Raw genomic sequence first — 51,796 nt, forward strand, 5'->3', positions numbered from 1 at the left:
TTCCCGGCCACCTCCGTATTCTCGACGATCGCGTCGAGGGTGTCGGTCATCGTCGCGAAACTGCCCTTGCCGTCGCCTTGAAGAGCGGCGAGTTCGCGCCGCATGCTGCTAATCTGGCCGAACATCTCGACCAGGTACGTTTTCAGCAACCTCTCTTCTTCCGGCGCAATCATCAGAAATCCCCGACTTTTCCTTAACGTTTCCTTACCAATTCTTCACGCGGCAGTTGCGAACCCCGGCCTGCGCTTCTGTGAAGGCATTTCGGATTTCGCTTCGGCGGTGACCGGCTCGCGACGCGGCTATCGAGATTTCGCGTAAGCTCGAAACGGCACTGTGGTCAGGTAGGTGAAGATCAGCGACCCATTTTTGCCCGTTTTCGTTAAGGGCGCATGTTCATTCACGTCAAAGCCTTCAAATTGCTTTGTGAAGAGTTTCCGAGCGACATGGCTGCCGAGGGGGCCGTTGGGCAGTTCTCGGTCTGCTGTCGGTTTCCGCGACGCCGGGACGGCCTTTGGAGCCTGGATGTCCGACCGGGCGTCACGACAGGAGGCAGGCGGCGGCGGCCGGCCAAGACGAATGCGAATGTCCGCTGCCAGGGACGACGCGGACGTGGGGGAGAAATTCCAGTACGCCGCCTCTTGACCCAGAGCTCTCTACTGACCGCGATCGTCGATCGACTTGCGTTTTGCCGAGCAACATTTTTGCCGGCACCCGATGGTTCCGCTCTCGGGGACGACCTGACGTCTGCAATCCCAGGAATCGCTAGGCCGCCTGTGACCCCGATCATCGTTCGGTTCGCGGCCAGGCGCACCGCATCGGCGAGGCGCTGACGAAGCCGGATATTTCGACTATCCTGCCATCCGGACCATCAAGGCGGGGCAGGACGGGGTCCAGGAGGGGACATCGATGAGCACAGTAAGAAGCGCGCTGGCCCAGAAGAGTGGCGCCCTGATCCATGTTCGTTCCGACGACATGGTCGTCGAAGCCTTGCGCCAGATGCGCGACAATCGGGTCCGGTCGGTGCTCGTCATCGACGACGGCGCGCTGGTCGGCATCGTGACGCAGGGGGACTGCGCCATCAAAGTGCTGTTGCCCGGGCTCGATGCGAAGCAGACGCCGGTGGGTCAGGTGATGACGGGCAACCCGGTGACGGTCAAGCCGGACCACCGGCTGGACAGTTGCATGGCGATGATGGCTCAACGTGGCTTTCGCCATCTGCCGGTGCTGGACGCGGGCAAGGTCGTGGGCGTGATCTCGGTCGGAGACGTCGTCAAGAACATCATCCGGGATCTGGAGCACAACGTCGACGATCTGATGGGCTACATCATGAAGGACGGCCCCGGGGGCTGACGGACGAACGTGGTGCCGTCGTTCTCCGCCGATATCTGCTTTTGACCCGAAGCGGAAGTGGGCTGTTGGACGGCAGACGCCGCTCAGGTTATGTTACCTAGCCGCCAAAAGGGGGCAAACGATGGAGCAGCGTTTCACATTCGATCAGGTCGCGAACGTATACAGGGCCTCACGACCCGACTACCCTGAGGCTCTGATTGACGATGTCATGTCATTTGCAAACCTAGAGCCAACCGATGCCGTTCTTGAAATTGGCTGTGGAACGGGTCAAGCAACAAAAAGCTTTGCGCAGCGGGGTTTGCAGATCGTCGCCATTGATCCCGGATCGGAAATGATCCGCTACGCGCGCGAGACTTTGGCGAGTTTTGCCAACGTGAAACTAGCCGAGGCTACTTTCGAGGCGTGGCCAGCTGGAAATTCAGTGTTCGCTCTAATCTTTGCGGCACAGGCGTGGCACTGGGTATCCCCGGAAGTGCGGTTCGTAAAAGCCGCCCAATTGCTTTCGACGAACGGAACACTAGCGGTGTTCGGGCACGCTCCCGTCGGACTACCCTCACACTTAGTGGGACGGTTTAAGAAAATCTGGCTACGCCACACGGGCTCGTGGGGGCCGCCGCCCGAAGCTTGGTACCTACCGAATGGCCCCTTTAAGGACTGGTTTGACCGGTCCCGGTTGTTCGGGCCCGTAGAGCACAAGTGCTATCCGTGGAAATGGCAGCACACGACATCCAGCTACACGGACTTACTCAGCACGCGGTCGGACGTTCGGTTACTCGGGGCAGAGACGCGTGAAGACTTGCTCGACGAAATTGCAGAAGTAATCGACGATGAAGGAGGCAGCCTCGACATCGAATATGAAACGCATCTCTACATTGCTCATCGTATTGATGGCGACAAATAGCCGTTCGCGTTAGCCCATTTGTCGCGTTCACTTCCGGTTCTGGCCCATCTCGGACCTTCCGATCGGCCCCGGCTGACGTCGGCTGCTGGGGCTCAACCGAAAGTAGGCGTTCGCGGGAGCGGAGGGCTGCTTGTGACCCGAAGCGGACCTGGGATCGTCGCGAACGCTTACAGCTACATCTTACTACGAATAAATTCCAGGGCGGTTCCCACAACTGAAAAACCCGAGAGAACAAGGAACCGGCAGAACTTCCTCTACCGAGAAAGGCGAAACAGATCCCGGCAACAAGTATTGCCAAAACCATCACACCTCTTCCTGCCCACCAGATGCCAAATTTCTCTGTTGACCATGTATCGGCAGCTAACGAAAAGCCTGGTTGCAAACGCCGCATTCGTCTGTCGGCGAGCACGATTCGGAGTGCCGTAGCGACGGCCGCCACGAACGCGAACAAGATTTTAGCTGTTACATTGTCGTCGAACATCGCACAGTCAGCCAAAATCGTTTATCCGCCAGTCGCTCTTACTTACTGCGCGGCGTGTAAAACAGCGTCTACAGAAATAAGAAAGCTTGAGAGATTGCAGCGCATCGTTTGGAACTGGCCCATGGCTGCCGACTCGCAGCACTGCGGAAAGCCGGCAATTATCTGGGATACACCGACCATAGCGCCAACCCCTTCCGGAAGGATCGCATATGGCCCGGCAAAAAAGCCGTCAGGTCCATGCCATGTCGGTTATTCGAGGTTGTGCAAGAAAGATTTGCTCGCGATGAGAATTTCAGTCTTTGACCCAAAGCGGAATTTGCGCAGGCTCCACTGCCAAGACTGTTAATCAGCTGCCCGCTAGTCTTTGCGGTTGAGAATTTGGGCTATCCTATGCGGAAGTTCGTCAAAATCGCGATTGTCGTTTGCCTGTCTGTGGCGGCGGTTCCTGCCGTACTATTCGCGTGGATTTGGTACAAGACTGCTCAAGTTGACAGTTTCTACCAAGAACGTCCCCTATTGCGCGCTATGCGCGCCGCCGTGCAAAAGACGGGCGGTGGAGACTCCGTACCGGCTCGCGAAGCGCTTTTTCAGATGATGCCGCTGGGAGCAAATAAAGAGGCAGCCATCGCTGTGCTCAGCAAAGAAGGACTTGGCTGTCAGGCTGTTACTGACGCTTGGATGCGTCAGCGCTTGTCGAATAGCCCGGACGTTAGTCGGACGAGCAAGGAATGGGTGGACTGTCAGTTGGAAACACAAAGTGTCATTGGCTACGTCCACTGGGTCGTGGACTTGGAATTTGAGGCCGAGCACCTGAGCGATGCACGCGTAACGATCCTGTACTTGTCCCTCTAATGGCTAGATGCATGAGTAAGAACTTCCGCAATTGGCCCATCTCGGACCTTTCGATCGTCGCGTGTGATGTCCGCTCGGGGGCCTCAACCGGAAGTAATCCACGGCGGGACCGAAAGGCGGCTTTTGACCCGTTACGGACATGCTGCTCAGGCCACCGCAAATCGATGCGATTCGAACCGGGCGCTTAATCACGCGGTAGTGGTCGCTCGTTCATATTTTGCAGACTGCAGCCTCTCTGTAAAAAGATTGGCACAGCGAAATGAGTCACTCAGCCATTGATGCCGACGTTCGTGTCTGGGCGGAAAAGCATTCCCTGGGCATCAACTACGGTTGGGCAGGTCGCGAACTATGGGGCACGTACCTTTCGAGCGCTGCAGGCGATTGCTTCCAAGTTTGGGTTGAACCAACTCCGAACGGGCGGATAGGCGTTCATGCCAATTGGATTGATGGACCGAACGAATTAGATCCTGAACCGGCCCGAGAATGGGTGGTCGAGGAGAGTGACTTACAGAATGCGCTTGAACAGGCGTACGAGCAGGTTATCGACTGGATGGCTCCATCTGATCGCGCCAGCCATGTCTGACATTGGCCCATAACGGATCTGGTCGCCGGCTCGCGTGAAGGTCTGCTTCTGATGCTCAACCGGAAGCAGGGGCCCGGGAACAGCGCTCCGACACGGCTGTATTTTGCTGTTTTCTTAGGGTTGAGGAAACCGGTTCGCGCTATTCGTCTGTGACCTTCAAGACGGTACGGCTGGCCCCAAGGATAATGTCTGGTGTACTTCATTGCCTTTATTATCGTGGTCGTCTTGACTGCCGTGGTGTCCCAGCGGCTGGCAGCGCGGCGGCGGGCGCTTTGGCCTGTATTCTGCGCGGCAATTCTTGAGTTTGGGTTGATTGGACTTAGTCATGTTCAAGACAACCAGGAGCTTGGTCCCTCCGCGACGATCCATCTCATGGCGCTTACGGCCGCTTTTATCGGCGGCTGGTTTCTTGGCGTCATTGGCGGAATGGATTGGGACTGAAGCGCCGCAAGAAATGCAAAGCAAAAAGCCCGTCGGGCGAATCAGTCGCGCGATCTTGTTTGCAACGCCGTCGTTCGCGCTCGCCGCAACTACACGAAACACCTGTGCCGAAACGGCAATTTTGCGTATTGTCTCAACGTGATCGCGCCCGCAGCATCTTCCGGGCGAAAGATTTAACTTTCGTATTTCCAGAATATGTGTCTATCCTCCACCCATCCCGCCTCAACGAGAGGGGCGTACGCGCGGTCGTCACGAGACGCGAGGCGGGCAGGCGGTGGACGCGTCGGGTTGCAGCGTGGCTTTGGCTGCGCGGACGAACAATCCCGATGCGGACGTGAAGTCGCGTGGTCCTGGCCTCCCGATGCCGAGGTCAAGCCTGAGCGTGATGCGAGAGCATCGGCGCAGGCGATGGGGGCAATCAAGCCGGTTCCCAGGGAGAGCTCGAAAGAAGCGTTAAAACCATCGCGCAGGGAAGGCTGGGCTCATCCGGCTGCACCTGTGGTTCCTGCCCCGTGCACTTTTGTTCGCACGGGGGCCATGGGCGTCAGCCGACGCCCAGCCTTCCCTGCGCCCTCGATTGAATGAGGGCCGAACGTCGGTCATCGCTCGGACGCATCGCGCCGCGAGGACGATGAGGCGTGTCTCGATGCTGTTTGAGATGTGGAGACGGATCTCGGCCCCGATGGGCGCTCTCCGTTTTGGCTCCGTCATTGCGCTCGCAATGACGCGGAGTTTGTCGACGTAGTTGTCGTAGCCTGGACGAGCGCAGCGATATCCGGGTTCAACGAGGCTGCGGATGAGACCCCGGATGTCGCTGCGCGCATCCGGGCTACGCGCGAGGAGCGGGAGACCCTACTGCGTCGCGCGCGACAGGGAGAACTCGCCGTTGCGGACGCGCTCCGGCAGGCCTTCGACGAAGGTCGCCACCGCGTCCTCGCCATAGGTGGTGACGAGTTCGGCCAGCGCCGCGAACAGGCTGGCCTGCGCCAGGCAGTCGCCGTCGACGCCGTCATGGCGCGCTTCCGCCCAGGCTTCGTTGAGGTAGCTGAGCGCGGCCTGCTTCTGCTCGTGGTCGGGCAGGACGGCGGGGAGGGCGCTGAAAGTGACGGGAAAGCTCATTGAATTCAGTCTGGCGGGGCCGCGAGGCGCGTTGAATTCCGAACGCGGACGCGCCGGACCAGTGAGGTTTACCACGCAGGCGGCGGACGCCTAGGCCAGTTCTTTAGGAAAGGTTAACAAGGTTAACGCAAACGTGGATAACGCCCGCGCGCCGTCAACCATGAGCCGTCAGTTGGCGTAGCGCGCCGTGAGGTCGCGCGAGATCTTCGAGCCCTCGTCGATGTAGCGGCGGATCGCCACCATCGCCGCCGGCGTGCAGGTCCGGTAGGTCTGCTGAAAGCCGTTATAGCCGCGGTTGAAGCCGGCGATCATCCGGGCGCGGCGTTCGCCCGACGGCGTCTCGGCATCGATCAGGGCCTGCATCTGGTTGCGCCATTTGGCGCCTTCATTGCTGCCGCAGATGCCGCGGAGGTAATGCAGGGTTCCGAGGATTTCGGCCAGCCGCTGCAGATCGCCATCGAACGGCGCGGCCGCATCCTGCGCGCGCGCCGGCACAATGGCGCAGGCGGCAACGAGCATGAGGGCGGCCAGGAGGCGCTTGGGGATCATGGGGAACACCGACGTCATATGCCTTTGCCGGACGGCGGACGCAAGGCGCCTACACCAGGGTCCGTGCGGCGGCGATGATCTCCGGCAGTCCGTCAGTCAGCGTGAGGCCCTCGAGCGCATCGGGGAGGCGCCACTGAAAGTCGTCCAGTTCCGGGTTGAGCCGGGGCTCTCCGGCCTGCCAGCGGGCCGCAAAGGGAAGGATCACATAGTGGCCGCCGCCGCCCTGGGCCGGCAGGACCTCGCGCCATCCGGCCAGCCCGACAATTGCGATCGAGAGTGCGGTTTCCTCCATGACCTCGCGCGCGACGGCCTCGTGCAGGGTTTCGCCGAGCTCCACCCGGCCGCCGGGCAGCGTGTAGACGCCCTTGGCGGGGGAACGCGCCCGGCGCACCAGCAGGAGCTTGCCGTCGCGGAAGATGGCGGCGCTGACGGCGAGTTGGGGGTGGCGGGGCGGCGTCGGGGCGGTCATGCCAATGGCTCCAGGCGTGGTCTGCACCGTAGCGTGAAGACGACCGGGCCGGCAGCCCGTGCTGCTCAGAAGCTTGCCATGATGGCGTCGACGGCGTCGACCTCGTCGACCGGGTCAGGGTCGACCTCGATGTCGCCATTGATGATGCCGCCGGCCTGCGTCACCAGCGGCTTGACCCACGCCGCGGCCTGCTCGGCGAGCTTGGCCTTGGTGGCGTCCTGCCTGGCAGCGCGCATCGCGCTGCCGACCGCGAGCAGGATGTCGGTCATGGTCTTCGTGAGATGATCGAACTTGTCGCGAATCGCCGGGTCGGCCTGCTCATAGGCCTCGATGACGAGATCGCGGGCCTTGAAATTGGTGTGCGTGAAATGTTCTGGATAGGTCAGCGGCGACCACGCCAGAAAATCCTCGGCGCATTCCGGAATATCGGGAATCATTTCGAGCAGCATCACGGCTTCGTTGAAATGATTCAGATAGTCGGTGGCGAGCCCGGTGCGCGGATTGATGTTGGCGGCGCGCAGCATCGCGGCCCGCGCCGGGTCAATGGCGCTGCCCGCCGGTCGTTGGGTCGTGCGATCGGTAGGCACGGAATGGGTCGCCGCTGCGGTCATCCGCTGCAGTGTTGGCAACCTAAGTTAAAAGGTGCTGAACACACGACGATTTGAGTGAGATTATGTGTGGACGCTTCGTGATCACTTCACCACCTGCGGCTCTCAGGCAGATTTTCGGCTACGAGGAGCAGCCGAACTTTCCGCCGCGGCACAATATTGCTCCGACGCAGCCGATTCCCGTAGTTCTTCTGGACCAGGACATCAGGCATTTTCGGCTCATGCGCTGGGGATTCATTCCTGCCTGGGTCAAGGATCCCCGTAATTTCACGCTGCTGATCAATGCGCGTTCGGAGTCCGTACGCGAGAAGCCGGCGTTCAAGAATGCGATCCGGCGGCGCCGCGTGCTAGTGCCCGCTGATGGATATTACGAGTGGCAGGTGATCGATGGTCGCAAGCGGCCGTTCTTCATCCACCGCAGTGACGGCGCGCTGCTCGGCTTCGCGGCCCTCGCCGAGACCTGGTGCGGGCCGAACGGCGAGGAGGTCGATACGGTGGCGATCGTCACCGCAGCTGCGAGCCGCGATCTCGCCACGCTGCATCATCGTGTTCCCGTGACGATCAGGCCGGATGATTTCGCGCTGTGGCTCGACTGCCGTTCCGATGATCCTGACGAGGCCATGCGGCTGCTGATCCCGCCTCGCGAGGGCGAGTTCGCGTGGTACGAGGTCTCCACGCGCGTCAATGCGGTGGCCAACGACGATGAGCAGCTGTTGCTGCCGATGACCGCGGAGATGCGCGCCGCCGAGGACGCGCAGCGCAAGCCGGCGAAGAAGGTTGCATCTCGTAAAGTTTCGCCTGCGGCTGCGGATGACGGGCAGGGGAGTTTGTTCTGAGGCGGGATATATCGACAGAGAAGATCGTCATCCCCGCGAAAGCGGGGATCCAGTACGCCGTGGCCTCTCGTGCCGAAACGGCTGCCGGTGGAAGACTGGGTCCCCCGCCTTCGCGGAGGACGACAGAGAAGCAAGACCCGCGACCGAGCGTTGGCCGCGCTCAGCCAAAGATCCTCAGCGCGGCGTGCTGCAGCAGCATGATGGTCTTGGCGTCCTGGATGCGGCCGTCGGCGATCATCGCCAGCGCGTCGTCGATCGAGAGTTCCAGCACCTCGATCTCCTCGCCCTCATGCGCGAGCCCGCCGCCGGCGCTGACGCGCATGCGAGGCTCGTATTCGGCGACGAAGAAATGGATCTTCTCGGTGACGACGCCCGGGCTCATGAACGCCTCGAACACGAACTTGACGTCGTGCAGCCGGAACCCGGTCTCCTCCTCGGCTTCGAGCCGGATGCGCTCCTCCGGCGAGGCATCGTCGAGCAGGCCGGCGGCGGCCTCGATCAGGAGATCGTCGTAGCCATTGAGGAAGGCGGGATAGCGGAACTGCTTGACCAGGATGACGCTGCGCTGCGCGAGGTTGTAGGGGAGGATCGCCGCGGCGTTGCCGCGCTCGAACACGTCGCGGCTCTGCATCTGCCACGTGCCGTCGTCGCGCCGCCACTCGAACTTCGTCGAGGTCAGCGTCCCGTAATGGTCGGAGAGCACGCGCGTCTCGTGCACGCGGATGCGGTCGGAGATGCTCATGCTGAACCTCTATTTCATGCCGGGCGTGGGCGCGCGGCCGTCGAGCCATTTCGAGAACACGACGCTGTCCTGCACGGCATAGTCGAGCGTCTGGTAGAACGCCTGCACCGCGGTGTTGTCGCCGCGCACCATCAGCATCAGCTTGGCGACGCCGCGTGCGCGCAGCCAGTCCTCGGCCGCGGCCATGATGGCGCGGCCATGGTTGTGGCCGCGATGCTCGGGATCGACGCTGACGTAGTAGACCCAGCCGCGATGGCCGTCATGGCCGACCATGACGGAGGCTGCGATCGCGCCGCCGCTGCGGCCGACCAGGACGGTCGCATTGTCGCCGCGGCGGGCGAGCGCGATGTCGGCGGCCGGATCGTTCCACGGCCGCGTCAGGCCGCAGCGCTGCCACAATGCGATGATGGCGGGCGCGTCGGCATCGGTGATGTCGGAAATGATGAGAGCAGGAGCAGTGTCCATGGGAGCGTCGAAAGCCTAGAGCACCTTGCCGGGATTCATGATCCCGAGCGGATCGAATTGCGCCTTGATCGCGCGCATCAGCGCGATCGCGGTCGGATCCTTCACGTCAGGCAGCTCGTCGCGTTTGAGCACGCCGATGCCGTGCTCGGCCGAGATCGAGCCGCCCATGCGCAGCACGATCTCGAACACGACAGCATTCACCTCGTGCCAGCGGGCGAGATAGTCGGCGGTGTTGGCGCCGATCGGCTGGCTGACATTGTAATGGATGTTGCCGTCGCCGAGATGACCGAACGGCACCGGCCGCGCACCGGGCATCAGCTTCACGACGGCGGCGTTGGCTTCCACGATGAACGCCGGCACCGCCGCAACGGGCACCGAGATGTCGTGCTTGATCGAGCCGCCCTCCGGCTTCTGCGCCGCCGAGATGTCCTCGCGCAGCTTCCAGAACGCCATGCGCTGGGCGAGGCTGCCGGCGATCGCGGCGTCGTCGACGATGCCGTCCTCGAGGCCCTTCTCCAGGATCGTCTCCAGCGTGGCGCGGGCATCGTCGCGCGACGACGACAATTCCATCAGCACGAACCACGGATGAGCGCCCGACAGCGGCGCGCGGTTGCCGGCCGCGTGGCGGATCGAGAAGTCGAGCGCGATCGCGGCGATCAGCTCGAAGCTCGTCAGGTTGCCGGCGGCCTCGCGTTGCGCGATCGCCAGCAGCTTGAGCGCGTCCTCCGGCGACTTGAGGCCGACGAAGGCGGTCTCGATCGCGCGTGGCCTCGGAAACAGCTTCAGGCTCGCCGCGGTGATGATGCCGAGCGTGCCCTCGGCGCCGATGAACAGATTGCGCAGATCGTAGCCGGTGTTGTCCTTCTTCAATTTCGACAGCGCGTTGAGCACGCGCCCGTCGGCCAGCACCACCTCGACCCCCAACGCCATCTCGCGCGCCACGCCATAGGCCAGCGCGGCGGTGCCGCCGGCGTTGGTCGAGAGATTGCCGCCGATGGTGCAGCTGCCCTCGGCACCGAGCGACAGCGGAAACAGCCGGTCGACCTCGGCGGCCTTCTGCTGCGCGACCTGCAGCACGACACCGGCCTCGGCGATCATGGTGTTGGAGGCGGTGTCGACCTCGCGGATCTTGTCCATGCGCTTCAGCGACACCACCACCTCGCCATTGTGCGGCGTCTGGCCGCCGACGAGACCGGTGTTGCCGCCCTGCGGCACCAGCGCGATGCGGTGCTGACTGGCAAGCTTGCAGATTGCCGCGACCTCGGCGGTCGAGCCCGGGCGCAGCACCAGCGGCGAGCGGCCGTGGAACAGGTTGCGCTCCTCGGTGACGTAGGGGGCGACGTCGGTCTCCGCCGTCAGCGCCTGGCGCTCGCCGACGATGGCGGCGAATTGCGCGATCAAATCGGGCGGCAGCGGCGGCAGGGCAGGCTGGCTGATGTTCATGGTCAGTCGCTTCCAGTGTTATCTCGGCGCGGCGGCGCGGCGCAGCCGGTCGTTGATGGCCTCGCCCAGTCCGTCGTTCGGGATCGGCATCACCGCGATGCTGCGCGCACCCCTGGCATCGAGGCTGCGAAGATAGCCGAAAAGATGCATCGCCGCCTCCGCTGGATCGCCCAAGGGCGAGAGGTTCAGGATCGCGGCGGCTTGGTCGGCCCCGGGCAAGGTCACCGGACCGAAGGCGAGCAGCGCCTCGCCGGCCGCGACCTCGCTGGCGTCGAGGCGGACGGCGGCGCGCGGCGCATAGTGGGAGGCCAGCATGCCCGGCGCCAGCGGCTGCTCGGACGTATCGGTCTCCGCGGCGGGCCGCGCCAGCGCACGGCCGAGCACCGCCTCGATCGCCTCGCTGGGAACCCCGCCCGGGCGCAGCAAGGTCGGCTCGTCGAAGCAGCCGACGATGGTCGATTCGACACCGACCTCGACCGGCCCGCCGTCCAGGATCAGGTCGATTCGTCCCGAGAGATCTGCCGCAACATGAGCCGCGGTGGTCGGCGACACGTGGCCGGAGATGTTGGCGGAGGGCGCCACCACGGCGCCGGCGAACGCCGCGAGCAGCGCTCGCGCGATCGGATGCGAGGGAATGCGGATCGCGACCGTGTCGAGACCGGCCGTCGCGAGATCTGCGACCGCGCAGCCCGCGGCCTGCGGCACCACCAAAGTCAGCGGTCCCGGCCAGAACGCGGCGGCCAGACGCTCGGCGGTGGCATCGAAGCGGCCGATGCGCTGCGCCGCCGCGATGTCGGCGACATGGGCGATCAACGGATTGAAGGCGGGCCGGCCCTTGGCCTGATAGAGGCGGGCGATGGCCGCGGCATTGGCCGCATCGGCGCCGAGGCCGTAGACGGTCTCGGTCGGGAACGCGACCAGTCCGCCGCGCGCGAACGTCGCCGCGGCTTGCGCGATTCCAGCCGCGTCGGCGGGCAGGATCCTGGTCTCGATCGCTTGCATGTCTGGGGCGGGCATCGATGGTACGGGACGGCAGTGGCTTCCGCGCTCGGCTATAGCGGGCGCGGACGTTCGAATGAAGCGCGCAAATCGCCTGTCGCATTGCGCTCGCGCCATGGCCGCCGGACAAAGCCCCACGGCCTCAAGCGGTTAACCCCTCTGCCGACGATCAGCGATTTCGATGCGATTTCCTGCCTTGTGTCCTTGCGAAGACGGAAACCCAACGCTATAAGCCGGCTTCCCAAGTCGGAGCGTGGCTCAGCCCGGTAGAGCACTGCGTTCGGGACGCAGGGGTCGCAGGTTCGAATCCTGCCGCTCCGACCATTTTTCCCCTGCAGTTATAGTGTTTTCTGTTGCGCCGATTTGTTCCCACTCGTCTGGGGTACAGGTTGGGGTACAGATTGAGACCGTTTCTCAGCCTCATCCGCTTCACCAGCACACCCCGATTATCGATGAAGTTTCTTGGCGACGATCCTCTTGCTGGACGCGGGCAGGGTCGTCGGCGCGATCTCGATCGGAGACGTCGTAAAGAACATCATCCGGATTTGGAGCACAACGTGGACGACTTGATGGGCTGCCTCATGAAGGACGGCCCTGGCGGCTGACAGACGAACCGCCGTGCCGTCGCTCCACCTACGTCTGCTTCTGAGCCCATTACGACCCTGGCCGCCAGCTCGCGCGAAGGTCTGTCTCTGACCCAGTGGGACCTTTGCAGTCAATTTGCTGGAGTCCGCTTTCAGCCCCATTACGGACGTGGACTACCTGTCCACGGCGGCGTGGCCGGCCGGCTGATGGCACACCCGTGAGTACCCCCAGCTTCGGAAATCCCTCTCCGTGCCGGGGACTTACGCTTCATGCCAATCCAGACACTACGAGGCAGTCCGATAAAATATAAAATAGTGAATGACCCGGAGCCGAACCTACACGTCGCATGAACACCGGAAGGGGCTGTGACTAGGTTGGTCACCGAGTTGGTTGGGCCGACCCATTCCGCGCTACATGCGCGCCGAGATAATCCGCTGACTTCAGCGAGGCTACGACATCAGAAATTTAGACTAGGTTCGCCCTTGATCGTTCGGGATCTGGATTTCCGCTTTCGACTCGTCGAACAATTTTCCCAAGTCGGGATTTCTGCTTAAGTCTGTATTGGCCGCTGCAACATACTTGTCGAGCAAAGTCCTCCAAAACATTTGTTCATGGACTCGCGAGAGCTTGGCCCTATCCAGGATTGCTTGCATTGTATTTATCTTATGTACGACGGACTCGGGCGCGTTTCGGTTTCCGAGAAGCATGGGGGCAAAGGGCAACGGCGAGCAGGCTATCAGGAACCAATACATCTGGTACGCGGAGATGGCTTTCAAAAAGAGAATATTCGGAAAGCTGACTGCCAATCCGTCGAGGAAGATCTTCAAGATGACACCTGCCGCTACGCCGATCGCGAGTCTGATCGGGTGAGCCGCGCCGAGCGCCCCCAACACAAGCCGAATCAAAAAACTTTGCGATTGAAAGTCGCTCATGCGGGACGTCCGGCAGCTTGGTTTGTCTGCGGGTCTATTTCAACTATCCCGGATGTCGACGGGGCCACGCGCGTACCGGGTGGAAGGCCGCCGGACTTGCTCTTGGTATTCAAGAATCGAAGCAGTTCTAGCACTTCATTTCGATTGTCGGCGAACCATGCACGCTCTACTCTGATCGCTGTCAGTCTGCTGAAGCCGACAATGGCAACAGTTACAAACCCCATAAAGCAAGCCGCGAGATATTCGTTTGAAACGATCGATATGGCCAAGCAACAGCCCAGGATGACATAGGCGGTAAACGCGTCATGCTTAGACTCTTGGGCATATCGCTCAGCAAGCGTCAGTTCCGCGCGGCTTTCTTCTCGGGAGGTTAGCCATCGCCTCCATCGCAGTTTGGTCGAAGGTAACGTCCACCAGACCAATGCTATTACCAAGTAGACGTACAATAGGCCGCCAAACGCTAGACCGATCTTGAAAGTGTCATAAAACCAAAAACCGACGATCGTTAGGACGATGCCGAGCCCGAGCAGAGCCCAATGCAAAAACATGTCCATAAATCGGACTCCTGCCTTGATTGTGTTCTAACTTAACAACTTGCGGCTGCAGGTGTCTAGGCGTACCTTTCGCCTGCCGTTTTGGGGCCGCGGGCGGCTGCCTTCCGGATTACCCAGTGCGTGAGAAAGTAAGTTCGCTTCGGGTCACGGGCGGCTGTGGCCGGTCGCCTGATGGCACAGCCGATGTACCAACAGCTTCGGAAATCCCTCCTCCATTCTGGGACGACTCAATTGGATCGCCCCGTCACGTCCGCAATTCGCCCTTAACGGACACTCCCGGGCTTTGATGAGAGGTCCGTTGATCGGGGCACAGATTGAGGCTGTTTCGGCGTCTTCGCCTTCTTCGCCGTGATCCCCTCGACTGCACCCTTCATGTGGTCCGGATGATGGTGTCCGTAGACCTCGCGTAGCACTTCAACTGACATCCCGAGATAGCCGGCAGCCTGCCACTCATCGACGCCGGCCTGCATCAGCCAGGTCGCGGCCGTGTGCCGAAGCGTGTGGGGCGTGACCTTGATGTCGACCTTGGCGAGGCGCACCGCAGACGCGAAACCCTTCTTCACCCGCTTGACCGGCAAGCCTCGGTACTCGACGAAGTTCTCGGACACGATGCCCTTGGCCACCCAGCGCCTCATGTGAGCGAGCAGGCGCGGAGGCAGTGGCACGGTCGGCTGCTGCTTCTTGGTCTTGCGCTTGCCGACCGCAAGCCGGTGAAACAGGCCGGCCTCCAGGTCGACATAGGACTTGCCGGCTTCCTTCTTGATCGAGGCAGAGGCAATGGCGCCCGCTCGGGTTCCAGTGTAGCAGCCGATCAGCAGGAAGCGTGCGACGTGCCGCAGCGGTCGTTTGTCGGTGACCACCACCTCTCCCTTCCGTTCGCCGCGGTGGATCGTCTGCAGCTCGCGGTAGCGCCAGGCGGCCCAGATAATGGCGGCGGCCTGGTCGCGTGTAATCCACTCCTGGCGTGCCTCGCCCTTCGGCGGCAGCGTGACGTTGACCGTGCCAAAATGCAGGTTCTGGGCTGAGTGGTTGTTGACCGCCGCCCGCAGGACTTCGAGATCGCGCCTCGCGCCACCCTTGCCGGGCCTGGTTGCGACATAATCTCGGCAGGTCTTTGGATTGATCTCGATCAGGGTCTTGTCGCCCCAGAAATCGTTGAGACGCTCGATGTGTCCGGACAGGTTCTTGTCCGGATTGGCGGCACCTCCCTTGTCCTGGTCGTAGATGGTCAGCACGTCGCCGATCAGTATGTTGGCGATGTCCTTGGCTCGCCGGGTCGGGTCATACTTGTCGGCGATGTATTTGCTCAGGAACTGCTCTGCCTCGATTGGCGGCGTAGTCTCAGCCGCTCCCGCAGCAATTCCTGTGGAGACAACTTTCTGCTTGTCTCGGACGACCCACATTGCCGGTTTGAGTTTGCCTCCCTCTCGTCGCGAAGGTCGCTTGTAGAGACGGGGGCCTTTGCTGTTACGCGACATAACTCTCTCATGGCCTCGATGTTCGCGAGCGTGGTGTAATGCTTGCCTGCGATCGTTTCATAGGTGAGCCGGCCGCGAGCGATCTCTCGACGCAGTCCGGCCAGCTTCATCGACCCGTCCGGGAAGGCGAGTCTTGCTGCCGTCTCCAATCTCAGCGGAGTGTTGGGCCCGATGAGGTCGACATTACCAACTCCATTGATCTTTGGTAGACCAGTCATTTCTTACTCCCGAACACCTGCTCAATAGTTGGTTCTCTGGTGTCGACCGGTGCAGTCCAACTCCTCGTCCTTGGATGAACATGCCCCTTCACTTGGAAGGTCTGCTCCTGGCGCGCTCGATTAAGCTTGGCCACCAGGACCCGGAAGCCAGCCAGGACGGCTGCATCATGGCTGCGGAAAACGTCTCGCTTGCCATCCTGACCATTGACCCACTGCGGCTGGTCGCCTGGGATACCGAAGGTCGCGTGATAGAGACCATCGATATCCCGATGCGGGACCGCCGCAGAGTAGAACGAGCTTGCTACCTTCGTCATACGGACACGTCCGCCTTGATCGATGGGTGCGGGTCGTAGCCGTAGAGGACGATGTCGTCATATGTGAACCCGAAGATGTCCATCCGGGCTGGGTCGAGTCCAACCTTCGGCAATGGTCGCGGCTCTCGCGTTAGCTGCATCTTCGCCTGCTCCAGATGGCTCAGGTAAAGGTGCGTGTCGCCGAACGAATGCACGAAATGACCCGGCGCCATGTTGGTAACCTGCGCCATCATATGCGTCAGCAGCGCATAGGACGCGATGTTGAAAGGGACGCCGAGAAACACGTCTGCCGAGCGCTGATATAGCTGGCAGTCGAGGTATCGCGAGGGGTATCGATTCACGCCCAGGAACACCTCGGGGTCGTCTACCTGATCAGCTGTGACGCCTGCGAATTGGAGGCGCTCCTCCAACGTCATCGGCCTGGTATTGAACTGGAACAGGCAGTGGCAGGGCGGCAGTGCCATCTGATCGACCTCGGCCGGATTCCAGGCTGAGACGATCAGACGTCGCGAGTCCGGATTGCGCTTGATCATCTCGACGACGTTGGCGATCTGGTCGATATTGCGTCCCGTGTACGTGACGTAGCAGGCATCCTGCATGTGGTCTGGCGCTCGATCGTATGCCGGCCATGACCGCCATTGCGCGCCGTAGACCGGGCCCAGATCACCGTTGGCATCCGCCCACTCGTCCCAGATGGTCACGCCGTGGTCGTGCAGGAATTTGATGTTGGTGTCGCCACGCAGGAACCACAGCAGCTCTATCGCGATAGCCTTGAACGGCAGACGCTTCGTGGTCAGCAGTGGGAAACCCTCTTTCAGGTCGAAACGCATTTGGTGACCGAAAATCGACAATGTGCCCGTGCCGGTGCGATCGCCCTTCTGCACGCCTTCGGTGAGGATCTTCTGGAGCAGGTCGTGGTACTTTTTCATGCTGCGGCAGCCTCCTGATCTTTGGTCCAGGGCAGAGCCAGGCGGTCTGCTTCTTCCTTGCTGTCGTACGGACCAGCGGCGTCGCAACAGCCAGCCTCAGTGCCATCCGCATTCATGTCGATGTGGAGGAGCCACCATCCAGCCTGGTCCTCACCGACCTCCTCGGGCGGGAGGAATTTGACGATGGTCTTGCTCATGGTTGTCATGATTGAACTCCCTCAGCACCAGACCACGTCGAACAGGGGGTCTGTGATTTGCGAACGGACCCACTTGCGCATGCGGTTGAAGCGATCTTCTGGGGTCTCTCGGCGCCACCGCCGTTTGTCTTCGAGCCACTCGCCTGTCGAACCGCACTCGTCGTTCATCCAGACGATCTCGCGAGCCAGACAGTCGGCGATATCGAACTTGCCGGCGACCGTGTCGGAGTCCTCAGGATCGATGCTGGACATGTCGACACCGCGAACCTTGCCGGCGGCTCCGATAGCGCAGACCGCGCCTTCCTGCTCCAACTCGTCGGCGATCAGGCGCTTGCAGATCATCCCGTTCATGCCGATCAGGATGTCTCGAAAAAGGGACTGGCCGCGCTTGCCGCGCGTGGCACTGGCAACCATGCCGCGGTACCGGATGAAGCCCCACTGATCATCGTCGCAATCCTCGCTGTATCCCGACCTGCTCATGGCTCGCTCCGCGCTCTGAAAATGGACAAAATGAAAGAGGACAGCCGCCCGTAGGCGGCCGTCGATTGCATTCAAGCAAACGCCTGGGCGTCAAAAGAACCAGCGGCTGATCGGATAGCCCTTGGTGATCTTGACGGCGCTCGCGATGATCGTGAGCAGGCCGATTGCATCGAGAACGTGGTTGGCGAGAAAGACGCCGAATACGGGCATGTCAGGCCTCGATTGTTGCCGGCAAGCCGGTTTCAGGGTTGTAGGGTTGATCGGGCCGGCGGGAGAGCCGGGTCGGATCTTCGCCGTTCATCAGCAGGCGCTTGGTCTCCTGGATGAGGAAGGCAACACCGACGATGATGTTCGGGATATCGCCCCCGTAGCTGCGGAATCCGCTCCATCCCTCGGGATAGATCTGCGGCGGTCCGTCGAAGGCGGCCTCGTCACCGTTGCGGCGATCGAACACAGCATCGAGCTGACCGACGCCTGCTTCGAATAGCTCGCCGTTACCGACGTCCCGGCGGGTGTCGAGCGCACCCCACATCTCGTTCTGGCGGCTGATCTCGGCGAAGATCAGTTCGTAGGCCTTGGCCTCTGCCTGTTTCGCGTCCAAGGTTCTCTCTCCTGTTTGCATGTGACGTTATTTGCATTCAAGCAAACGAAACGTCAAGCGAAATGTCAGCGATCGTCGCCGTCGCCCTGGAGTGTGCCGCGATCGACGCGACCGCGCAGCTCACTGATGTTGGAGAGCGCGATCTCGCCGAGGCTCATGCCCATGCCGTGGGCCAGGGCCGCGAGATACCACAGGTTCCCGCCCATCTCCTTGACGATGGCCTTCTTGCGCTCCTCGGTGAGGATGCCGCCGTCATCGCGGAAGATCTTCTTGACCTTGTTCTGGACCTCACCGGCCTCGCCGAGGCCGAGCGCCGGATACCAGAGCTTCATGTCGTCGCCGTATGCGATCGTCTTGATGGACTGCTCCTGGTAGAGGTCGAATCCGTGGATCAGCTCTTCGGCTCTGATCGGCTCCTGGGTATCGATGTTGGTGTTCACGATGCTCATTTCTTCTCCTTCACGATGGCCATGGCGGCCTTGATGTGCTCGCGCCGCTCAACCGTGACGTCCATTTCCAAACCTCAGTTCGTCAGCTAGGTCTTCGAACATGCGGACCACCTCCTTCTGGATGCGGCCTCGCTGGTCGTTCCAGTCGAATGGTTGCTTGCCGACCTGGCTCTTGATGAGGGGCACGAAGCGCGCGTACGCGCCTCGGTCTTCGATGCCAGCGGCTCTTCTGATGCAACCCTCGATGTCAAAGGACCGCGCCATCTCGCTGAATACCGGAACCGGCTTTCCGTTGCGGTCCCTCGCAAGCGTCTTCTGCGTCCAGCGCCCAGGCTTGGAGAACATCAGCAGACAGCGCTCGACGATCTCCAGCTCGGTGAGCATCAGACTGTCGGCACTTCCTTGGCCTTGTCGATCTGACGGTACAGATGGACGATCCATCCTGCGGTGACGACGATCATCAGGCCGGTGAAGGCATTCGGACCCCAGGGCCACGGATACCAAGGATCAGATCCGATGATGCCGCCAGCAACCCAGCCCAACAGGGCTGCGCCGGCCCATTTCAGGGCAGGGAAGCGTTCGATCATCATCGAGATGATAGCGCTGCCGGCGATCACGAGCGGGATCGACAGGAGGACGCCGATCGCCATCAACCCCACGTGACCGTGTGCGAGTGCCGCGATCGCCATGACGTTGTCGGTGCTCATGGTTGCATCGGCGATGGCGATGGTCGTGATCGCTGACCAGAGGGTCGTGACCGGTTTCTCGCTGACATCGTCATCGTTGACGATGATCAGCTTGATGGCGACCCAGAGCAGATAGGCGCCGCCGAGGATACCGAGTGCAGGAACGTCGAGCAGGCTGTTGGCGACCGTGGCCATCACGACGCGGAGTAGGATAGCCACTGCCGTGCCGCCGATGATTCCCCACTTCTGCTGGTCCTTCGGCAGCTGCCGGCTGACCATGGCGATGACGAGGGCGTTGTCGCCAGAGAGCAAGAGGTCGACCCAGACGATACCGAGAAGCGCGACCCAGAACAGGTGGTCCATGAAAATCTCCAGTTCAAGAAAAAGGGCGGCCCCGAAGGACCGCCCCGTTCAAATGAAGCGCCGGATCAGGCAGCGAGCAGCTTGTTGTCGTCGACGTTGAGCGCCTTGCCGATATCGGCGAGCACGACGCGCTCCTGGTCACCGATGCCGTCCTGGTCGGCCACGTCGGCGGCGATCAGGAACACGTCCTGGCGAGCGGAGATGTCGCGGGTCATCAGTGCCTCGATGGCGCGCTTGTTCTCCATGCGGCCGGCGCGGCTCTTGGCGCGGGCGAGGGCGGCGTTGAGAGCCTCCTCGATCTGCGAGGCGGAATAGGAAGCCGACACGATCGGGTTTGCCAGCATGCCGGAGATCGCAGCATTGATCTCGGCGTCATCGATCGAGCCATCCGCCGCGGTGACGTTGGCAGCCGCTGCAGCGACGCCGGCCAGGAAAGCCTTGTCGCCCGTGTAGCTGTTGATCGCCTTGTCGGCCTGCTTCAGGAGATTGGAGAGGAAGCCCATGTTTCAGTCCTTTGGTTCGGTTGCAGGCTGCCCGCCTGCGTTGGTTTGCATTACTGCAAGATTTGCATTAAGGCAAGCAAAAAAGCGAACGGACCCGTAGATCCGTTCCGTTCTTGTCGTCTACGGCTCACATGTCGTGGATGCCGTAGTCGTTCTTCCCACAGCGAGGACAGGTCCATCCGTACCCGCCCCAGCTGTCGTCGCTGACCCGCTTGTGGTCAAACACGACACAGATGAGACGCTTCAGCCAGCTCATGAGCATCCCGTGGTCTCGCCACAGGTGTCGCACTTCAGGCAGGTTCCGTTGCGGACCATCGTGACATTCCCGCATGAGCCGCAGGTGTCCCCGGTGTATCCCTTCAGCTTGGAGACGGAGCGCTTATCCAGCGCACTGTCGACAGCCTTGGTCGCAGCATCGACAGCCTTCTGCACGTCAGCACCAGCAGCGATGTTGACGACGACGGTAGCTTTGCCCTTCACCCCATCTCCGATCGCGGTGTGGCCGCTCTCTTCCGGAGTGACGTGCGCCAGATCATCGCGACCGAGATAGTTGATCGCGATATCCCGGAACACGAAGTCGATGATCGAGGTGGCGTTCTTGATGCGATGATGCTCCTGGACGAACCCGGAAGGCTCGAACCGGAAGAACGTAAACGCATCGACGAACTCCTCCAGCGGCACGCCGTACTGCAAGCCGAGGCTCACAGCGATGGCAAAGGCATTCATCACCGACCGGAAAGCAGCGCCTTCCTTGTGCATGTCGATGAAGATCTCGCCCAGCCGGCCGTCCGGGTATTCCCCGGTCCGCAGGTAGAGCTTGTGCCCGCCGACGATCGAGCGTTGGGTATAGCCGTCCCGCTTGTGGAGCAGCTTCTCCCGCTTGCGCACGATCTTCTCGACGACCTGGATCACCGTCTTGGGCGATTCCTCGACGATCTCCGTCTCATCGACCAGAGCCGCCGACAGCGGCTGGGACAGCTTCGAGCCGTCGCGATAGATCGCGTTGGCCTTCAGACCCAGCTTCCACGACAGCATGTAGGCCGCCTTCACGTCCTCGATCGTTGCTTCCGAGGGCATGTTGATGGTCTTGCTGATCGCGCCCGAGATGAACGGCTGCACTGCCGCCATCATCAGGATGTGGCCTTCGGTCGAAATGAACCGAGTGCCCAGCTTGCCGCACTTGTTGGCGCAGTCGAAGATCGCGTAGTGCTCCGGCTTGAGATGCGGAGCGCCTTCCAGCGTCATCGTTCCACAGACCGCGACGTTCTCCGCCTCGATCTCATGGTCTCCAAACCCGAGCGACTTCCAATCCGCCACGAAGCGGATATCGAAGGCAGTTCGGAGCTGCTCAACGCTGATCGTGATGTCGGCCCCACGTGCCGCGCCCACGAACCTGGGAGAGAGTTTCCTCACGTCGCCGGTCGCGTACGAGACGATCTCGTTGATCTCGCTGCTGCGATAGCCGAGGCGTTCCAGCGCCGGCCTCACGGCCTGGTTGATGATCTTGAAGTAGCCGCCGCCGGCCAGCTTCTTGAACTTCACCAGTGCGAAATCAGGCTCGACGCCCGTGGTGTCGCAATCCATGACCAGGCCGATCGTGCCGGTTGGCGCGATGACTGTTGTCTGGGCGTTGCGGAAACCATAGGCCTCGCCCATGTCGACCGCCCGAGCCCAGATTGCAGACGCACGTGCCGGCAGATCAGCCTGCGGGCAGTTGTCCCAATCCAGCGACACCGGCTTGATCGTGAGCCCCTCGAACGACGTGCTGCCATTCTCCGCCGCCGCATAATGGTTGCGGATCACGCGCAGCATCGCCTCGCGGTTCTCCTCGAACTTGACGAACGGACCCATCTCCTGCGCCATCTCGGCGGAGGTGAGGTAGGCCGTGCCTGTCATGATCGCCGAGATCGATCCAGCCAGAGCCCGAGCCTCCTTCGAGTCGTACGCCAGACCCATGGTCATCAGCAGACCGCCGAGGTTGGCGAAGCCGAGGCCAGTGGTGCGGTACTCGTAGGAGAGCAGAGCGATCTCCTTCGACGGGAACTGCGCCATGTAGATCGAGATTTCGAGTGCGATCTGGATCAGCCGACAGGCGTGGATGAACGAGTCCGTATCGATTTCGCTGTGGTCGGTTCGCGACGGATCGTTGATCAGGAACTTGATCAGGTTCGCCGATGCGAGATTGCACGCCGTGTCGTCCAGGAACATGTATTCCGAGCATGGATTGGAGGCGCGGATGTCGCCGCCGGCCGGGCACGTATGCCACTCGTTCATCGTGGTGTTGAAGTGCAGGCCGGGATCGGCCGACTCCCACGCCGCGCGAGCGATGGTGTCCCAGAGATACGTGGCGTCGACCGTCTTTACCGTCTTGCCGGTGGTGCGGCCGATCAGGTTCCACTTCGTGTCCAGTTCGACCGCCTTCAGGAAGTCGTTGGTCACTGACACCGTGTTGTTGGCGTTTTGGCCGGACACGGTCTCATAGGCTTTGGACTGCCAGTCGAGATCGAACTCCTCAGCGTAGAAGTTCTCACCCTGCTCGGCGAGCTGGATCACACGGTTGATGTAGGTGTCAGGTATGAAGGCCCGCCTGGCGACCAGGATGGCTTCCTTCATGGACGGAGTGTCACGGCTCTCGCCGTCGCCCCAGGCTTCCCAGACCTTCTGCAGCAGCCTTTTGGCGGCCTTGGAGCCAGCCACCAATGCTGCGACCTTCTGCTCCTCCTCGACCTTCCAGGTGATGAACTCCTCGACGTCCGGATGGTCGACATCCATCACGACCATCTTGGCAGCTCGCCGCGTTGTTCCGCCTGACTTGATTGCGCCAGCAGCCCGATCGCCGATCTTGAGGAACGACATCGCGCCGGACGATGTACCGCCGCCGGACAGCTTCTCGCCGCGGCCACGCAGGTTGGAGAAGTTGGTGCCGGTGCCGGAGCCGTACTTGAACAGGCGAGCCTCGCGGACCCACAGGTCCATGATGCCGCCTTCCTGGATCAGGTTGTCATCGATCGACTGGATGAAGCAGGCGTGCGGCTGTGGGCGCTCATAGGCCGAGGTAGACGCCGCCACTCCACCGATTATTGGCTTCTTGAGTTCGTATGCCTTGCCGTCCTCGACCATGATCTCGGTGGCCATGTCAGGGTCGAAGTAGAAGTGACCCTGAGCCGGACCGTCGATGCCATAGGCCCAGTGCAGGCCGGTGTTGAACCACTGCGGAGAGTTGGGCGCGAACATCTGGGTGGCCAGCATGTAGCGCAGCTCGTCGAAGAACGCGCGGGCGTTCTCTTCCCGCTCTGCCAACAGACCTTCCAAGCTCGTGAACTGGCTCATGGTTCCGGAGGAGAAATAGCCGCCCTTCCAGCCCCAGTATGTCCAGCAGCCGGCGAGGCGTTCGAACACCTGCTTGGAAGACGTCTCGGAGCCACGCTTCACCTCGAAAGCGGTCAAGCTCTTGTCGGCGACAGAGCGCTGCAACCACGCTGGCACGCCATCCTCACTGACCTTTGTCAGCTTGTAAGGCACGCCGGCCTTGCGGAAGTATTTCTGCGCCAGGACGTCAACGGCGACCTGAGACCAAGCGGCCGGGACCTCGATGCCCTCCATGCGGAAGACGACAGAGCCGTCCGGGTTCTTGATCTCGCTGACGCCTTTGCGCCACTCGATCATGCTGTACGGATCGACTCCGGCAGTCGTGTATCGTCGCTCAATTCTCATTCGGCACTCGCGCAGTACGGCCAATCGGCCGGAAGGGGGTCATACTCGTTGGTGGGTTTGGATGGTGCCGACCAGGTCTCGACCTGGTAGACGTTGCCCGTTGCAGTCCGGAAGACGTTCGGCTCGATCTCTTCCATCACCTTCGCGGTGTAGAAGAACCAGCCATCGCGATAGCGACCCTTGGTGTCGCCGTAGATCACGCCGCGCAGGTTGAACCCGCCCGCGTCGATGGCGACACGCTGCGCCTTCCGGATGCTTGCTGTGATCGCGGTCATCCGCCGCGCTTCGTCGAGCGGTAGGGATAGGTCTTCGAATAGTCGATCCGCATCTCGCGCTTGACCGGGAAGAAGGTGACCGGCAGCTTCGACAACTGCTGCATGATCTCCTTGATCTGATCCTGCTGCGTCTTCGGATCGAGCGGCACCAGCTGCTGCACCAGCTCGGTGATGTGGCTGCGCTCGAACTTGGTCAGGCACCGCGTCGCGCGGGTCGTGCTGCCAGCCGCGGCATATTGAAACTTCGGCTTGACCTTGCGTCTATCCTGCTGCGTGGTGATGAAGTGCAGCGCCTTCGTCAGCCCCATCGATGTGTCTTCGACTCGTAGAGCGTCCATGTCGTCCTCTCTTTGGTGAACCTAAATTGTCTGGAGCCGCCGGATTTGGCGTCTGATCTGCTGCCGAACGAAATTGTTGGCGTATGGCGTGCGAGGCGTTGATGGAAAAACGGTCGAGTACCAGGCGCCGCGGAAAAGGAAGTTGACCGTCCGATGCTTGGCGCTGTGGCCAAGCCTGAAGTCCTCGATCTCTCCCTTATCCTTCAGGATCTGAACCTCCTGCTGGACCTCTCGGACCTCTCTTTTCATGTTGCTTGCCCCGCTTCGGAAAAGGCCGCTTTGGCCATGCTTTCTTGGGGCGCCGCGGCGGCTGATCGACCTCCGCATCAAGGTCAACCTTCGCCAGCATTCGACGCCTGAAATCCTCGGTCTCTTTCGCGATCCGCTTGGTGCGGGCGATCTCGGTGACGTCGCCGCGCGCCAGCTCGCCGTGCGAGCCGAACGTCTTCTTCGCGTGACAGTCCTTGTGCTTGCCCTCGATGAAGGCAGGATCGTTCGCCCTCGGCGTCGTATCCTTGGCCTCAGCGTCCCAGCACCGCAGTCCCAGCGCGGGGATGTGGTCGAACTCGCAGTTCTCGATCTTGCCCAGCCGCTCACCGCACTTCGTGCAGGCGGCGTTCTGCTGCAGGATCACCTGCAGCTTCACCTTGTCCGGAATGGCCTTCCGGAAGCCCTTCGGAGGAGCAAGATCGAGGACGGTTTGCATCCTCTCGTAATATTTGCATTCAAGCAAACGGTCAAGCAAATGTTTTGCGCCAGGTTTCGCGTCCCAGATTGGTGATGTGGCCGTCAGGCGTGAGGAACGCCTTACGCACCATCGCATCGAAGGTGCGCTTCATCCGTCTGATCGGCAAGATCGGAAGGGCCGAGCTGGTGTCGTCCATCCAGCACAGGTAGGCAGGGGCATGCTCATCCATGAACCGCTTCTGGGCTTTAGACAGTCTTGGCGATCTCGGCATTGTCATTGTCCGCTGCGGCGCGATTGGTCATCAAGCTTGATCATTTGAGTGCCCTCATCTCGATCTTGATGGTGGTGAGGTTGTTTCCGACCAGATAGGCGAGCAGCCGCATCGCCGATATGCGGCGGACCCGTGTGCCGGTGTTTGGGTTGACGTTTACGATCTCGCTCCGAGGGAACTTCGGTGGAGCCTTCCATCCCTTCGGAGTCGTGATCAGCACCGCGGCCTGTTCGACAGGCCAATTGTGCGCCGTGGAGAAGTTGATGTTCTCCACGCATCTCACGGCCAGCTCGTCAGCGTTGTTCATGCGGCGTCCATTTCACCCTTCCGGTCTCGATCCGCCGTCTGAGCATCCGGAAAGCATCGCCCTCTGACTTGGCGAGGAACACCCATTCCCCGCCCCAGAAACCAGTTGGAAGGCTGATGATCGGCCGGTAGACCTTCATGCTTTCCACTTGATCTTCGCCAGCTCTGCCTTCACGCGCTGGATCACGCGGTCTGAGAAGTTGTCAGGATGCCGCTTGTCCGTGATGATGCCGTCCGTGATCTCGACATCGTCATGCAGATCGAACGCCGTGTGCGGATTGTCAGCATGCCACAGGCCATAGAAGTTGCGGATCGACATGCCAGCGAACGTCAGGCAACCAGCATGAGCAGGATATTCATCTTTGGAGCGGAACAGCCTTGGATCCGGCAAGTGCCAGCTCGCTGGGTCGAGCCAGCGCTTCACCGCGACCGGATCTGCGCTCACGCGGGCAAGAACATCAGCAACCATGCTGTCCTCGTCCAGATAGGAGCCGTGCCATTCCTGGCTATTGCGCGGCTCGCCTTCCACTACGTTTGCCATCACGCTGCATCCTCGTCCTTGTGGCGCTCGTCGTTGTCATTCGCCGGTTCCTTGTAATTCGCCTGCTTCCTGGCCTCTTTCAGCAGATCGTCCAGGTCGATCCCGGGGAGCAGGTTGGTCTCGATGATGTTCATGGCCTGATCGAAGTAGGCCTTGAACACATCCTCATCCATGGCGTCGTAGGCTGTCGACGACGGGACCATGATGATCTCGCCGGCGACCGTCATGATGGGCTCGACGACGCCGCATCCGACCAACAGGGTCTTGTGCAGACTGTCCTCCGACACGAACAGGTCTGTGTTCTGGACCACCAGTCGCAGAATCACCCGATAGAGCCGGTGCCGCGGCGCATTGCGCTGCTGGACGATGTTGACGCGCAGCAGCTTGTTGACCGGCAGTTCGTCGAACTTCTCGCGGTCATAGTTCGCATAGGGAACAAGGTGCCCATCCTCGTTCTTGACGGCATAGATCCAGGGGTTGCTCGACTTGCTCGATGTCTTGCTCATCTGCTCATTCCCGTAGCTCTCCACCGAGGCGAAGGACCTGCTCCTTGCACGCCTTCTTGAGCCGCTCGATCTGATCGTCCGTCAGGCCGTAGTCGTAGCGGTGATCTCTCTCGGCCGCCCACCAGGCCCGCAGATCATCCGTGCTCTTGGCGAGCGGGATGACCTGCAAGGCGAGCTGGACGTATGCGCGTGACTTAGCCCGCATTCGCTTTGGTCTTGGCCGACTTCAGCTCCTGCGAGCGGTCGCTGGCCTTCTTGCGGATGAGGGCCTCGTCATCCTCGTGGAGCTTCGCCAGATCCTCGGCGAACGCCTTCTCGGCGATGATCTGCATGATCTCCTTGACGGAGTTGGCCTGGGCGATCTGATCCTCCCAGTGGTCGAGGATGGAATCCTGTTCCTTCTCGCTGACGGAAGGTCCACGCTTGGACTTGCCGCCCTTCGAGGATCCGCCCTTGTCAGACGATTTGCCTCCGCGGTCGCCGCGATCCTGGTTGTCGTTGGCGCTGTCGAACTCGTCAGAGCCGCGGAAGTCCTGCTTCAGGTCGCTGACATAGCGGTTGTCGTCGTACATGCCGAGGTGGATGTCGGCAGCGAAGCCGAGCGTGCTGAGCGCCTTCGAAAGCGCGTCCGTGAGGGACTTCTTCGGAGCCTCCTCGTCGGTGTACCAGCCGTTCTTGTTCTTGCCGACGAAGGTGGTCTGACCGAAGTGCTCGATCTCGCCCTTCTTGTCGCCCCACATGTACCAGAGCTTCAGACGCAGGATGTGGACCACATCCTTGTCCTGGCCCGGCTGGAACTTGTCCTCGACGATGGTCCAGCCCCAGCCGATGCCGATCGGGCCGAACATCTTCGTGGCCTTCTTGATCAGGTACGTGGCATTGGTCGCCGTACCCTTGAAGCCGCCGCCGCGATTGAACGACTTGGTGAAGTTGGGGTCGGTCTGTTCGACCTCGTTCCAGATCGCGAGATTTTCGGATGCGTTGCTCATGGTCTTCCTCTTGGTAAAAGGTGAGGGCAGGGGCGGTTAGGCCGCCTCTGCTTCCTCGTTGTTGTCGTTGTCGGCCTTCGCGGCCTTCTTCTTGCCGCCGCCCTTGGCCTTCTTCGGATCCGGCGGGAACCAGGCCTGCTCGTCGTCAATCTTCGCGACCTGATCCTTGTCGCAATCGATCAGCTTCTTGCCGTCCTTCGACAGCTTGACCGTCACGCCCTTGCCAGCCGCCTGGATGGCGTCTTCCGGCATCAGCTTCTTGATGGCGGTCTTGGCAGCCTCATGCTTCTTAGCCGCGGTGAACGTCTTCAGCAGGATCGCTGCCTGAGCGCCCCACTCGTTGCTCTCGTTCATGTCGACGACCTTGACGCGCTCGACCAGCGGCACCTCAATCACCGGGTTTCCGGGGATCCGACCGGTCTCGACGCACTCCCAGAAGTCCTTCTCGTGCTGGAGCAGCTTGACCTGGTAGAAGATGTCCGCCTCGATCTCGACGCGGTACCACTGCGCTGCACCGGTCAGGATGCAGAGCTGCGAGGTCGGCAGACCGGTCACCATCATGTTGTGCTGGCACTGCGGGAAATACTTCTCGATCGCCTTGTCCAACGAGAATCCGAACGGGAACATGAACTTGAACTCGACCATCGAGATGACCGGTCCGGTCTCCGTCTCGCGGACGAGTCCATCCAACGTGGCATGCGCCTTGTCCCAGTCCTCGTAGAAGACCTTGTCCTGCTCGTTGGTCACCCACAGTCCGGTGTCCTTCTCAAACAGGTCGGCGTTCAGAGGCTCGGTCAGGTTGCCGAGGTTGATCAAGATGACCTCGGACAGATCCTCCGGAGCCATCTCGCCGCGCTTCTCAGCCCAGAGGCGTTCGATGGCGAGCTGATCGCCAGACATGATGATCTTGGCGTCCGATCCTCCAACGGAGAAGCGGCGAGCAGCACGGGCTTCATCGGACATGCCGTTCTTGCCCGTGCGCCTGTAAAGGGTGGGTGTGTTCATTGATCTTTCCTTGTTGGCTAAGCTGCGGTCTCGAGTTTCTGGTCGCGATAGTCGAGCCAGATTGCGTCCTTCATCTCGCTGATGAACTGCGCGTGAATGGCTCGGTCTTCGTCTGTGATCCTGGGTGCAAGCGGCACAGGCCGATGTCTGATGGCGACGGGAGCTGCTGCTGAGGACTCTGCGGACAGGTCCAGGGACATTCCCATCTGCCGGCCGCCGCGCAGCTCGCAGTAGACTTCCGCAAGCAACTGGGCATCGAGAAGTGCGCCGTGCTTGTCGCGCTTGTTCAGGTTGATGCCGAACGCCTTGCACAGAGCGTCGAGCGTATGCCGTGAGCCTGGCCGCTTGTCTCGGGCCAGTGCCAAGCTGTCGACGATCTCGTTCGGCAGCGGCGGTAGATCGAGGCGATCAAGTTCGGCGTTGATCATGCCGACGTCGAAGCCGGCATTGTGGGCGACCAGCGTCGCACCCTCGATGAAGGTGAGGAACTGGTTGACCTGCCGGCGGAACGTCGGGAATTTCTTCAGGAACTCGTTGCTGAGACCATGGACCTTGAACGCTTCCTTGTGAACCGGGTGCGTCGGGTTGATGTATTTGTGGAACGTCTTGCCGGTCGGGATCAGGTCGATCACCTCGACACAGCCGATCTCGACGATCCGATCGGTCTTGCGATCTAGTCCCGTGGTCTCTGTGTCGAGGATGATCTCGCGCTTCAAAGCGGTCTCCGTTGATTATGCGGCGCTGCGTGCGCCGATCGAGCTGAACGCGATGCCGGTGCGCTCCTCGAATTTGCGGAGCCGGCTGATGACCTCATCGGCCGTGAATTTGGTGTAGAGACCGTCCAGAGACGGCGCGGTGCCCCTGCAATAGGTCCAGGTCGGCTTGTCGAGCGGCACGATGTCCTCGAACTGCACCAGGACCAGCAGCGTCTCGTTTTGGACGATGCGGATGGTGTGCAGATCCTCGGCGTGCATGAAGTAGGACTCGCCCGTTCCGAACCGGCCGCGCTTGGCCTCGAACAGCTCCTCCTCGCCGGCAAACGTGAACCCGTTGCCGCCGTTGAGCTTGGTGCGATATTCGAACCAGTTGAAGATCTGACCCTGATGTTCCGGGCGCGTTGCCGAGCGAGTGAACCAAACGTTCTCGCTGAGGCCGGCCGCGACATAGGTCTCGAAGTCGTAGCGGTGATTGTGCGGGGCGACGACCTCCGGCAGCTTGGAGATGTCGCCGTCGAAGAAGTACAGCTTCACCGTCTCCTCCGGCGATCGCTGGAGGCAGAGATAGTCGAATCCCTTGACGTGGTAGTCCTTGAACGAATGCTCGACGATCTGATCGACGTCGATTCTCTTCGGCAGCGGCAGATCATGCTGCATGGTTCAGCTCCTGAAATGAGAGGCCGTGACCCGGCACGATGCCGAGATCGTTCTTGAGGCCGGTCAGAATGAAGCCGACCGTGCGTTGTCTGATTTCGTAGGAGGCCTGCCGGTTGCGAGACTTCCGCGTCGGGCAGTAAAGTCGATGCACAATCTCGGCTTCCCCGCCGCGTGCCAGCGCGACAGCTGCCTTAACAAGGCGATCTGCCAGTCTTGCGGCGTTGCACCACCGCATCCACGACAGAACGCCAAGAGATCGTTCAACATCGTCTCTCTGGGGGGAGACCTTGGTCTGTCCGTCATAGGGCTTCATCGCACTGAGGAGGCGGATACGCTCGATCACGAGCAGCTCGGCACGCGACATGCCGACCATGTTCCAACCGCCCGAGCGGTTGCCGGAAGTCAGCCAACGGCGTTCCTGGTCTGGCGTCTTGTCGATCACTTCGATCGCCTCGACCAGAAGCTGCCAGATGACGTCACTGTGCTTTGCTTGATCGCCCCTCAGCTCGAAAGCCAGCTGGGCACCGTGCGCCAGCCAGCTCAGAGCATTCGTGCGATCCTCAGGCGAGGACGAGGTCATGCGGTGTGATCTTCTTGCCCGTGATGTCGCTGCCGAAAGCGGGCTGCCGGCGGCGGGTTGCTCGGTATTCGAAGATGTTCGTGCCGATCCGCTTCTGCGTGAGCAGGAGGTGACCATCCTTAGCGTCCTCCAGGACGCGGTCGGCGAGAACGTTGAGGGTTGCGAGACGGAGTCGCTCGTTGCCGCGCAGCACGTCGGTCTCGGGGATCACGACCTGGCGGTCGTACTGGAGGTCACCGCTCCAGTAGACCAGGACGTCGCCGGCAGGCGCTGCCTTGAGCCAGTCGTAGTAGTCCGAGAGGGCGCCGGGAGAGACGTCCAGGACTGTGCGAGCCATGGCTCAGTCCTCGCCTTCGCTGCGGTCCTCGTGGACCATGGTGGCGTAGAGGCCGGCGAGCGACGTCACGTCCTCGACGATGGAGCCGAGCTGGTCGAGCTGGTGGGCTCGCGAGGCGGGCTCGTCGCTCAGCTCGAAGTCCGGCTCGAACGCGATGGTCAGCTCGCCATCCTCGTCCTCGACGTCGAAATCGTCCTCGGCGAGGATTGTCATGAGTTCACCGAGAACCTCTTCGAGCGGAGGGAAGCCGGACATGCCGGGTTCAGCACGAGTGGCGCCATCGAGGCAGATGCCAGGCGGACAGGAGCACTCGCCGTGCTCGGCCGCTTCCTGGGCATGATGCGCGTCGAACAGCGAAGCCATGCCGTCCGACGAAACCTGGAAGATTCTCATTTGCTTTTAGCGCTCCCGTTGGCATGCATGCAAATCAAAAGACAGAGGGGCGCCCCCCTGCACGCCAACCAAGTAGGAGGCGCCCCCCGCATTTTCCCCGCTCGACGGGGAAGCTCAGTAGAACTCACCGCACCTCAGGCGGGTGAGGATGTCGACGGCCTTCTGGCTCTCAAAAGGGGATGTCGTCGTCCATGTCGTTGTTGCGCGACGAGGAGCGGCTCGACGAGCGCGAGGAGCCCCTGTCGTCATCCCGACCACGATCGTCCCGGGACGAGCTGCGGCTCGCCGAACGACCGCCACCGCGATCGTCGCCACCGCGGTCATCGTCGCGGGAGCGGCTGCGGCTTCGACCACCCTCGTCAGCACCGCGTGAGCGGCCACCGCCATCATCATCGCGGCTGCGCGAGCGACCACCGCGGTCGTCGTCATCACGTCCGCCGCCGTTGCCCTTCGTGGACAGCATGGTCAGCTTGTCGACCACGATCTCGGTCGAGTAGCGATCCTTGCCATCTTGATCTTCCCACTTGCGGGTCTGGATCTTGCCGACGACGTGAACCTTGTCGCCCTTGGACAGATACTGCTCGATGACCTTGATCAGGCCTTCCTGCCAGACCTGGCAGTTGTGCCACTCGGTCTTCTCCTGACGCTCGCCGTCCCGATCCTTCCAGGTCTCGGAAGTGGCAATCGAGAAGTTGCACACCGACTTGCCGTTGCTGAGGTTCTTCACCTCAGGATCCTTGCCGAGATTGCCGGCGAGGATCACCATGTTCACTGAACCTGACATCTATGGTCTCTCCTTTTCCAGTTTGCACTACCATAGCGTTTGCATTCATGCAAACATTTTTTCAAAAATCGAACTTGCGAAACAGGCTCGCTCGATCGTCGAAGGTCAGATCCACGGTGCCGGTCATGCCGGCGATCCGCTTCAGCCTCACCTTTGGGATGATGATCTGACGTTCGTTCGGCGCCTCTGCCGCGCGCTCGGGATCAGCGTTGACGACGATGCCCAGGTCCGCCTTGTTGGCCCAGTGCGCCGAGTCTGAGATGTTGTAGAGACCTGGCGTGACCTTCGGGTCCAGCTTGGTCGGGTGAGCCACGACGATGACGCAGACGCCGAATTGCTTTGCGAAGCGCTTCATCTGCTTGATAGCCTTTCCAACGTATTCAGTCAGCGACACGCTTGGCGGCCTGGTATGCTCCAGCTCATTCCAGGGATCGATGATCAGCAGCTTCACGCCGTCCCGGAAAACCGCGGCAGCCGCCGTGTCCAGGACGAACTTCAGGTCGATATCGCCTTCCATCGAGTCATCGTAATCGATGAACTGGAAGTAGCGCTGAACGAATGCCGTCGCACGCAGCTTCTCCTCCATCGACCAGTCCTCGCGAGGCTTGTCGAGGAAGGCGGTCATCAGCTCGTGGGCCAGGAACGGCTTGACGTCCTTCTCGCCTGAGAAGATCGCGACCGGCCATTTGTGCCGCTTGGCGAGCAGCACGGCGCACTGGTTGATGAAGGTCGATTTGCCGACGTTCGGGATGCCGGTGGCAACGACGAACTGGCCGGGGTAGAACTTCATGTGCTTGTCGAGGATGTCCGAAATCCCGACCTCAGCCATCGGCGGGATCTCAACCTCGGGATAGTCGCTCAGCCGGAACAGGCCCTTGACCGGCCACGGTTTGGCGTTATCGATCAGCTCCCGCACCTTCTCGGCGCCGAGGTACAGCTTGACCTCGTTCATGTCCTTGCAAGCGCGCTTCTTGCCTCTGCGCTTCTTGTCCGGAACGACTTCGTCCTTCGGGTATTCGACCCAGAGGCACTTGGCCGCGCCCAGCCGGCGCACCAGCTCCTTCGCGAGCCGGCCGCCGGGCTCATCGCCATCGACGGCGATGATGTGGTGCTTGACCCGCTGTAGCGCGTCCATCAGCCGGCCCATGAACGAGAACTTGTCATCGTCCTCGGGGTCGATGTCCCGATCGTCATCCGGAACGTGGATCAGCTTGCCGTTCTTGTCGCGAGCCGGCGGCGCTCCGTCCGGCACCGAGACGCAGGTGTCGTAGCCGGACAGCAGCACGGCGTGGCAGTCAGGTTCGCCCTCCGTCCAGATGAGCGATTCCGCTCCGGCTTCGAGCCGGTTCATGATCGCCTCGTCCCAGAAGATCCTCGCGTTGTAGAGGGTCTTGGCAGCGTTCCGCTTCTGCATGAAACGGCGCTCGCCGTCCTGTGCCCAGCGGTACTTGCAGTTGACCTCGACGTCGCTCTCTTCGAAGTAGGGCCAACACAGAACCTTACCGTCCGGGTCCGGAACGACGATGACCTTGTCCTGCCCATCGCGCGAGAGAGTCCCGCTGTAGAGCCCCATAACCACCGCCAGTTCGGGGCACAGGCCTCTGTCCTCCAGTCCTCTCGCGTGCTTCTCGCTTAGCATTCTCTCCGTCACTCCATGCGCAATGGTGGCAATTCCAGACGACGCCTCGGTCGTCGATCTTGACGCTGAGGCATCGGATCTTCTTGTGAGCCCCCTTCCTCGTGTGCGAGCACATCGGACAGAGTGTGTACTGGTTGCCGAACTTCAGGGACCTGAGCTTGATACCGTGCTCAGCCAGCACCTTTCCGACATCGACGCCGGCCATCAGATCGCCACCGTGCGTCGTGCCAGGACCCGGCGATGGCGATCATCGGATGACTCCGGCGGCATACCGTCTTCGTCCGACCACCGGCCCTGGTTGAGCCAGGTTGTCGGATGCATGACGAACCGGCGACGATCCGGATCACGGAGGTCTCGACGCACGTCCGGACTGTTTGCGTACCGGCGCATGCCTTCGATGATGTCCTTGAACTCGACCTTGTCGGCCTTCTCGATCCGGGCGAGCTTGGCCAGTGCAGCTTCCTTGCCGACTTTCTTGGCAACAACCGCCCAGAACTGCTCCTCGTAATCCGAAGGCCACTCCGCCGTCCGTCGCTGCTTGCGACGTGGTTCTGGTTTCGGTTCTGAGTCTGGTTCTAGTACACGGTTATTGTTGTCGGCCTCGCCGACACCCCTTGTCGGCGTATTTGACAGGGCTCGTCGGGGAGGCGGATACCCCCTGTCATCGTCGCTGACACCCGGTGTCGGGGAATTTGACACCCCCGGTGTCGGGGTATTTGACAGGGGGTCATCATCATTGATGCTCTCCTCCAGCGCCGCCGGCACGTTCAGCCGGTAGACCTTCGAGCGGAATCCGCCGTTGTCGTAGTAGCGCTGGGTGGAGGTGATGAGGTTGAGATCTTCCAGCTTGGTCAGTGCGGTGCAGACCGTCTGCCGGGTCAAGCAGGACTTGACGGCGATCGTGCTCTGCTTCGGATAGGTCTCGAACTTCTCGTTGGCGTAGTTCGCCAGCGTGATGAGGACCAGCTTGAGGGTGGGTGTGAGATCCGCGTCGACAAGGTCGAACGCCCAGGTGAGTGCTCTGAGGCTCATGCGATGTTTCTTGTTGGCTGTCGCCAGCTTGACGGCCGGCGAGGGGTGATGTATTTGCCTGAATGCAAATGCAAAGGCAAGCCACGAGATGTGGTGATGCGGCAACACCGACACCCACTAGGGACCGATGAACCCCATCCTCGTAGCCGGCCTCGATCCGGCGTTCGCCAATTTCGGGATCGCCCGAATGTGGCTCGACCTCAGCACGCTGGAACTGAAGCTCGATAGATTCCGAACGATCTCGACCGAGAAGCTGGCCGGCAAAAAGAAGCTGATCCGGCAGAACTCGGATGACCTGCGACGTGCCCGAGAGCTGCATGCCGGGCTCCACGAGGAGCTTGCCGGCTGCACGGTGGCCTTTGCGGAGATCCCGTCAGGCGCCAAGGCTGCAAGAGCCTCCTACGGCTTTGGAGCTGCCGCTGGCGTTCTCGCGTCGATCCAGATCCCGCTCTTCCAGGTCATGCCGCTGGAGACGAAGAAGGGGAGCGTGGGCAATCCAAAGGCCGAGAAGCCGGAGATCATCTCCTGGGCTGCGCGGCGCTATCCAGAGGCTCCCTGGAAGCTCTACGACCGCGACACGACTGGGAAAGGCGGTAAGATTCTGAACCGGAAAGGCGAGTTGCATCTGGACAATGAGCATGTTGCAGATGCGATCGCCATTGTACATGCAGGCCTGCATTTGCAGGAGTTCAGGCAATTGTTAGCAATGCTCAAAATTGCTGCGCCCGCCTCGCAAGCGGCAAGCTATTGATATTATTATATATTTGTGGAAAAACAAGAACGGATGACGAACGAAAATTTCGTTGCATTCGCCTGAAACCTAGACTAGGGGAGAGGTGTTAGCATCCAAACAAATGGATGGGGCCGGCATGCAAACGGAATTCTTGACCAGAAGATCACAGCTCGAAAACGATTCTGGGAGGAAATCCCGTTCAACCCTAGTTTCATTTTCTAAAGACTGATAGAAAAAGGCGCATTGCAATGACCTTGGCTCTCGAAAAAGTGGCAGCGAAAACAAAAGCACAAACTCCGAAGCAGGTCGTGATCGAGTGGATCGACTACATCCTCGATCGAAAGCGGTGGAATGCTACGGAGCTTGCAAGGAAGGCGGAACTCGCTCCGTCGACTTTGCTGCGCCTCCTCAACAACCCCGAGCATCCTTTCCTTCCTACTCAGAAGACTCTTGCGAAGATCGCGGACGCTTCGGGCATCCCGATCACGAAGAAGGTCATGGAGGCTCTCGGAGCTGAGACGGAGGAGAACGGCACAGAAGTCCCGGAAGGGATGTCGAAGCGCGCTGGACTGCGTCCTATCGCCGCCAGGACGGCGACCGTCGAGTTCAAGCATGTGTCCGCTCTGCCGGCTTCGTTGCAGGCTGCAGCTTCGAGCCGAAGGGATGGCTACGTTCCGGCTCCGCCTCAGCTTGACGGAGACGAGACGGGCTTCGCGTTCCATGTGCCGGATGATTCGTTTGGTCTGTGGCTGAAGGCAGGGTCGCTCTGCTACGGCACGAAGCGCCGTGATCCCGTTGCCGGTGACATGATCCTGGTGACCGGCAAGGACGGGAAGTCGAAGGTTCGACTGCTGACCAGCATCGACGAGCGAGGCCTCGTCATGACGAAGACGATGCCGGCCGGCGATGAAGAGCGGATGGCATTTGACGATGTCGCTGAGATCGCCATCGTCGCCGTGATCGTGCGCTTGTAAGTCAGCACTGACTTACGTCGATAGCTCCAAAGAGCGTCTCGACCCTAGCGACCATTGACCTGATGTAGCCTGAAGGGGCTGTCATCAGGTCGATGTCGAAGTCCTTCCGAAGCTGACGAAGCTTTGCGAGCCACTCCCTAGCATCATCCAGCTGGGCTCGATCGACTCGATCCTGCCATTCCGTCTTCGCAATCTCGAGACGGACCTTCTCGATTTCGAAGTCGAGATACTCTGCGAACTCCCTCAGAAAGACTTCGAGTTTCTTGATCTCGGGCTCGATCCTGACGAGGCAGTCGCATGCCCGTCCGATGATGACGGGCAGCCGGCTCTTGAAGCGCGGGTTGATCTCCCTACGAACGGGATTAGGTGGATCCTCTACGATGGAAGATTTCATTCCCGTTTTCCCTTATTCTCGGTGGCGTCGTAGTCCTCCTGGGATGGACGAAATGGCGGTAGACCACGGTCGAGCGCCGCCAGCGCCAATGCTACAATCTTTGAGACGCCGCGCCGCTCCTGCTTGCTGACCGCCTGCGGCGTGATGCCGAGCCACTGGGCAACTTCGGCCTGGTTCAGCCCGCGGGAAATCCGCCACAGCTTGGTCTCCTCACCGGTCAGAAACTTCTCGTTGTCGGGTGCCTGCGATGGCATTTCCCACCTCGTTGCTGTGGTCCCGATCGTGTCACGGCGGCGGCCAACAGGCCTATACACCACGAACAAAGGAATGTTCCTACCGCCATGTAAACACCGGTCCTGTGATTTTTAGAGGACACGCGGTTGTATTTATGCAAATCAGCACCCACGATCATGCAGCCTTCCTCACCGAATCAGCATCCCGGATGCGGGCGAGGTTGCCTTCCTTCCACGCCGACGCGACGAGACGTACGGCCGCCGTCCTGAGCACAGGCTCGGTCGCCATCAGTACCCATTTTCCGTCCTTCCGTTGCGCGACATAGAACAACGGCGGTGATCGGAAATTACGCTTCGTCATAGTGCCTCCAAGAAATTGGTGATGGGACCGTCGCGCTCATCGAAGACGTTGACGATGTGACGTTCGTTGGTGTCGTCGACCGGGATGGCGACGTGGAATGCAGTGCCTTGCGCCCGCAGAACCTCGATGATCTCGATCGTTCCTGTAGCGCCGGCCGCCACGACGTGCTCAATGTCCTCGTGATCCGAACCCATCGTCTCTTCAAGGATCCGAACCTTCTGGCCAACCTTGAAGCCGAACGCCTCCGTAAGCTCCTGATTCTCCTTCACAGTGCCTCCAGGAAGTTAGTGATTGGTCCATCGAGCTGGTCGAACGAATTGACGATGCCGCGCTCGTTGGTCTCGTCGACGGGGATCCAGACGTGGAATACGATCCCCTGGCTTCCGGTGTAGACCTCGATGTGGTCGATGATGCCGATCGAGCCAGCCGGCATCGTGTGCTCGATGTCCTCGTGGTCCGCGCCCTTGGTCTCGATCTTGAGACGCACGCGCTGCTCGGCCTTGAAGCCAAACGCCTCCTTAAGCAGCTTGGCCATACTGGTCCTCCAGCTCATCGGAGAGCTTCTCGGCGCCGGCCAGGACCGTTGCGAGGCTGATCGTGTAATCGCTGATCAGGTGGTAGCTGTTGCCGTAGACCAGCCACACCCAGGCGGTCTTGCCGTCCTTGGTCAGGTACAGCCTGTCCTCGTCGGTCGAGAACATTGCCTTGAGGATCGCCTCGCGGTCGCTGCTCTGCTTCAGGGGGAAATCACCGCCGTCCCACACGTCGATCGTGTAGCCGGCTGCAAGAGCGTCATCGACCATCTTCTCGGCGATCTGGCGCTTGATCTTTTCGTCGTCCAATGTCGTCTCCTATGCGAAGTCCAATTCGTCGTAGCCATCCTCCGCCTCATCGTGGCGGCGGTGATCGGTGGTGCGCAGGGTGGAGCGGCTGCTGCCGCGCGAGGTTCTGATGAGGCTCGCGATGTCCTCCTCGCCATCGAGCGATTCGAGCAGGCCAACGGAGCCGCGGCCGAAATATTCAGCGTTCTTGGCCATTACGCAGCCTGCAGCACTGGTTGGAAGTTGTTTCGGCCGGGCCCGTGGACCTGGATGGTGATGTCGGCCTTCGCCGCGGTCTTGTGGCCGCCGCAGAGCAGGCACTGGGCGCACTGAGTGGCCTTGCCCATCTCCTTGGACGCGGGGCAGTGACCCTCACCGGCGAGCTTCGGAGCGCCCTCAGGACGCACGCGGTAGGTTCGGAAGCCGAGCGCCTTGGCGAGCACGCGGTCGATCTCGGTGTCGCAGGAGGCCATGCAGAACGCCGCCAGCTCAGGCTTCTCGCGCCACATGTGGGTGAAGCCGGTGACGTCGTGGACCTTCGCCAGGATCGTCTCCCAGACGGCCATCGGGATCGCGCCAGGATCGCCATAGGCGCCGGCACGGACGCGCTTGCCGGCGAGCAGCTTGCGGGCCTTGGCGAGCGTGACCTCGGGATAGACGCCGCGCTGGTAGGCGTCGAAGACAACGTGCGGACCGCGCCACAGCATCACGTAGCAGGAGCGGCCCTCGTTTCGGCGAAGCCCTGTCTTGAGGTCGGTGACCACCCTGCCCATGTGAATGCAGCTGCCGCAGATCGCCTTGTCATCGCCGGTCTGGCTCGCCTTCAGCGGGTTCATGTCCTGGCGCAGGATGTAGAGCTGCGCCATCGCACCGGTCTTGGAGTTGCTGCCGCCATCCTCAAGGCCGGTGGCGATCAGCATAATGGGGCTGCCGTCCACCTCGGACGGACCCTTCCACACGATACATCCGTTCATGGGAACTCCTTTGTTTGCATTCAAGCAAGTCTGAGGACGTGCATATGGGGAAAGGCGAGCGCCAGGTCCTGCTCCGCGCGATGGAGCTTGTGGCTCAGGATGTTGATCTGCTTACGCTTCCTGGCGATGAAAGATTCGAGGGCCTCTTCCTCGGTCGGACAGGCCCATCGCTTGGTTGCTGTCAGCAGGATAAAGCGTCCGCTGATCCAGGCCCCTTTCGGGGTTCGGCTGATGATGCGATGCCAGCGCATTTCCAGCTGCGGATCCGTGACGCCGTAGCGGTCGGCGTCAGGATCGATGCACACGGAATATCGCTGGGCTTCGCACCGCCAGAGGACCGAACTCCCATCAGGAGGCCGGCCGTAGGGGTAGACGAGCTTCGGCAGCATCAAGCCACCTTCTGCGTCAGTGGCAGCTGGCCCTGGGCGGGCTGCTGGTTATCGTTGACCGGCTTGACCTTGGGCAGCGGCGGCATCAGGTCGATCAGCTCGTCCATGGCGCGCGTGGCGGCCACGTACTGCAGGTTGATCTCCTGCTCCTTCTCCCAGGGCATGCTGGCGTATTTGGACGGGCAGGTGCTGAACCGGTCCAGCCAGTAGACTCGTTTCCACTCACGACCCTTTGCGCGGTGGATCGTGCAGAGCGTCAGGATGCCCTGGACGTTGTCGGCGAAGATCCAGTCGATATAGCTAACGACCGAAGAGATGAGGTCGTGCTTGTCCTCACGGCACGCATCCATGATGACCTTGAGGGTTTCGAACTTGTCCTCGGCCTCCTGGACCTTCGACATCTTCTTCTTCGGCAGCCAGCGCTCTTTCTCCTTCTCCAGCCAGTCCTCCAGCTTTTCCTCCAGCTCGGGGATGGTGTTGATGGATTTCCAGCGGGTCGCCAGCTTCTTGAGCTGCTCGCCGATGTCGCGGCCCTCGATCCGGCACGGCACCTTCTCCCGGATAAGGGCGAAGGCTGCATTCACGAGCGGCCTGGTGTTGCGGCACAGGATCGCCGAATCGCCGTTCAGCCGGTCACGCTGCTGGATCATCTGCTCGAAGGTTTCGAGGCTGATCCTGCCTTCCGGCGCGCTCGGGTGAGCCTGGATGTGATTGACCCATGTCTGGGCAAACTTGACCACCGTCTTCGGGCACCGGTAGGTGACCGTGAGCGGCATCTCCTTGGCGCCAAACTCCTGCTTGATGATGTCCAGGCTGTCGTTGTCGGCCCCGGTGAAGCCGAAGATGGCCTGGTGGGGGTCGCCGACCGCGAACAGCCGGCCATTCGGCTTCATCAACGCCCGAGCCAGCAGCCGGCGCACCGTGTTGGTGTCCTGCGCCTCGTCGATGATGACCGTGTCGTACTGCCACATCTTCACCCGATAGAGCAGGGCGAGATAGATCATGTCGTTGAAGTCGATGACGTCCGGATTGCTGTTCGACTCCTTCAGCACGTCGATCGCCAGCTCGATCAGATCGTCGGCCTTCTTCTGCGTGGCCTCCTCGTCGAACAGGTCAAAGTGCTCGGCGATATCCTCCCAGACCGAGGTATCCTCGATGTCGCCGCAGCCCTCGATGCCGACGCCTGACTGCTTGGCAAGGCCCACGAGCTGGACCACGACACCGACGTGCGGTGCGAGTGACGCATCGATCCGGTTGGTGTCGATCCAGCCGGCTGTGATCCGGCCGACCTTCTCCTCGTCGATCCTCACGCCGGAGAAGCGCTTGCGGTAGTTCCGAAGCGCGATGGCGTGGCAGGTCGAGGCCTCGGCCTTCTTCCAGTCAATGCCCAGCTTCTTCAGCTTCTCCTTCAACTCGGTGGCGATCTTTTTTCCGAACGCCAGGATGACGCTGCTGCCACGCATGCGGCTGACCGTATGGACGATCGTGGTCGATTTGCCGGCGCCGGCCACGGCGATCAGGACGATCGAGCTGGTCCCGTTCCAGGCCTCATTCTGAAAGGCAGCCTGCTGCGGCGACGGAACGTAGATTGCGGGCGCTGCCGCGGTGCTGGACATGTGTTCCTCGTCTGGTTGGGTGCGGGCACGTTAGCAATTATATGCATTCATGCAAATGAAAAAGCAAATCAAGCTACGGCTTTCTGCTCAAGGCGGTCCTCCTGGCGAAGCACCTTCAGCGCGGCGACGATGCGCCTGGCGTTCTCCTCGCTGCGCGGCTTGGCGATCACCTTGCGATCCTCGAAGACGATCCAGCAGTTGTCGTAGATGTCCTCGATCGCGAACACGTCGCCGTGCTCCGTGAAGAAGGCGGTCTTGCCCTCCGGCGTCACGTGCTGGGTCTGGACCATCCCGTAGCAGTTAGGATCGAGGAAGCCCTTCTCGATGAGGCTTCGCGTCGCTGGAAAGTGTCCCTTGCGCAGGTAGATGGTCTCGCTGACGCTCTGCGAGATGGCCCGCGCCATGATCCGGTTCTGCAGGTCAGTGAATGTCTTGGCCATCAGACTGCCTCCCCATCGATTTCGATCAGCTCGGAACTGTCACCTTCATCCTCGATGCTGGCCTCAGTCAGCGAGACCTCACAGCCGTCGATGTCGGGTCCGAACTTGAAGCCAACATCGACGCAATCCAGGGCAATCTTCATTGCCTCGCGCGCCTGCTTCTCGTCCTCGGCTTTGACGCGGCATACCGCCCAAAGCTTCACGTCGAATGCGTATTCCTTCATCAGAATGTCTTCCCAATGAACGGGCCGCGAGCGGAGAGATCCCCAAGCGTGCCGTAGGTGGTGAATGGAAGGTAGACGCCGAGCGAGGCGAGCTTCAAACAGAAGTCGAAGTCGCAGGCCTCGGGGTAGAGGCGCTTGTTCGGGATGAGCGCAGCCGGGATCATTTCCGGCCCGTTATCGTGCGACTCGGGAGATGGATTCGATCCGATATAGATCACGCGATGCAGCTCACCGTTCGCCTGATAGACGTGCCAGGTGTTGGCGTCGCTGTCGTATCCGTAGAGCAACGTCCGATCATGACCGTCAATCGGTCCAATCATAACCGGAGTCTGCTCGACTTGCCGGACAGCCCTCAATTCGCTCTCAGTCATGACGCCTCCGCTTCCCGTTTTGTCGTGAGTTTTGCCGCAGCCCTGTCTCGCTTGCGGTTCTTGACTGTGATGACCACGTGGACCTTTCCGCCCATCCTGCGAATGAAGGTGCGGCACCTGGCAAAGGTGCGTTTGGCTCCGTAGGGCCTCATCGGAGATAAGCCGGACCGTACGGTCCCATTTTCTCGAGCCCGTTGTGCTCGTCGAATATGTTGCCGCGGGCGTGCTCGGCCGGCTTGGACCAGCTTTCGGCCTTGAGGACGTCACCGGTCGCCTTGTCGACGAAGCAGTGGACGCCGGTCCCCTGGATGATCTTCCAACGCTTGTTCAGCTCCACGATGTGCCAGGTGTATTTGGGGATCGACGAGTACTTCGCTGCGCGGTGCTCCTCGGAGATCCGCTGGCAACCCTGGTAGAAGATGTCGAGGGCCTCACGGAAGGTCGCGCGGGTAAGGTGCCCTTTTCCATCGCATCGCCAGTCAGTCACCTCACCGTCCCTGACCATGCAGCCGGTGTAGAAGCCAGGTGATTCCACCGCGGCGCAAAGGGTGCATTTTGCCGTCTCTGGCATCGGATCCTCTATTTGTTTGCATTCAGGCAAATGGCCGGGCAGCACGAAGCCGCCCGGCCGACGCATCACAACTCTGCAGCGAGCTTGCGGAGATCGTCGAGCGACTTGCCGCCCAGCTCCTCGGTCTCCTTGGCGGCGATCAGGGCCAGGATCTGCTGCTTCTTCTCCCGGTTCGCCGCGGTCTCGGCAGCCTTCTCGGCCTCGGCCTTCTTCGTCTCGACGACGTGCTTGACGATGTCGAAGGCGAGCTGCAGCTCGTTGTCAGCCTTGGACGAGCTGCTGAGCCAGGGCAGGTCATCGTCGGTGCTGCTGTCCTTGAGCCGGCGGTTCAGCTCGCGGGCGATGCTGGTCAAGTCCGCGCTGTTCTTGGCCCTGCTGCTGATCTGCAGGTCCCACAGCTGCTCGACCGTCAGGCCGCCGCCGCCGAGCGGGGAGGGGAAGCGGAGCTTCAGGCGAGAGGCCTTCTCGAACAAATCTGACATTCAGTTCTCCTTCAGAATACGACCTTGACGGTCCGGGTGAAATTGCCCTTCACTTTGGCCAGGATCTCGTTGCGCTGTGTGCTGGAGAAGCCGAGGCCGTTGATCTGCGCGGCCGACTCGGCCGTCCTCATCCTCGAGCCGACGATCTCGATGACTTTCCGATGCTTGGAGAGATCTTCGCGGAGGAACTCGTTGAAGAACCCGCGCGCCTGTCCGTCGTTCAGGCAGCCTTCGAGCATGAAGAAGTAGTGCTTGTTGCCGACGCCGTGCCCGTCCCAATAGTTCGGGGACAGCATCATCAGGTTGACGGGGTGGAAGGCCTGGGTCGCGATGTTCCAGACCGTCTTGGTCGACTGCGTGGATGGCATTGAGGAGATGATCTCGATGCCCTTGGCTCGGGAGTATTTGAGCTTCGCGACGGAAATCTTCTCCTTGTGGCGGACCGCCTTGGGATAGGCGAACCGCGTGATCTGGCCGAGCCAGTCGATCTCGACCTCGAAGCCGACATCAACCGACTCTCGCTTGCAGAAGTTCTCCACGATCAGCTCGTAGACGCCCTCCCGCATCGTCGATTGCGAGCTATAGAAGATGTTCTCCACCGGATGTCGGCTCTTGCCGCCGCCGGCATTCATGTCGACGTCCAGCATGCCACCGCAGCGAGACCGCTGGCCCTTGTTGCCGAAATAGATCTCGTTCCCATCCGGCTCGCGCATGTGGAAATCGAGATCGTCGTAGTTCGACCATGCGAGCCGGCAGCACAGGTCGCCGCTGACGTTTCCGCCGGCCTGCTTGACGCGCTCACGGACGCCGTCCGCCATGTCGCCGTTGTAGGACCAGGAGAAGTTGTTGTCCCACTTGAATAGCCGGGCGGCGCCTGGATCGACCGGCGCGATCAGGCTTACCAGGTTCGAGATGTGCTTGTTCTCGAACATCACCTCGATTGACTCGGCGCTCGGAACGACCTGCGAGAGGAACTTCTCGATCGGCAGCTCTTCAACCTTGTCGATCTTCCGGGTGCTCGACTTGACCGGGATCGAGTCGAACACGTCGCCGTCGATCACCTTCCGGGTCGCGTTGTCCGCGAATAGGATGTTGGCCGCCGAGATGTCCGTCGTGCGGGCGTAGCGCCGCTCCAGGGCACCCGTCAGACCCAGCTCGGTGATTGTGGCCTTGGCCTTCTCGATCATGGCCTTGGTCACCAGGGCGGTCGGCCGCTTGTAATTCTCCGGGGCCACCATGGCCTCGAACTTGCGGACCGCGTTCTCCATCTCCATGCCCTCGGACAGGTCGATGAGCAGGGTGCCGATCGAGGTGTTGCGGATGCCCGTCACAGACCCTGGATTGGCCTTCACAGCGAGCCAGACGAACGGGTCGCGCTGATCTTGCGGTAGCCGATCGAACGCCACCTTGGCCTTCCGGAAGGCCTCCACGGCGAACTTGTGCTCGTGGCCGCGGTAGAGCGAGTTCTGGCCGATCAGTTCCAGAACGGTGTCGATCGAGTCCATGGAGATGGTGGTCAGGGCACGATGGAACAAGTCGTGCGCCGAGCGGATCTCGGAACGCTTGGTAGCCAGCATGTCGCCACGCATGACCCGGCCTGCCGGCAGGTGCAGGTGGAAGTGCTCCCAGGCCCGAACCTTGCCGAGAACGTCCTCGAAGTTCTTGTCGGTTCCAACCGACGCCTCGTGGTGGAAAAATTCGTCAGCGATCGCCCGAGACTTCACGAGCCGCGACATCGCATCGGCGACTGCCTGGTAGACAGGATCGGACACCTTTCCGTCCCAGATCGAGACCAGCTTGCCGTCGACGATCGCGACCACGTTGCCGACCGCGCGGATGAACTGACGACAGCAGCTGCAGTCATGCTCCCTGCGCTCGCGGAAAACCGGATTGGACCCGGCCGGGAAGCTTTCGAGATAGGCGTCCCAGAGCTGGTCCTTGTCGACCGCCGTGCAGAACAGATGGCCGTCGCGCATCTTCTTGAACTGTGCCGAGACAGCGTGCTTGAACAGAGAGAAGTCCATGTGGTTTCTCACTCCTTGATGATCTCGATGATGGAGGTATTGGCGACGAAGCCGAAGAAATCCTCGTCGCTCTCGACGTAGACGCGCTTGTCGGCATCGGCATTGTCGACATCGCCGACCGTGTAGATGCCATCAGGCGCATCGGGATCGCCCTGGACGCGAACCCGGTCTCCCGGGCTCACGAGCAGAACTTTCATCGCATCCGGAGTCGCCTGAGCCTTTTGCTCCCATGCCTCCGAAAGCTTCTCGCCGTTCAGGAAAAGACCGTCCTCATTGAGGACGGCCGCTCCATCGGTGGCCGCTTCGACCGCCACCCGAACGTCAGCGAGACAAACGAGTTTGTTCGCGTCGGCCTCGCCGGCCTGCAGCAACTCCTTGACCTCGCCGAACTTCGGATGGTCCATCGCCAGGACCCACGGCCGGCCCTGTGCGATGAACGTGATCGAAGTGTCAGTGATGATGCTCGGGATCATGACGGTTTCCGTTGGTTTCAGGCCGCCTCGTCGAGGTCTTCGTCGAGGTCGTCGTACAGGTCTGCATCCTCGTCATCTTCGACGGTGACCTTCTCGTCCTTGGCTGGCGCCAGCTTCCGGAACTCCTGGCTGTCAACCAGGAGGCCGAGATAGTGCGTCAGCTGTCGGTAGGTCTCGCCGTCGAAACTGTAGTAGCCGGAGCGATTGATGATCGACCGGAGCAGCGGGTACTTTTGGCCCAATTCGGCATATTCCCTCTCGACCACAACCACGGGATCGTCCGCCCTCTTGATCTCGACGGAGATGCCGAGCTTCTTGAGGGCGCCGTGAGCGATGTCGGATGGCGTGGTCTCCCGGGCGCCGCGGCGCGACAGGCTGGACTGAACCTGGTGCAGCTTTGACCAAAAGGCCTGCACATCGTTCGGCATCCGCTCGATCTGACGGCTCTTGGCCCAGACCGAGAGGTTGCTATCGAGCGAGGTGCGATTGTCCTTCTCGGTCAGATGCGTCGGATCGACCTTCGCCTTCAGGTCGGAGACGATATCCATCTCCGACCAGTTGTCCGGAGTTACCGCGTCCTGGCCCTTGATCAGGAACATCTGACCAACTTCCAGAATGCCGAGCCTCACGCAGTCAGCAACCACGCTGTCGAGGTCGTAGAGGCTGATCGTGCGACCGTTGACATAGAACCAGCTGTCGTGGCGCCGCCGCCGGCCGTAACCCGCGGTCGACTCCTCGATGTACTCGCCGCCATCGGCCAGATCGACGTCCTGCGTCATCCTGGTCAGGCCGCTTGCGCTGACCACCAGGGTGCGGCGCTTGCGGACCGTTTTGCCGCGACGCTTCTCGACCGGAACCTTGAAGCTGTCGAGATCGACAACATTCTCGGGATTACCGAGGCGAGCGAGAGCGGCATCGCGGTTGATACGCTTGCAGCGGACCCAGAGCACCTTCTTGCCGACCAGCTCCGCCATCATGAAGCGGCTGAACGAGTAGTTCGGATTATGCTCGATGACGACCGCGGCGTCGGCAGCCCAGGACGAGCGAACCTCGACGTCCTCGAACTTGTCGAACGTCCGCCAGTCATTACCCAGCTTCGCCGTCTTGAAGTCCTGCTTCAGGATGTGCTGGTGGAGCCGGCGGCCATTCCACTCGATCAGGTTTCGCAGCTTCTCCAGCCGGGTCATGCCCAGCTCTTCCTGTTCGGTCTCGAACACCTTGCAGGCCTCGAACAGAGTCTTGGCTGCATCCACCTTCCGGCGAACCTGGTTGATGAAATTCTGCTCGAACGACGCAACCAGGTTCTTCAGCGTTCCCTTGGTGTTCTCGTCGTAGGCCAGTTCCTCACGGGACAGGGTGACCTTCAGCGAGCCGATCGGAGCGTCGAACAGCACGGTATCGTCGTGATGCAGGAAGCCGGTGGTCTCGATCTGGCGTAGATCGATGGGATACATGACGCAGCCCATGCGGACCTGCGGACCGTAGAACGGAACCGTATGGTCCTTGTACCAGGTCCAGCCCTCGCCGGATGACGACACCTCAGCCTCATTCCACTGCGGCGCCGGGGTGATCCTGGGGCGTGGATTGAACGACCACAGGATCTGGCTGGCCCGGTTGTTGAAGGCGTGGACGTCTTCACGACGGACCGGGAACGACACGTCGAGGCCTGACGGCTCGTCGGACGGAACCTCGGCGAGCAGGCGCAGCACCGGGAAGCCGCCAGCGGCCAGCGACATCACGTAGGCCCGCATCATGCCGCCGGTGTAGGAAACGACGTTGTAGGAGCCAGCGCCGCTCTCGCCGATCAGGTAGGCGAAGGGCGAGAAGCGGCCGAGACCCCAGCCACCGACGTCGTTGTTGCTCTCGCGCTTGGTCGACGCATACATCTTGGCGTAGACCTCCTGCATCTGCTCAGGCGTCATGCCAGGACCGAAGTCGCGGACGCGGAAGACCGGGTTCAAACCGGTCGGCAGATGGACCTCGTAATTGCCGCGGGAGGCGTCCCAGGCGTTGGTGGAGATCTCGCGGATCGGGTAGCCGATCTTGTCCTTCGCCAGGCCCGACATCTGGGCGTAGAAGGCGACCGCGTTCATGTCGAACGTAACCTTGATCTCCGACTGCACACCGGACGCGACGTCGACGTGATCCTGCATTCCAAGCTTCATAGCGTGGTCTTTCTGTTGTCAGTGGTGATGTTGTGTGGATCAGGAGGCGATCTTCGAGCCCAAGCCGAAGCCGAAATCGTCGTCGTCATCGAACAGGTCAGAGATCGAGAGATTGCCGCCTTGATCGATGTCAGGCTTCTGGTTCTGGCATTCGATGATCGTGTTCACCTCCTTGAAGGTGAGGCCGACCTCATCCTGCAGGAAGCGAGCGATTGGACCCGGGTTGTGATAGACTAGGTCGTAGACCGTGGATGGCCGCTTGCGCCGGTAGCTGGACAGCTTGCTCAGGATCTGGCTGGGCAGCTCTGGCTTCTTCGGATCACGCTCGACCACGAACTTGCTCTGGTCGATCTTGACCATGTGGTCGCGCAGCTTGATCAGGTGATCAACATCCTGCTTCTCGGTCGGATGGTGCTCTTCGAAGTAGCCGACCGACAGGTTGCTGCACTCCGGCACCAGGTTGATGTATTTCTTGGTGTCGGTCAGGAAGCCGGTCGGGTCGAGCCTATAGCCCTCGGGCAGCTGAGCAGCAATCGACCTCCCGAACGTATCCGAACAGCAGCGCGGACCCTGATGAGTGATCACCGAGTGCGTGCGGCGACGATCGAACGCCACAGCCACCTGGATGCCGTCCAGGAACTGCGGCGTCTTCTCGGCGATCGCGCTGGAGCCGATGCAGCCGATCTCCTCGGCAGCATGGAACATGTAGAGACCAGGCACATTGGCCTTGATCATCTCCATCATGATCCACACGCCCGAGGCACAGTCGGCGCCGAGGCAGTTCGACTTCGATTTCTCCGGCAGGCGGAGGAATTTTCCGTCGTACTGCACTTTCTGGTAGCCGGTGCGGTTGTGGACGCTGTCGGTGTGCGACGACCACAGGACTGTCGGCCTCTCCTCACCGACGATGAGGAAGTGGTTGTCGAACTGGTCCTTCTTGACGCCCAGCGGCAGCAGGAAGCGGGCGACGAACTCCGCTTCCGTCTGCGAGCCGGCCGGCCGCCGGTAGGTCAGCATCGCGGTGAGGGTTTCGAGGTCTTTGTTGCTCATTGCTCTGCTTTCTTGTGATTAGGCGACGCGGCGACGGATCACGCGACCGTCGATGGTTGTCGTCGTGACGTATTCGACGTCTCGTGCTGGGGTCGGGTCGAAGCGACCTTCGATCATCTCGCGCATGGTGATTTCACCGAGCGGGATCGGCATCCGGCTGAGTGATATGGAGACGTCGGCAGAGATCGGGTCGTCGACCCAGACCCTGTCGAAAGTCCGTCCGCGAAGCGGCCTGAGACCGTAATCGGCGTCTCGGAGCGACCTCTCATTCGCCCATCGCAGCCAGTGACGAGAGACCATCTTGCCTTTGTGCTCGACGAGATCGGACTTCTTGCAGGGCTTGCCAGTCGCCTCGCAGATCGCACCGTTCTCATCGAACCACTTCTTGGAAACCCAGCAGTCGCCGACACGACCGACGTTCGGGAGAACGACCTTGTATTGGTCCTCATCGGGCCAATATTCATGCGTTTCCGAGCACTGGAAGGCGTATCGCTCGCAGCCGGACACCGACCACTGCTGGTCGACGCCATTGACCTGCCTGAAAGACCGCTTGCTGTAGTAGTTGCGCATCTTCGGGCACCAACGCTGGATTTCCGCGTAGCCGTTGGTACCGCCGCTCTTGACGATGTCGGGATGCTGCTCGGCGCTGGGTGGCGGCTCCTTATCCGCGGTGATCCAGTGATCGCCGGCATCGACGCAGATATTGAGGTCGTCGAAGTAGGGCATCACGACGTAGTTCTTGTCGTTGTTCAGGAAGACCTTCATCATCCTGGCGCCGACGAAGGTGGGACCGTTCTCGTCGGCGGAGTGGCCCTCGCGCGGCGTCTCGAAGCCTTCGGCTTCCAACGCGGCCTCCAAACGCTGCACGTCGCCGTAGCAGCGGCCATAGACCTTGTTCTTGGGCCAGCAGACCGCACGGGACTGGATGCGGCCACGGCTGTTCACCGTGTAGGCGACAGCTAGGTCGCCGGCTCCATACACCGAGACCGGACGTACCGGAGTCGAGAACTTGTGGTCGCCGTCCATGCACGAAGAGGGGCCATCCGCGTAGACGCGGACGATCTCGTCGGGATCGAACGCGAAGAAGACCTCCCCGCTGGGGTCGATCGACGAGATCAGCTTGCGGCGCTGGTCGTCAGGGATTTTGTGATCATCCGTGTCGTAGTACCTGCTGATGTACCGACCAGGGGTGACCGAGGTGAACTTGTCTAGGATTGCATCCTCTTCGGTTGCGACGAAGGTGATCATGGAGGGGGCGCCCACCAGCTGGATGTGGGCGAAGTGGTCCGAAATCGGAGGAAGATCCCATTTTGCCGGCAGTGCCTTGAGAATGCCGCGCTCGATGCCATCAGCGAGGCGCTTGCGATGGCGTTCGCGCCAATCTCCAGCCTGGCTCATGCGCCGAGGCTGCACACGGACGCCAAGGTAGTCGCCGACGCGCTTGGCCTCCTTGGCGGCTTCACTCCCCTTCTCGTAGGGACCGTATTCCGGCAGCGGCACATCGGTGCAGACGCCGGGCTGGTTCGGATCCGGCTCAAGCCGGACGAGGTAGAAGGACATGCATTTCTCCGGTGTGCATGCGAATTGCATTCAAGCAAACGAGCTGACACACGTCTGCCGGCGAGGAGTCCTCTCCCGTTCGCGTTTTGCATTCAAGCAAACAAAAGAGCAAGCGAAAAGTTTGGGCGCTTGAGCGCCTCTTGTGGTCTATCCCTTGATCGGTAGCGAATAGTGGTCACGGGCAACGTCTCCTGGGTGCGGGATTTGGAGTTGTCGTTGTCCGATCCGGTCTGTCCCGTGAACGAAAAAGGCGGACCCGCCGACCGAGACCGCCTGTCCTGTTGTGACGCATACTCTGTTCTTTCTACTCTTCTCCGCCCGTCCTAGAAGAGTTCTCACTGTTGCTTATGTCCCTTCGTTACCGCGCTTTTCAGTCACCGGCCGCCCCAAGATCGCGGCCGGCTTGCGTCCATTGTTCCCTCCTCTATTCGTCTTTCCAGTTGATGACCAATTCACCGCCGAAGAAGTCGACGGCCTTGGCGATGTGCTTCATCACCGGGAGTCGGCGCCTGGCCTTCGACCCCAGGCAATGACTCGAGAAATACGCCCCTGTCTTTAGCTCGCGATCGAGGTCTCGGACTGCGATGCCATCCTCCTCGCAGCGACGCCGGATCGCATCAACGAGCGCGTTGCCGGTCGTCGCATACTTCGAAACCTCGCTCTTGAACCTGATGCCGAGGGTTTCGGCTCGCGTGCGGACTGATCCTTCACCGCGCCCCATCAACCGCGACACCTCGATCGCGCCCTTGGTCTTCGCGTGCTCGATCAGCTGCCGATCGTCGGATGGGTACCAGTTCTTGTACTCGCGAATGGCGGCGAGCCCGAGATCGTCTCGCTTTCGTTTGATCGCCTGTTCCGATCTGCCGGGGAGCTTCTTCTTCAGCTCTTTGACTGGCATCTGCGGATTGTCGCGCAGGATTTGTTGCTCGCGATCAGACCAGTATTTCAGCTTCATAGCAGTCTCCGCGGCGAACGAAGCGCCTCACGGCCCGACGTTCACGTCCTCGTTTGCTCTTCGAGAATGGTTCGGGATGGCGCTTCCA

The 51,796-nt window shown here is 61.1% G+C and carries 69 protein-coding genes and 1 tRNA gene (1 of these 70 running past the window's edge); 9 read left to right on the top strand and 61 right to left on the bottom strand.

What is annotated here, in order from left to right:
* On the bottom strand, nucleotides 1-173 hold the 5' end (the start) of the coding sequence (locus QX126_RS16020) for a protein phosphatase CheZ (RefSeq protein ID WP_315739983.1). Its footprint begins 349 nt before the window's first position; only the first 173 of its 522 coding nucleotides appear in the window; the start codon lies at nucleotides 171-173; its stop codon lies beyond the left edge, outside the window.
* Nucleotides 174-906: 733 nt separating this feature from the next.
* Here QX126_RS16020 and QX126_RS16025 point away from each other — a divergent pair.
* The 5 genes from QX126_RS16025 (at nucleotide 907) to QX126_RS16045 (ending at nucleotide 4,608) form a co-directional block, all read left to right on the top strand.
* Nucleotides 907-1,350: a CBS domain-containing protein gene (locus QX126_RS16025; protein WP_315739984.1), complete on the top strand. Its 444-nt coding sequence runs from the start codon at nucleotides 907-909 to the stop codon at nucleotides 1,348-1,350.
* A gap of 121 nt (nucleotides 1,351-1,471) precedes the next feature.
* Nucleotides 1,472-2,251 carry a class I SAM-dependent methyltransferase gene (locus QX126_RS16030; protein WP_315782181.1) on the top strand — a complete coding sequence of 260 codons (780 nt, stop codon included), beginning with the start codon at nucleotides 1,472-1,474 and terminating at the stop codon, nucleotides 2,249-2,251.
* Nucleotides 2,252-3,122: 871 nt separating this feature from the next.
* Nucleotides 3,123-3,584: a hypothetical protein gene (locus QX126_RS16035; RefSeq protein WP_315782183.1), complete on the top strand. Its 462-nt coding sequence runs from the start codon at nucleotides 3,123-3,125 to the stop codon at nucleotides 3,582-3,584.
* 259 nt (nucleotides 3,585-3,843) lie between these two features.
* The gene (locus tag QX126_RS16040; RefSeq protein WP_315782185.1) at nucleotides 3,844-4,167 is read left to right on the top strand and encodes a hypothetical protein; all 324 of its coding nucleotides are present in this window, start codon (nucleotides 3,844-3,846) and stop codon (nucleotides 4,165-4,167) included.
* Between the two features lie 192 nt (nucleotides 4,168-4,359).
* A complete protein-coding gene (locus QX126_RS16045) occupies nucleotides 4,360-4,608 on the top strand; it encodes a hypothetical protein (RefSeq protein WP_315782187.1) in 249 nt (82 codons plus the stop codon).
* Nucleotides 4,609-5,460: 852 nt separating this feature from the next.
* Here QX126_RS16045 and QX126_RS16050 read toward each other — a convergent pair.
* The 4 genes from QX126_RS16050 to QX126_RS16065 all read right to left on the bottom strand — a co-directional run bounded on the left by QX126_RS16050 (nucleotide 5,461) and on the right by QX126_RS16065 (nucleotide 7,332).
* Nucleotides 5,461-5,727: a hypothetical protein gene (locus QX126_RS16050; protein ID WP_315717207.1), complete on the bottom strand. Its 267-nt coding sequence runs from the start codon at nucleotides 5,725-5,727 to the stop codon at nucleotides 5,461-5,463.
* 168 nt (nucleotides 5,728-5,895) lie between these two features.
* The gene (locus tag QX126_RS16055) at nucleotides 5,896-6,294 is read right to left on the bottom strand and encodes a TIGR02301 family protein (RefSeq protein WP_315782189.1); all 399 of its coding nucleotides are present in this window, start codon (nucleotides 6,292-6,294) and stop codon (nucleotides 5,896-5,898) included.
* A gap of 31 nt (nucleotides 6,295-6,325) precedes the next feature.
* The gene (locus QX126_RS16060) at nucleotides 6,326-6,745 is read right to left on the bottom strand and encodes an NUDIX hydrolase (protein WP_315754043.1); all 420 of its coding nucleotides are present in this window, start codon (nucleotides 6,743-6,745) and stop codon (nucleotides 6,326-6,328) included.
* Nucleotides 6,746-6,810: 65 nt separating this feature from the next.
* On the bottom strand, nucleotides 6,811-7,332 hold the full coding sequence (locus QX126_RS16065; RefSeq protein WP_315782191.1) for a hypothetical protein: 522 nt from the start codon (nucleotides 7,330-7,332) through the stop codon (nucleotides 6,811-6,813).
* An 86-nt stretch (nucleotides 7,333-7,418) separates the two neighbouring features.
* Here QX126_RS16065 and QX126_RS16070 point away from each other — a divergent pair, with 86 nt between their 5' ends.
* Nucleotides 7,419-8,189 (top strand): SOS response-associated peptidase, encoded by a 771-nt coding sequence (locus tag QX126_RS16070; RefSeq protein WP_315739988.1) that lies wholly within the window; start codon nucleotides 7,419-7,421, stop codon nucleotides 8,187-8,189.
* 160 nt (nucleotides 8,190-8,349) lie between these two features.
* Here QX126_RS16070 and QX126_RS16075 read toward each other — a convergent pair whose 3' ends face one another.
* From QX126_RS16075 to QX126_RS16090, 4 genes are read right to left on the bottom strand one after another with little or no spacing between them, the layout of a single operon-like run.
* Nucleotides 8,350-8,931 carry an NUDIX domain-containing protein gene (locus tag QX126_RS16075; protein ID WP_315739989.1) on the bottom strand — a complete coding sequence of 194 codons (582 nt, stop codon included), beginning with the start codon at nucleotides 8,929-8,931 and terminating at the stop codon, nucleotides 8,350-8,352.
* Between the two features lie 9 nt (nucleotides 8,932-8,940).
* A complete protein-coding gene (locus QX126_RS16080) occupies nucleotides 8,941-9,396 on the bottom strand; it encodes a GNAT family acetyltransferase (protein ID WP_315782193.1) in 456 nt (151 codons plus the stop codon).
* Nucleotides 9,397-9,411: 15 nt separating this feature from the next.
* Nucleotides 9,412-10,839, bottom strand: coding sequence for an FAD-binding oxidoreductase (locus QX126_RS16085; protein WP_315782194.1), 1,428 nt, complete (start codon nucleotides 10,837-10,839; stop codon nucleotides 9,412-9,414).
* Nucleotides 10,840-10,857: 18 nt separating this feature from the next.
* Complete coding sequence (locus tag QX126_RS16090; protein WP_315782195.1) at nucleotides 10,858-11,856, bottom strand: L-threonylcarbamoyladenylate synthase; 999 nt, start codon at nucleotides 11,854-11,856, stop codon at nucleotides 10,858-10,860.
* Between the two features lie 229 nt (nucleotides 11,857-12,085).
* Between QX126_RS16090 and QX126_RS16095 the strand changes: the two genes are divergently transcribed.
* Nucleotides 12,086-12,162, top strand: a tRNA-Pro gene (locus QX126_RS16095).
* A 731-nt stretch (nucleotides 12,163-12,893) separates the two neighbouring features.
* On the opposite strand, the gene QX126_RS16100 is transcribed toward QX126_RS16095, so the two are convergent.
* The 32 genes from QX126_RS16100 to QX126_RS16255 form a co-directional block, all read right to left on the bottom strand.
* Nucleotides 12,894-13,355 (bottom strand): hypothetical protein, encoded by a 462-nt coding sequence (locus QX126_RS16100; protein ID WP_315782197.1) that lies wholly within the window; start codon nucleotides 13,353-13,355, stop codon nucleotides 12,894-12,896.
* The gene (locus tag QX126_RS16105) at nucleotides 13,352-13,909 is read right to left on the bottom strand and encodes a hypothetical protein (protein WP_315782199.1); all 558 of its coding nucleotides are present in this window, start codon (nucleotides 13,907-13,909) and stop codon (nucleotides 13,352-13,354) included. The genes QX126_RS16100 and QX126_RS16105 overlap by 4 nt, the downstream gene beginning before the upstream one ends.
* A 263-nt stretch (nucleotides 13,910-14,172) precedes the next feature.
* Entirely contained in the window at nucleotides 14,173-15,387 is a 1,215-nt protein-coding gene (locus tag QX126_RS16110) for a tyrosine-type recombinase/integrase (RefSeq protein ID WP_315782201.1), read from the bottom strand.
* A 214-nt stretch (nucleotides 15,388-15,601) separates the two neighbouring features.
* Nucleotides 15,602-15,919 carry a hypothetical protein gene (locus tag QX126_RS16115; protein WP_315739998.1) on the bottom strand — a complete coding sequence of 106 codons (318 nt, stop codon included), beginning with the start codon at nucleotides 15,917-15,919 and terminating at the stop codon, nucleotides 15,602-15,604.
* Complete coding sequence (gene thyA, locus QX126_RS16120; RefSeq protein WP_315782202.1) at nucleotides 15,916-16,848, bottom strand: thymidylate synthase; 933 nt, start codon at nucleotides 16,846-16,848, stop codon at nucleotides 15,916-15,918. The genes QX126_RS16115 and thyA overlap by 4 nt, the downstream gene beginning before the upstream one ends.
* Nucleotides 16,845-17,054 (bottom strand): hypothetical protein, encoded by a 210-nt coding sequence (locus QX126_RS16125; protein WP_315782205.1) that lies wholly within the window; start codon nucleotides 17,052-17,054, stop codon nucleotides 16,845-16,847. The genes thyA and QX126_RS16125 overlap by 4 nt, the downstream gene beginning before the upstream one ends.
* A 12-nt stretch (nucleotides 17,055-17,066) precedes the next feature.
* On the bottom strand, nucleotides 17,067-17,525 hold the full coding sequence (locus QX126_RS16130; RefSeq protein WP_315782207.1) for a hypothetical protein: 459 nt from the start codon (nucleotides 17,523-17,525) through the stop codon (nucleotides 17,067-17,069).
* Between the two features lie 211 nt (nucleotides 17,526-17,736).
* Nucleotides 17,737-18,126: a hypothetical protein gene (locus tag QX126_RS16135; protein WP_315782209.1), complete on the bottom strand. Its 390-nt coding sequence runs from the start codon at nucleotides 18,124-18,126 to the stop codon at nucleotides 17,737-17,739.
* Between the two features lie 65 nt (nucleotides 18,127-18,191).
* Nucleotides 18,192-18,575 (bottom strand): nucleoside triphosphate pyrophosphohydrolase family protein, encoded by a 384-nt coding sequence (locus tag QX126_RS16140; protein WP_315782210.1) that lies wholly within the window; start codon nucleotides 18,573-18,575, stop codon nucleotides 18,192-18,194.
* 48 nt (nucleotides 18,576-18,623) lie between these two features.
* Entirely contained in the window at nucleotides 18,624-18,959 is a 336-nt protein-coding gene (locus tag QX126_RS16145) for a hypothetical protein (protein ID WP_315782212.1), read from the bottom strand.
* On the bottom strand, nucleotides 18,959-19,624 hold the full coding sequence (locus QX126_RS16150) for a TerC family protein (protein WP_315782214.1): 666 nt from the start codon (nucleotides 19,622-19,624) through the stop codon (nucleotides 18,959-18,961). Before QX126_RS16150 ends, QX126_RS16145 begins: the two co-directional genes overlap by 1 nt.
* 65 nt (nucleotides 19,625-19,689) lie before the next feature.
* Nucleotides 19,690-20,127 (bottom strand): Tellurite resistance protein TerB, encoded by a 438-nt coding sequence (locus QX126_RS16155; RefSeq protein ID WP_315768578.1) that lies wholly within the window; start codon nucleotides 20,125-20,127, stop codon nucleotides 19,690-19,692.
* A 252-nt stretch (nucleotides 20,128-20,379) separates the two neighbouring features.
* Entirely contained in the window at nucleotides 20,380-23,841 is a 3,462-nt protein-coding gene (locus tag QX126_RS16160; protein ID WP_315782216.1) for an adenosylcobalamin-dependent ribonucleoside-diphosphate reductase, read from the bottom strand.
* Nucleotides 23,838-24,116, bottom strand: a complete 279-nt coding sequence (locus QX126_RS16165) for a hypothetical protein (protein WP_315782218.1) — start codon at nucleotides 24,114-24,116, stop codon at nucleotides 23,838-23,840. Before QX126_RS16165 ends, QX126_RS16160 begins: the two co-directional genes overlap by 4 nt.
* Entirely contained in the window at nucleotides 24,113-24,454 is a 342-nt protein-coding gene (locus tag QX126_RS16170; RefSeq protein ID WP_315782220.1) for a hypothetical protein, read from the bottom strand. The genes QX126_RS16165 and QX126_RS16170 overlap by 4 nt, the downstream gene beginning before the upstream one ends.
* 196 nt (nucleotides 24,455-24,650) lie before the next feature.
* Nucleotides 24,651-25,199, bottom strand: coding sequence for a hypothetical protein (locus QX126_RS16175; protein ID WP_315782221.1), 549 nt, complete (start codon nucleotides 25,197-25,199; stop codon nucleotides 24,651-24,653).
* Entirely contained in the window at nucleotides 25,192-25,371 is a 180-nt protein-coding gene (locus QX126_RS16180; RefSeq protein ID WP_315782223.1) for a hypothetical protein, read from the bottom strand. The genes QX126_RS16175 and QX126_RS16180 overlap by 8 nt, the downstream gene beginning before the upstream one ends.
* Nucleotides 25,372-25,453: 82 nt before the next feature.
* Nucleotides 25,454-25,720 carry a hypothetical protein gene (locus tag QX126_RS16185; RefSeq protein WP_315782225.1) on the bottom strand — a complete coding sequence of 89 codons (267 nt, stop codon included), beginning with the start codon at nucleotides 25,718-25,720 and terminating at the stop codon, nucleotides 25,454-25,456.
* On the bottom strand, nucleotides 25,707-25,859 hold the full coding sequence (locus tag QX126_RS16190; RefSeq protein ID WP_315768563.1) for a hypothetical protein: 153 nt from the start codon (nucleotides 25,857-25,859) through the stop codon (nucleotides 25,707-25,709). The genes QX126_RS16185 and QX126_RS16190 overlap by 14 nt, the downstream gene beginning before the upstream one ends.
* Nucleotides 25,856-26,260: a hypothetical protein gene (locus tag QX126_RS16195; RefSeq protein WP_315782226.1), complete on the bottom strand. Its 405-nt coding sequence runs from the start codon at nucleotides 26,258-26,260 to the stop codon at nucleotides 25,856-25,858. The genes QX126_RS16190 and QX126_RS16195 overlap by 4 nt, the downstream gene beginning before the upstream one ends.
* On the bottom strand, nucleotides 26,260-26,766 hold the full coding sequence (locus tag QX126_RS16200) for a hypothetical protein (protein ID WP_315768559.1): 507 nt from the start codon (nucleotides 26,764-26,766) through the stop codon (nucleotides 26,260-26,262). Before QX126_RS16200 ends, QX126_RS16195 begins: the two co-directional genes overlap by 1 nt.
* A 4-nt stretch (nucleotides 26,767-26,770) precedes the next feature.
* Complete coding sequence (locus QX126_RS16205) at nucleotides 26,771-26,971, bottom strand: hypothetical protein (RefSeq protein WP_315782228.1); 201 nt, start codon at nucleotides 26,969-26,971, stop codon at nucleotides 26,771-26,773.
* A complete protein-coding gene (locus QX126_RS16210) occupies nucleotides 26,961-27,755 on the bottom strand; it encodes a hypothetical protein (protein WP_315768556.1) in 795 nt (264 codons plus the stop codon). The genes QX126_RS16205 and QX126_RS16210 overlap by 11 nt, the downstream gene beginning before the upstream one ends.
* A 36-nt stretch (nucleotides 27,756-27,791) precedes the next feature.
* Nucleotides 27,792-28,760, bottom strand: a complete 969-nt coding sequence (locus tag QX126_RS16215; RefSeq protein ID WP_315782230.1) for a YqaJ viral recombinase family protein — start codon at nucleotides 28,758-28,760, stop codon at nucleotides 27,792-27,794.
* Between the two features lie 17 nt (nucleotides 28,761-28,777).
* The gene (gene dnaQ, locus QX126_RS16220; RefSeq protein WP_315782232.1) at nucleotides 28,778-29,476 is read right to left on the bottom strand and encodes a DNA polymerase III subunit epsilon; all 699 of its coding nucleotides are present in this window, start codon (nucleotides 29,474-29,476) and stop codon (nucleotides 28,778-28,780) included.
* A gap of 15 nt (nucleotides 29,477-29,491) precedes the next feature.
* Nucleotides 29,492-30,133, bottom strand: coding sequence for a hypothetical protein (locus tag QX126_RS16225; RefSeq protein ID WP_315782234.1), 642 nt, complete (start codon nucleotides 30,131-30,133; stop codon nucleotides 29,492-29,494).
* On the bottom strand, nucleotides 30,123-30,713 hold the full coding sequence (locus tag QX126_RS16230) for a hypothetical protein (protein ID WP_315768549.1): 591 nt from the start codon (nucleotides 30,711-30,713) through the stop codon (nucleotides 30,123-30,125). The genes QX126_RS16225 and QX126_RS16230 overlap by 11 nt, the downstream gene beginning before the upstream one ends.
* Nucleotides 30,694-31,050: a hypothetical protein gene (locus QX126_RS16235; protein ID WP_315740025.1), complete on the bottom strand. Its 357-nt coding sequence runs from the start codon at nucleotides 31,048-31,050 to the stop codon at nucleotides 30,694-30,696. Before QX126_RS16235 ends, QX126_RS16230 begins: the two co-directional genes overlap by 20 nt.
* Before the next feature lie 3 nt (nucleotides 31,051-31,053).
* A complete protein-coding gene (locus QX126_RS16240; RefSeq protein ID WP_315782236.1) occupies nucleotides 31,054-31,443 on the bottom strand; it encodes a hypothetical protein in 390 nt (129 codons plus the stop codon).
* Nucleotides 31,444-31,612: 169 nt separating this feature from the next.
* Nucleotides 31,613-32,227, bottom strand: coding sequence for a single-stranded DNA-binding protein (locus QX126_RS16245; RefSeq protein WP_315782238.1), 615 nt, complete (start codon nucleotides 32,225-32,227; stop codon nucleotides 31,613-31,615).
* A 61-nt stretch (nucleotides 32,228-32,288) separates the two neighbouring features.
* The gene (locus tag QX126_RS16250) at nucleotides 32,289-33,800 is read right to left on the bottom strand and encodes a DnaB-like helicase C-terminal domain-containing protein (protein ID WP_315782239.1); all 1,512 of its coding nucleotides are present in this window, start codon (nucleotides 33,798-33,800) and stop codon (nucleotides 32,289-32,291) included.
* Nucleotides 33,801-34,070: 270 nt separating this feature from the next.
* A complete protein-coding gene (locus QX126_RS16255) occupies nucleotides 34,071-35,003 on the bottom strand; it encodes a helix-turn-helix domain-containing protein (protein WP_315782241.1) in 933 nt (310 codons plus the stop codon).
* Nucleotides 35,004-35,025: 22 nt separating this feature from the next.
* Between QX126_RS16255 and QX126_RS16260 the strand changes: the two genes are divergently transcribed.
* Both QX126_RS16260 and QX126_RS16265 read left to right on the top strand, forming a co-directional pair.
* Nucleotides 35,026-35,649 (top strand): hypothetical protein, encoded by a 624-nt coding sequence (locus QX126_RS16260; protein WP_315768540.1) that lies wholly within the window; start codon nucleotides 35,026-35,028, stop codon nucleotides 35,647-35,649.
* Between the two features lie 230 nt (nucleotides 35,650-35,879).
* Nucleotides 35,880-36,605 carry a helix-turn-helix transcriptional regulator gene (locus QX126_RS16265; protein ID WP_315740031.1) on the top strand — a complete coding sequence of 242 codons (726 nt, stop codon included), beginning with the start codon at nucleotides 35,880-35,882 and terminating at the stop codon, nucleotides 36,603-36,605.
* A 1-nt stretch (nucleotide 36,606) separates the two neighbouring features.
* Here the strand turns inward: QX126_RS16265 and QX126_RS16270 are convergent, their stop codons facing one another.
* The 20 genes from QX126_RS16270 to QX126_RS16365 form a co-directional block, all read right to left on the bottom strand.
* Nucleotides 36,607-36,999, bottom strand: a complete 393-nt coding sequence (locus QX126_RS16270; protein ID WP_315782244.1) for a hypothetical protein — start codon at nucleotides 36,997-36,999, stop codon at nucleotides 36,607-36,609.
* A complete protein-coding gene (locus tag QX126_RS16275) occupies nucleotides 36,996-37,253 on the bottom strand; it encodes a hypothetical protein (RefSeq protein ID WP_315740033.1) in 258 nt (85 codons plus the stop codon). Before QX126_RS16275 ends, QX126_RS16270 begins: the two co-directional genes overlap by 4 nt.
* 336 nt (nucleotides 37,254-37,589) lie before the next feature.
* Nucleotides 37,590-37,862, bottom strand: a complete 273-nt coding sequence (locus QX126_RS16280; protein ID WP_315768536.1) for a hypothetical protein — start codon at nucleotides 37,860-37,862, stop codon at nucleotides 37,590-37,592.
* On the bottom strand, nucleotides 37,859-38,128 hold the full coding sequence (locus QX126_RS16285; RefSeq protein WP_315740036.1) for a hypothetical protein: 270 nt from the start codon (nucleotides 38,126-38,128) through the stop codon (nucleotides 37,859-37,861). The genes QX126_RS16280 and QX126_RS16285 overlap by 4 nt, the downstream gene beginning before the upstream one ends.
* Nucleotides 38,112-38,435 (bottom strand): hypothetical protein, encoded by a 324-nt coding sequence (locus QX126_RS16290; RefSeq protein WP_315782246.1) that lies wholly within the window; start codon nucleotides 38,433-38,435, stop codon nucleotides 38,112-38,114. The genes QX126_RS16285 and QX126_RS16290 overlap by 17 nt, the downstream gene beginning before the upstream one ends.
* Before the next feature lie 9 nt (nucleotides 38,436-38,444).
* On the bottom strand, nucleotides 38,445-38,630 hold the full coding sequence (locus QX126_RS16295) for a hypothetical protein (RefSeq protein WP_315768531.1): 186 nt from the start codon (nucleotides 38,628-38,630) through the stop codon (nucleotides 38,445-38,447).
* On the bottom strand, nucleotides 38,630-39,388 hold the full coding sequence (locus tag QX126_RS16300) for a hypothetical protein (protein ID WP_315768529.1): 759 nt from the start codon (nucleotides 39,386-39,388) through the stop codon (nucleotides 38,630-38,632). Before QX126_RS16300 ends, QX126_RS16295 begins: the two co-directional genes overlap by 1 nt.
* A 20-nt stretch (nucleotides 39,389-39,408) precedes the next feature.
* A complete protein-coding gene (locus tag QX126_RS16305) occupies nucleotides 39,409-39,777 on the bottom strand; it encodes a hypothetical protein (protein ID WP_315768527.1) in 369 nt (122 codons plus the stop codon).
* On the bottom strand, nucleotides 39,777-41,393 hold the full coding sequence (locus QX126_RS16310) for an ATP-dependent helicase (protein ID WP_315768525.1): 1,617 nt from the start codon (nucleotides 41,391-41,393) through the stop codon (nucleotides 39,777-39,779). The genes QX126_RS16305 and QX126_RS16310 overlap by 1 nt, the downstream gene beginning before the upstream one ends.
* A gap of 68 nt (nucleotides 41,394-41,461) precedes the next feature.
* Nucleotides 41,462-41,833 (bottom strand): hypothetical protein, encoded by a 372-nt coding sequence (locus QX126_RS16315; protein ID WP_315782249.1) that lies wholly within the window; start codon nucleotides 41,831-41,833, stop codon nucleotides 41,462-41,464.
* Nucleotides 41,833-42,057 (bottom strand): hypothetical protein, encoded by a 225-nt coding sequence (locus QX126_RS16320; RefSeq protein ID WP_315768522.1) that lies wholly within the window; start codon nucleotides 42,055-42,057, stop codon nucleotides 41,833-41,835. The genes QX126_RS16315 and QX126_RS16320 overlap by 1 nt, the downstream gene beginning before the upstream one ends.
* Nucleotides 42,057-42,428 (bottom strand): hypothetical protein, encoded by a 372-nt coding sequence (locus QX126_RS16325; RefSeq protein WP_315768520.1) that lies wholly within the window; start codon nucleotides 42,426-42,428, stop codon nucleotides 42,057-42,059. The genes QX126_RS16320 and QX126_RS16325 overlap by 1 nt, the downstream gene beginning before the upstream one ends.
* A gap of 148 nt (nucleotides 42,429-42,576) precedes the next feature.
* Entirely contained in the window at nucleotides 42,577-43,065 is a 489-nt protein-coding gene (locus QX126_RS16330) for a hypothetical protein (RefSeq protein ID WP_315782251.1), read from the bottom strand.
* A complete protein-coding gene (locus QX126_RS16335; RefSeq protein ID WP_315740045.1) occupies nucleotides 43,065-43,481 on the bottom strand; it encodes a hypothetical protein in 417 nt (138 codons plus the stop codon). Before QX126_RS16335 ends, QX126_RS16330 begins: the two co-directional genes overlap by 1 nt.
* A gap of 11 nt (nucleotides 43,482-43,492) precedes the next feature.
* Complete coding sequence (locus tag QX126_RS16340) at nucleotides 43,493-45,505, bottom strand: hypothetical protein (protein WP_315768516.1); 2,013 nt, start codon at nucleotides 45,503-45,505, stop codon at nucleotides 43,493-43,495.
* Nucleotides 45,506-45,513: 8 nt separating this feature from the next.
* Nucleotides 45,514-45,978, bottom strand: a complete 465-nt coding sequence (locus tag QX126_RS16345) for a hypothetical protein (RefSeq protein WP_315768514.1) — start codon at nucleotides 45,976-45,978, stop codon at nucleotides 45,514-45,516.
* Between the two features lie 17 nt (nucleotides 45,979-45,995).
* The gene (locus tag QX126_RS16350; protein WP_315782253.1) at nucleotides 45,996-48,131 is read right to left on the bottom strand and encodes an ATP-binding protein; all 2,136 of its coding nucleotides are present in this window, start codon (nucleotides 48,129-48,131) and stop codon (nucleotides 45,996-45,998) included.
* Nucleotides 48,132-48,182: 51 nt separating this feature from the next.
* Nucleotides 48,183-49,193, bottom strand: coding sequence for a M28 family peptidase (locus QX126_RS16355; RefSeq protein ID WP_315768510.1), 1,011 nt, complete (start codon nucleotides 49,191-49,193; stop codon nucleotides 48,183-48,185).
* An 18-nt stretch (nucleotides 49,194-49,211) separates the two neighbouring features.
* Nucleotides 49,212-50,753, bottom strand: coding sequence for a hypothetical protein (locus QX126_RS16360; RefSeq protein ID WP_315782255.1), 1,542 nt, complete (start codon nucleotides 50,751-50,753; stop codon nucleotides 49,212-49,214).
* A 424-nt stretch (nucleotides 50,754-51,177) separates the two neighbouring features.
* Nucleotides 51,178-51,708 carry a hypothetical protein gene (locus QX126_RS16365; protein WP_315782256.1) on the bottom strand — a complete coding sequence of 177 codons (531 nt, stop codon included), beginning with the start codon at nucleotides 51,706-51,708 and terminating at the stop codon, nucleotides 51,178-51,180.
* Between the last annotated feature and the right edge of the window lie 88 nt (nucleotides 51,709-51,796).

Source organism: Bradyrhizobium sp. SZCCHNPS1003 (genome assembly GCF_032381555.1).
Classification (GTDB): Bacteria; Pseudomonadota; Alphaproteobacteria; order Rhizobiales; family Xanthobacteraceae; genus Bradyrhizobium.

Excerpts from the sequence above, each read along its gene's own strand:
- QX126_RS16025 (WP_315739984.1), top strand. The coding sequence starts at position 907 with ATGAGCACAGTAAGAAGCGCGCTGGCCCAGAAGAGTGGCGCCCTGATC.
- QX126_RS16030 (WP_315782181.1), top strand. The coding sequence starts at position 1,472 with ATGGAGCAGCGTTTCACATTCGATCAGGTCGCGAACGTATACAGGGCC.
- QX126_RS16035 (WP_315782183.1), top strand. The coding sequence starts at position 3,123 with ATGCGGAAGTTCGTCAAAATCGCGATTGTCGTTTGCCTGTCTGTGGCG.
- QX126_RS16040 (WP_315782185.1), top strand. The coding sequence starts at position 3,844 with ATGAGTCACTCAGCCATTGATGCCGACGTTCGTGTCTGGGCGGAAAAG.
- QX126_RS16050 (WP_315717207.1), bottom strand. The coding sequence starts at position 5,727 with ATGAGCTTTCCCGTCACTTTCAGCGCCCTCCCCGCCGTCCTGCCCGAC.
- QX126_RS16055 (WP_315782189.1), bottom strand. The coding sequence starts at position 6,294 with ATGACGTCGGTGTTCCCCATGATCCCCAAGCGCCTCCTGGCCGCCCTC.
- QX126_RS16060 (WP_315754043.1), bottom strand. The coding sequence starts at position 6,745 with ATGACCGCCCCGACGCCGCCCCGCCACCCCCAACTCGCCGTCAGCGCC.
- QX126_RS16070 (WP_315739988.1), top strand. The coding sequence starts at position 7,419 with ATGTGTGGACGCTTCGTGATCACTTCACCACCTGCGGCTCTCAGGCAG.
- QX126_RS16075 (WP_315739989.1), bottom strand. The coding sequence starts at position 8,931 with ATGAGCATCTCCGACCGCATCCGCGTGCACGAGACGCGCGTGCTCTCC.
- QX126_RS16080 (WP_315782193.1), bottom strand. The coding sequence starts at position 9,396 with ATGGACACTGCTCCTGCTCTCATCATTTCCGACATCACCGATGCCGAC.
- QX126_RS16085 (WP_315782194.1), bottom strand. The coding sequence starts at position 10,839 with ATGAACATCAGCCAGCCTGCCCTGCCGCCGCTGCCGCCCGATTTGATC.
- QX126_RS16090 (WP_315782195.1), bottom strand. The coding sequence starts at position 11,856 with ATGCCCGCCCCAGACATGCAAGCGATCGAGACCAGGATCCTGCCCGCC.
- QX126_RS16100 (WP_315782197.1), bottom strand. The coding sequence starts at position 13,355 with ATGAGCGACTTTCAATCGCAAAGTTTTTTGATTCGGCTTGTGTTGGGG.
- QX126_RS16105 (WP_315782199.1), bottom strand. The coding sequence starts at position 13,909 with ATGGACATGTTTTTGCATTGGGCTCTGCTCGGGCTCGGCATCGTCCTA.
- QX126_RS16110 (WP_315782201.1), bottom strand. The coding sequence starts at position 15,387 with ATGTCGCGTAACAGCAAAGGCCCCCGTCTCTACAAGCGACCTTCGCGA.
- QX126_RS16115 (WP_315739998.1), bottom strand. The coding sequence starts at position 15,919 with ATGACGAAGGTAGCAAGCTCGTTCTACTCTGCGGCGGTCCCGCATCGG.
- thyA (WP_315782202.1), bottom strand. The coding sequence starts at position 16,848 with ATGAAAAAGTACCACGACCTGCTCCAGAAGATCCTCACCGAAGGCGTG.
- QX126_RS16125 (WP_315782205.1), bottom strand. The coding sequence starts at position 17,054 with ATGACAACCATGAGCAAGACCATCGTCAAATTCCTCCCGCCCGAGGAG.
- QX126_RS16130 (WP_315782207.1), bottom strand. The coding sequence starts at position 17,525 with ATGAGCAGGTCGGGATACAGCGAGGATTGCGACGATGATCAGTGGGGC.
- QX126_RS16140 (WP_315782210.1), bottom strand. The coding sequence starts at position 18,575 with ATGAGCATCGTGAACACCAACATCGATACCCAGGAGCCGATCAGAGCC.
- QX126_RS16145 (WP_315782212.1), bottom strand. The coding sequence starts at position 18,959 with ATGCTCACCGAGCTGGAGATCGTCGAGCGCTGTCTGCTGATGTTCTCC.
- QX126_RS16150 (WP_315782214.1), bottom strand. The coding sequence starts at position 19,624 with ATGGACCACCTGTTCTGGGTCGCGCTTCTCGGTATCGTCTGGGTCGAC.
- QX126_RS16155 (WP_315768578.1), bottom strand. The coding sequence starts at position 20,127 with ATGGGCTTCCTCTCCAATCTCCTGAAGCAGGCCGACAAGGCGATCAAC.
- QX126_RS16160 (WP_315782216.1), bottom strand. The coding sequence starts at position 23,841 with ATGAGAATTGAGCGACGATACACGACTGCCGGAGTCGATCCGTACAGC.
- QX126_RS16165 (WP_315782218.1), bottom strand. The coding sequence starts at position 24,116 with ATGACCGCGATCACAGCAAGCATCCGGAAGGCGCAGCGTGTCGCCATC.
- QX126_RS16170 (WP_315782220.1), bottom strand. The coding sequence starts at position 24,454 with ATGGACGCTCTACGAGTCGAAGACACATCGATGGGGCTGACGAAGGCG.
- QX126_RS16180 (WP_315782223.1), bottom strand. The coding sequence starts at position 25,371 with ATGGATGAGCATGCCCCTGCCTACCTGTGCTGGATGGACGACACCAGC.
- QX126_RS16185 (WP_315782225.1), bottom strand. The coding sequence starts at position 25,720 with ATGAACAACGCTGACGAGCTGGCCGTGAGATGCGTGGAGAACATCAAC.
- QX126_RS16190 (WP_315768563.1), bottom strand. The coding sequence starts at position 25,859 with ATGAAGGTCTACCGGCCGATCATCAGCCTTCCAACTGGTTTCTGGGGC.
- QX126_RS16195 (WP_315782226.1), bottom strand. The coding sequence starts at position 26,260 with ATGGCAAACGTAGTGGAAGGCGAGCCGCGCAATAGCCAGGAATGGCAC.
- QX126_RS16200 (WP_315768559.1), bottom strand. The coding sequence starts at position 26,766 with ATGAGCAAGACATCGAGCAAGTCGAGCAACCCCTGGATCTATGCCGTC.
- QX126_RS16205 (WP_315782228.1), bottom strand. The coding sequence starts at position 26,971 with ATGCGGGCTAAGTCACGCGCATACGTCCAGCTCGCCTTGCAGGTCATC.
- QX126_RS16210 (WP_315768556.1), bottom strand. The coding sequence starts at position 27,755 with ATGAGCAACGCATCCGAAAATCTCGCGATCTGGAACGAGGTCGAACAG.
- QX126_RS16215 (WP_315782230.1), bottom strand. The coding sequence starts at position 28,760 with ATGAACACACCCACCCTTTACAGGCGCACGGGCAAGAACGGCATGTCC.
- QX126_RS16225 (WP_315782234.1), bottom strand. The coding sequence starts at position 30,133 with ATGCAGCATGATCTGCCGCTGCCGAAGAGAATCGACGTCGATCAGATC.
- QX126_RS16230 (WP_315768549.1), bottom strand. The coding sequence starts at position 30,713 with ATGACCTCGTCCTCGCCTGAGGATCGCACGAATGCTCTGAGCTGGCTG.
- QX126_RS16235 (WP_315740025.1), bottom strand. The coding sequence starts at position 31,050 with ATGGCTCGCACAGTCCTGGACGTCTCTCCCGGCGCCCTCTCGGACTAC.
- QX126_RS16240 (WP_315782236.1), bottom strand. The coding sequence starts at position 31,443 with ATGAGAATCTTCCAGGTTTCGTCGGACGGCATGGCTTCGCTGTTCGAC.
- QX126_RS16245 (WP_315782238.1), bottom strand. The coding sequence starts at position 32,227 with ATGTCAGGTTCAGTGAACATGGTGATCCTCGCCGGCAATCTCGGCAAG.
- QX126_RS16250 (WP_315782239.1), bottom strand. The coding sequence starts at position 33,800 with ATGGGGCTCTACAGCGGGACTCTCTCGCGCGATGGGCAGGACAAGGTC.
- QX126_RS16260 (WP_315768540.1), top strand. The coding sequence starts at position 35,026 with ATGAACCCCATCCTCGTAGCCGGCCTCGATCCGGCGTTCGCCAATTTC.
- QX126_RS16265 (WP_315740031.1), top strand. The coding sequence starts at position 35,880 with ATGACCTTGGCTCTCGAAAAAGTGGCAGCGAAAACAAAAGCACAAACT.
- QX126_RS16270 (WP_315782244.1), bottom strand. The coding sequence starts at position 36,999 with ATGAAATCTTCCATCGTAGAGGATCCACCTAATCCCGTTCGTAGGGAG.
- QX126_RS16275 (WP_315740033.1), bottom strand. The coding sequence starts at position 37,253 with ATGCCATCGCAGGCACCCGACAACGAGAAGTTTCTGACCGGTGAGGAG.
- QX126_RS16285 (WP_315740036.1), bottom strand. The coding sequence starts at position 38,128 with ATGGCCAAGCTGCTTAAGGAGGCGTTTGGCTTCAAGGCCGAGCAGCGC.
- QX126_RS16295 (WP_315768531.1), bottom strand. The coding sequence starts at position 38,630 with ATGGCCAAGAACGCTGAATATTTCGGCCGCGGCTCCGTTGGCCTGCTC.
- QX126_RS16300 (WP_315768529.1), bottom strand. The coding sequence starts at position 39,388 with ATGAACGGATGTATCGTGTGGAAGGGTCCGTCCGAGGTGGACGGCAGC.
- QX126_RS16305 (WP_315768527.1), bottom strand. The coding sequence starts at position 39,777 with ATGCTGCCGAAGCTCGTCTACCCCTACGGCCGGCCTCCTGATGGGAGT.
- QX126_RS16310 (WP_315768525.1), bottom strand. The coding sequence starts at position 41,393 with ATGTCCAGCACCGCGGCAGCGCCCGCAATCTACGTTCCGTCGCCGCAG.
- QX126_RS16315 (WP_315782249.1), bottom strand. The coding sequence starts at position 41,833 with ATGGCCAAGACATTCACTGACCTGCAGAACCGGATCATGGCGCGGGCC.
- QX126_RS16320 (WP_315768522.1), bottom strand. The coding sequence starts at position 42,057 with ATGAAGGAATACGCATTCGACGTGAAGCTTTGGGCGGTATGCCGCGTC.
- QX126_RS16325 (WP_315768520.1), bottom strand. The coding sequence starts at position 42,428 with ATGACTGAGAGCGAATTGAGGGCTGTCCGGCAAGTCGAGCAGACTCCG.
- QX126_RS16330 (WP_315782251.1), bottom strand. The coding sequence starts at position 43,065 with ATGCGTCGGCCGGGCGGCTTCGTGCTGCCCGGCCATTTGCCTGAATGC.
- QX126_RS16335 (WP_315740045.1), bottom strand. The coding sequence starts at position 43,481 with ATGTCAGATTTGTTCGAGAAGGCCTCTCGCCTGAAGCTCCGCTTCCCC.
- QX126_RS16340 (WP_315768516.1), bottom strand. The coding sequence starts at position 45,505 with ATGGACTTCTCTCTGTTCAAGCACGCTGTCTCGGCACAGTTCAAGAAG.
- QX126_RS16345 (WP_315768514.1), bottom strand. The coding sequence starts at position 45,978 with ATGATCCCGAGCATCATCACTGACACTTCGATCACGTTCATCGCACAG.
- QX126_RS16350 (WP_315782253.1), bottom strand. The coding sequence starts at position 48,131 with ATGCAGGATCACGTCGACGTCGCGTCCGGTGTGCAGTCGGAGATCAAG.
- QX126_RS16355 (WP_315768510.1), bottom strand. The coding sequence starts at position 49,193 with ATGAGCAACAAAGACCTCGAAACCCTCACCGCGATGCTGACCTACCGG.
- QX126_RS16360 (WP_315782255.1), bottom strand. The coding sequence starts at position 50,753 with ATGTCCTTCTACCTCGTCCGGCTTGAGCCGGATCCGAACCAGCCCGGC.
- QX126_RS16365 (WP_315782256.1), bottom strand. The coding sequence starts at position 51,708 with ATGAAGCTGAAATACTGGTCTGATCGCGAGCAACAAATCCTGCGCGAC.